Annotated in this window: 51 protein-coding genes and 1 tRNA gene (1 of these 52 running past the window's edge); 17 read left to right on the top strand and 35 right to left on the bottom strand. The window is 59.8% G+C overall.

Annotated features, from left to right (window positions below; genetic code table 11):
• Positions 1-863, top strand: the 3' portion of a protein-coding gene (locus tag MRBLMR1_RS25555) for a methylenetetrahydrofolate reductase (protein WP_500066934.1). The gene continues 61 nt to the left of window position 1, outside the view; only the last 863 of its 924 coding nucleotides appear in the window; its start codon lies beyond the left edge, outside the window; it ends in the stop codon at positions 861-863.
• Between the two features lie 76 nt (positions 864-939).
• Here MRBLMR1_RS25555 and MRBLMR1_RS25550 read toward each other — a convergent pair whose 3' ends face one another.
• From MRBLMR1_RS25550 to mprF, 3 genes are all read right to left on the bottom strand, one after another.
• Positions 940-1,593 (bottom strand): TerC family protein, encoded by a 654-nt coding sequence (locus tag MRBLMR1_RS25550; RefSeq protein WP_148147725.1) that lies wholly within the window; start codon positions 1,591-1,593, stop codon positions 940-942.
• A 314-nt stretch (positions 1,594-1,907) separates the two neighbouring features.
• Complete coding sequence (locus MRBLMR1_RS25545) at positions 1,908-3,293, bottom strand: AcvB/VirJ family lysyl-phosphatidylglycerol hydrolase (RefSeq protein WP_148147850.1); 1,386 nt, start codon at positions 3,291-3,293, stop codon at positions 1,908-1,910.
• A 50-nt stretch (positions 3,294-3,343) separates the two neighbouring features.
• Positions 3,344-5,920, bottom strand: a complete 2,577-nt coding sequence (mprF, locus tag MRBLMR1_RS25540; RefSeq protein ID WP_148147724.1) for a bifunctional lysylphosphatidylglycerol flippase/synthetase MprF — start codon at positions 5,918-5,920, stop codon at positions 3,344-3,346.
• A gap of 199 nt (positions 5,921-6,119) precedes the next feature.
• Between mprF and MRBLMR1_RS25535 the strand changes: the two genes are divergently transcribed.
• The 7 genes from MRBLMR1_RS25535 to MRBLMR1_RS25505 are packed head-to-tail and all read left to right on the top strand — an operon-like array spanning position 6,120 to position 14,058.
• The gene (locus tag MRBLMR1_RS25535; protein WP_148147723.1) at positions 6,120-8,474 is read left to right on the top strand and encodes a bifunctional salicylyl-CoA 5-hydroxylase/oxidoreductase; all 2,355 of its coding nucleotides are present in this window, start codon (positions 6,120-6,122) and stop codon (positions 8,472-8,474) included.
• Positions 8,471-9,262, top strand: a complete 792-nt coding sequence (locus MRBLMR1_RS25530; protein ID WP_148147722.1) for an SDR family oxidoreductase — start codon at positions 8,471-8,473, stop codon at positions 9,260-9,262. Before MRBLMR1_RS25535 ends, MRBLMR1_RS25530 begins: the two co-directional genes overlap by 4 nt.
• Entirely contained in the window at positions 9,259-10,110 is an 852-nt protein-coding gene (locus MRBLMR1_RS25525; RefSeq protein ID WP_148147721.1) for an enoyl-CoA hydratase family protein, read from the top strand. The genes MRBLMR1_RS25530 and MRBLMR1_RS25525 overlap by 4 nt, the downstream gene beginning before the upstream one ends.
• On the top strand, positions 10,110-11,285 hold the full coding sequence (locus MRBLMR1_RS25520; protein WP_148147720.1) for an acyl-CoA dehydrogenase family protein: 1,176 nt from the start codon (positions 10,110-10,112) through the stop codon (positions 11,283-11,285). Before MRBLMR1_RS25525 ends, MRBLMR1_RS25520 begins: the two co-directional genes overlap by 1 nt.
• 2 nt (positions 11,286-11,287) lie before the next feature.
• Positions 11,288-11,719 (top strand): acyl-CoA thioesterase, encoded by a 432-nt coding sequence (locus MRBLMR1_RS25515; protein ID WP_148147719.1) that lies wholly within the window; start codon positions 11,288-11,290, stop codon positions 11,717-11,719.
• Positions 11,697-12,092 (top strand): RidA family protein, encoded by a 396-nt coding sequence (locus tag MRBLMR1_RS25510; RefSeq protein ID WP_148147718.1) that lies wholly within the window; start codon positions 11,697-11,699, stop codon positions 12,090-12,092. Before MRBLMR1_RS25515 ends, MRBLMR1_RS25510 begins: the two co-directional genes overlap by 23 nt.
• 4 nt (positions 12,093-12,096) lie before the next feature.
• Entirely contained in the window at positions 12,097-14,058 is a 1,962-nt protein-coding gene (locus tag MRBLMR1_RS25505; protein ID WP_148147717.1) for a 3-hydroxyacyl-CoA dehydrogenase NAD-binding domain-containing protein, read from the top strand.
• A 181-nt stretch (positions 14,059-14,239) separates the two neighbouring features.
• Here the strand turns inward: MRBLMR1_RS25505 and mmsB are convergent, their stop codons facing one another.
• The 6 genes from mmsB to araD1 all read right to left on the bottom strand — a co-directional run bounded on the left by mmsB (position 14,240) and on the right by araD1 (position 21,975).
• Positions 14,240-15,430 (bottom strand): multiple monosaccharide ABC transporter permease, encoded by a 1,191-nt coding sequence (gene mmsB / locus MRBLMR1_RS25500; protein WP_148147716.1) that lies wholly within the window; start codon positions 15,428-15,430, stop codon positions 14,240-14,242.
• Positions 15,431-15,433: 3 nt separating this feature from the next.
• A complete protein-coding gene (gene mmsA / locus MRBLMR1_RS25495; RefSeq protein ID WP_183686369.1) occupies positions 15,434-16,993 on the bottom strand; it encodes a multiple monosaccharide ABC transporter ATP-binding protein in 1,560 nt (519 codons plus the stop codon).
• A 54-nt stretch (positions 16,994-17,047) separates the two neighbouring features.
• Entirely contained in the window at positions 17,048-18,109 is a 1,062-nt protein-coding gene (gene chvE / locus MRBLMR1_RS25490; protein ID WP_148147714.1) for a multiple monosaccharide ABC transporter substrate-binding protein, read from the bottom strand.
• Positions 18,110-18,212: 103 nt separating this feature from the next.
• The gene (locus MRBLMR1_RS25485; RefSeq protein ID WP_148147713.1) at positions 18,213-20,042 is read right to left on the bottom strand and encodes an IlvD/Edd family dehydratase; all 1,830 of its coding nucleotides are present in this window, start codon (positions 20,040-20,042) and stop codon (positions 18,213-18,215) included.
• Between the two features lie 2 nt (positions 20,043-20,044).
• Positions 20,045-20,971, bottom strand: a complete 927-nt coding sequence (locus MRBLMR1_RS25480) for a Gfo/Idh/MocA family protein (protein ID WP_148147712.1) — start codon at positions 20,969-20,971, stop codon at positions 20,045-20,047.
• A gap of 11 nt (positions 20,972-20,982) precedes the next feature.
• Positions 20,983-21,975 carry an AraD1 family protein gene (gene araD1, locus MRBLMR1_RS25475; protein WP_148147849.1) on the bottom strand — a complete coding sequence of 331 codons (993 nt, stop codon included), beginning with the start codon at positions 21,973-21,975 and terminating at the stop codon, positions 20,983-20,985.
• A gap of 316 nt (positions 21,976-22,291) precedes the next feature.
• Here araD1 and ytfQ point away from each other — a divergent pair, with 316 nt between their 5' ends.
• The 7 genes from ytfQ to MRBLMR1_RS25440 all read left to right on the top strand — a co-directional run bounded on the left by ytfQ (position 22,292) and on the right by MRBLMR1_RS25440 (position 29,248).
• Positions 22,292-23,260 (top strand): galactofuranose ABC transporter, galactofuranose-binding protein YtfQ, encoded by a 969-nt coding sequence (ytfQ, locus tag MRBLMR1_RS25470; RefSeq protein WP_373289457.1) that lies wholly within the window; start codon positions 22,292-22,294, stop codon positions 23,258-23,260.
• Between the two features lie 92 nt (positions 23,261-23,352).
• Positions 23,353-24,879 carry a sugar ABC transporter ATP-binding protein gene (locus MRBLMR1_RS25465; RefSeq protein ID WP_148147710.1) on the top strand — a complete coding sequence of 509 codons (1,527 nt, stop codon included), beginning with the start codon at positions 23,353-23,355 and terminating at the stop codon, positions 24,877-24,879.
• Entirely contained in the window at positions 24,879-25,910 is a 1,032-nt protein-coding gene (locus MRBLMR1_RS25460; RefSeq protein ID WP_183686371.1) for an ABC transporter permease, read from the top strand. Before MRBLMR1_RS25465 ends, MRBLMR1_RS25460 begins: the two co-directional genes overlap by 1 nt.
• On the top strand, positions 25,907-26,893 hold the full coding sequence (yjfF, locus tag MRBLMR1_RS25455) for a galactofuranose ABC transporter, permease protein YjfF (protein WP_148147708.1): 987 nt from the start codon (positions 25,907-25,909) through the stop codon (positions 26,891-26,893). The genes MRBLMR1_RS25460 and yjfF overlap by 4 nt, the downstream gene beginning before the upstream one ends.
• 2 nt (positions 26,894-26,895) lie before the next feature.
• Positions 26,896-27,678, top strand: a complete 783-nt coding sequence (locus tag MRBLMR1_RS25450; RefSeq protein ID WP_148147707.1) for a FadR/GntR family transcriptional regulator — start codon at positions 26,896-26,898, stop codon at positions 27,676-27,678.
• 59 nt (positions 27,679-27,737) lie between these two features.
• A complete protein-coding gene (locus MRBLMR1_RS25445; RefSeq protein WP_148147706.1) occupies positions 27,738-28,700 on the top strand; it encodes a siderophore-interacting protein in 963 nt (320 codons plus the stop codon).
• 311 nt (positions 28,701-29,011) lie between these two features.
• Positions 29,012-29,248 (top strand): hypothetical protein, encoded by a 237-nt coding sequence (locus MRBLMR1_RS25440; RefSeq protein WP_148147705.1) that lies wholly within the window; start codon positions 29,012-29,014, stop codon positions 29,246-29,248.
• 78 nt (positions 29,249-29,326) lie between these two features.
• On the opposite strand, the gene MRBLMR1_RS25435 is transcribed toward MRBLMR1_RS25440, so the two are convergent.
• The 7 genes from MRBLMR1_RS25435 to MRBLMR1_RS25405 all read right to left on the bottom strand — a co-directional run bounded on the left by MRBLMR1_RS25435 (position 29,327) and on the right by MRBLMR1_RS25405 (position 37,127).
• Positions 29,327-30,724, bottom strand: coding sequence for a hypothetical protein (locus MRBLMR1_RS25435; protein WP_148147704.1), 1,398 nt, complete (start codon positions 30,722-30,724; stop codon positions 29,327-29,329).
• 375 nt (positions 30,725-31,099) lie between these two features.
• On the bottom strand, positions 31,100-31,498 hold the full coding sequence (gene mnhG, locus MRBLMR1_RS25430) for a monovalent cation/H(+) antiporter subunit G (RefSeq protein WP_183686373.1): 399 nt from the start codon (positions 31,496-31,498) through the stop codon (positions 31,100-31,102).
• Complete coding sequence (locus tag MRBLMR1_RS25425; RefSeq protein ID WP_112458800.1) at positions 31,495-31,776, bottom strand: K+/H+ antiporter subunit F; 282 nt, start codon at positions 31,774-31,776, stop codon at positions 31,495-31,497. The genes mnhG and MRBLMR1_RS25425 overlap by 4 nt, the downstream gene beginning before the upstream one ends.
• The gene (locus MRBLMR1_RS25420; RefSeq protein ID WP_500066933.1) at positions 31,773-32,249 is read right to left on the bottom strand and encodes a Na+/H+ antiporter subunit E; all 477 of its coding nucleotides are present in this window, start codon (positions 32,247-32,249) and stop codon (positions 31,773-31,775) included. Before MRBLMR1_RS25420 ends, MRBLMR1_RS25425 begins: the two co-directional genes overlap by 4 nt.
• Positions 32,249-33,871 carry a monovalent cation/H+ antiporter subunit D gene (locus MRBLMR1_RS25415; RefSeq protein WP_148147702.1) on the bottom strand — a complete coding sequence of 541 codons (1,623 nt, stop codon included), beginning with the start codon at positions 33,869-33,871 and terminating at the stop codon, positions 32,249-32,251. The genes MRBLMR1_RS25420 and MRBLMR1_RS25415 overlap by 1 nt, the downstream gene beginning before the upstream one ends.
• The gene (locus MRBLMR1_RS25410) at positions 33,868-34,206 is read right to left on the bottom strand and encodes a Na+/H+ antiporter subunit C (RefSeq protein WP_148147701.1); all 339 of its coding nucleotides are present in this window, start codon (positions 34,204-34,206) and stop codon (positions 33,868-33,870) included. The genes MRBLMR1_RS25415 and MRBLMR1_RS25410 overlap by 4 nt, the downstream gene beginning before the upstream one ends.
• Entirely contained in the window at positions 34,206-37,127 is a 2,922-nt protein-coding gene (locus MRBLMR1_RS25405; protein ID WP_183686383.1) for a monovalent cation/H+ antiporter subunit A, read from the bottom strand. The genes MRBLMR1_RS25410 and MRBLMR1_RS25405 overlap by 1 nt, the downstream gene beginning before the upstream one ends.
• Positions 37,128-37,209: 82 nt before the next feature.
• On the opposite strand from MRBLMR1_RS25405, the gene MRBLMR1_RS25400 reads away from it, so the two are divergent.
• Positions 37,210-37,524: a helix-turn-helix transcriptional regulator gene (locus MRBLMR1_RS25400; RefSeq protein ID WP_148147699.1), complete on the top strand. Its 315-nt coding sequence runs from the start codon at positions 37,210-37,212 to the stop codon at positions 37,522-37,524.
• Positions 37,525-37,531: 7 nt separating this feature from the next.
• Here the strand turns inward: MRBLMR1_RS25400 and MRBLMR1_RS25395 are convergent, their stop codons facing one another.
• From MRBLMR1_RS25395 to MRBLMR1_RS25315, 17 genes are all read right to left on the bottom strand, one after another.
• Positions 37,532-38,626 carry a response regulator gene (locus MRBLMR1_RS25395; RefSeq protein ID WP_148147698.1) on the bottom strand — a complete coding sequence of 365 codons (1,095 nt, stop codon included), beginning with the start codon at positions 38,624-38,626 and terminating at the stop codon, positions 37,532-37,534.
• A 34-nt stretch (positions 38,627-38,660) separates the two neighbouring features.
• Positions 38,661-40,034 carry a sensor histidine kinase gene (locus tag MRBLMR1_RS25390; RefSeq protein ID WP_148147697.1) on the bottom strand — a complete coding sequence of 458 codons (1,374 nt, stop codon included), beginning with the start codon at positions 40,032-40,034 and terminating at the stop codon, positions 38,661-38,663.
• Complete coding sequence (metK, locus tag MRBLMR1_RS25385; protein WP_148147696.1) at positions 39,983-41,134, bottom strand: methionine adenosyltransferase; 1,152 nt, start codon at positions 41,132-41,134, stop codon at positions 39,983-39,985. The genes MRBLMR1_RS25390 and metK overlap by 52 nt, the downstream gene beginning before the upstream one ends.
• Before the next feature lie 56 nt (positions 41,135-41,190).
• Positions 41,191-42,108 (bottom strand): glycyl-radical enzyme activating protein, encoded by a 918-nt coding sequence (locus tag MRBLMR1_RS25380; RefSeq protein WP_148147695.1) that lies wholly within the window; start codon positions 42,106-42,108, stop codon positions 41,191-41,193.
• A gap of 51 nt (positions 42,109-42,159) precedes the next feature.
• On the bottom strand, positions 42,160-42,462 hold the full coding sequence (locus MRBLMR1_RS25375) for a BMC domain-containing protein (protein WP_148147694.1): 303 nt from the start codon (positions 42,460-42,462) through the stop codon (positions 42,160-42,162).
• A 49-nt stretch (positions 42,463-42,511) separates the two neighbouring features.
• Complete coding sequence (locus MRBLMR1_RS25370) at positions 42,512-44,170, bottom strand: aldehyde dehydrogenase family protein (RefSeq protein ID WP_148147693.1); 1,659 nt, start codon at positions 44,168-44,170, stop codon at positions 42,512-42,514.
• Positions 44,167-44,730: a heme-binding protein gene (locus tag MRBLMR1_RS25365; RefSeq protein WP_148147692.1), complete on the bottom strand. Its 564-nt coding sequence runs from the start codon at positions 44,728-44,730 to the stop codon at positions 44,167-44,169. The genes MRBLMR1_RS25370 and MRBLMR1_RS25365 overlap by 4 nt, the downstream gene beginning before the upstream one ends.
• Positions 44,714-45,007, bottom strand: a complete 294-nt coding sequence (locus MRBLMR1_RS25360) for a EutN/CcmL family microcompartment protein (RefSeq protein ID WP_148147691.1) — start codon at positions 45,005-45,007, stop codon at positions 44,714-44,716. Before MRBLMR1_RS25360 ends, MRBLMR1_RS25365 begins: the two co-directional genes overlap by 17 nt.
• A gap of 10 nt (positions 45,008-45,017) precedes the next feature.
• A complete protein-coding gene (locus MRBLMR1_RS25355; protein ID WP_148147690.1) occupies positions 45,018-45,779 on the bottom strand; it encodes a hypothetical protein in 762 nt (253 codons plus the stop codon).
• Positions 45,776-46,615 carry an ethanolamine utilization protein EutJ gene (gene eutJ / locus MRBLMR1_RS25350; protein ID WP_183686375.1) on the bottom strand — a complete coding sequence of 280 codons (840 nt, stop codon included), beginning with the start codon at positions 46,613-46,615 and terminating at the stop codon, positions 45,776-45,778. The genes MRBLMR1_RS25355 and eutJ overlap by 4 nt, the downstream gene beginning before the upstream one ends.
• A gap of 13 nt (positions 46,616-46,628) precedes the next feature.
• A complete protein-coding gene (locus MRBLMR1_RS25345) occupies positions 46,629-47,411 on the bottom strand; it encodes a phosphate propanoyltransferase (RefSeq protein ID WP_500066932.1) in 783 nt (260 codons plus the stop codon).
• 27 nt (positions 47,412-47,438) lie between these two features.
• Positions 47,439-48,005, bottom strand: coding sequence for a BMC domain-containing protein (locus MRBLMR1_RS25340; protein WP_148147689.1), 567 nt, complete (start codon positions 48,003-48,005; stop codon positions 47,439-47,441).
• An 18-nt stretch (positions 48,006-48,023) separates the two neighbouring features.
• Positions 48,024-48,845 carry a propanediol utilization microcompartment protein PduB gene (gene pduB, locus MRBLMR1_RS25335; RefSeq protein ID WP_148147688.1) on the bottom strand — a complete coding sequence of 274 codons (822 nt, stop codon included), beginning with the start codon at positions 48,843-48,845 and terminating at the stop codon, positions 48,024-48,026.
• A 29-nt stretch (positions 48,846-48,874) separates the two neighbouring features.
• Positions 48,875-49,159 carry a propanediol utilization microcompartment protein PduA gene (gene pduA / locus MRBLMR1_RS25330; protein ID WP_148147687.1) on the bottom strand — a complete coding sequence of 95 codons (285 nt, stop codon included), beginning with the start codon at positions 49,157-49,159 and terminating at the stop codon, positions 48,875-48,877.
• A 92-nt stretch (positions 49,160-49,251) separates the two neighbouring features.
• Positions 49,252-50,391, bottom strand: coding sequence for a 1-propanol dehydrogenase PduQ (locus MRBLMR1_RS25325; RefSeq protein WP_148147686.1), 1,140 nt, complete (start codon positions 50,389-50,391; stop codon positions 49,252-49,254).
• Between the two features lie 124 nt (positions 50,392-50,515).
• Positions 50,516-53,056, bottom strand: coding sequence for a glycyl radical protein (locus MRBLMR1_RS25320; protein ID WP_183686377.1), 2,541 nt, complete (start codon positions 53,054-53,056; stop codon positions 50,516-50,518).
• Between the two features lie 63 nt (positions 53,057-53,119).
• On the bottom strand, positions 53,120-53,722 hold the full coding sequence (locus MRBLMR1_RS25315; protein ID WP_148147684.1) for a DJ-1/PfpI family protein: 603 nt from the start codon (positions 53,720-53,722) through the stop codon (positions 53,120-53,122).
• Positions 53,723-54,373: 651 nt separating this feature from the next.
• Here MRBLMR1_RS25315 and MRBLMR1_RS25310 point away from each other — a divergent pair.
• Positions 54,374-55,285: a DUF7973 family transport facilitator gene (locus tag MRBLMR1_RS25310; RefSeq protein ID WP_148147683.1), complete on the top strand. Its 912-nt coding sequence runs from the start codon at positions 54,374-54,376 to the stop codon at positions 55,283-55,285.
• A gap of 232 nt (positions 55,286-55,517) precedes the next feature.
• Here the strand turns inward: MRBLMR1_RS25310 and MRBLMR1_RS25305 are convergent, their stop codons facing one another.
• Both MRBLMR1_RS25305 and MRBLMR1_RS25300 read right to left on the bottom strand, forming a co-directional pair.
• On the bottom strand, positions 55,518-56,972 hold the full coding sequence (locus tag MRBLMR1_RS25305; protein WP_148147682.1) for a tagaturonate reductase: 1,455 nt from the start codon (positions 56,970-56,972) through the stop codon (positions 55,518-55,520).
• A 574-nt stretch (positions 56,973-57,546) separates the two neighbouring features.
• A tRNA-Met gene (locus tag MRBLMR1_RS25300) sits at positions 57,547-57,623 on the bottom strand.
• Between the last annotated feature and the right edge of the window lie 48 nt (positions 57,624-57,671).

Genomic DNA, 57,671 nt, shown 5'->3' with positions numbered 1-57,671 from the left:
TCGGCGCTCTTCTCGACGGCTATTCGATCGAGGTCATGCCGCGCACGGCGGCCAAGATCGACAATTTCCGCGAATTCCTGCCGGCCGGAATGCGCGTCTATATCGCCCATATCGACGGCACGCCGATCGAGGACATGGTCGCGACGGCAAAACGGCTCACCGAAGACGGCTACGCGGTGATGCCGCATGTTCCCGCCCGCCTCATCCGCGACAAGGCAACGCTGGAAGACTGGATCAGCCGTTATGTGAACGATGCTGGCGTCACTCAGGCGCTGCTGCTGGCCGGTGGCCTCAACGTCCCCAGGGGTGATCTCGAAAGTTCGCTGCAGCTTCTGGAGACCGGCCTGTTTGGTCGTTACGGCTTCAAGCGACTCCACATCGCCGGCCATCCGGAAGGCAACAAGGACATCGACAAGGATGGCACGACAAGACTTGTCGACCGGGCCTTGAAGTTCAAGCAGGCCTATTCGGAAAACAGCGATGCCGAGATGGCGATAGTCACCCAGTTTGCCTTCGATGCCGGATCGATAACCCGCTGGGTGGAGCGTATCGCCGATGCGGGCGTGACGCTGCCGATCCATCTCGGCGTTGCCGGACCGACGAAACTGCAGACGTTGATCAAGTTCGCCATTTCCTGTGGCATTGGCCCGTCACTGAGCGTCTTGCAGCGACGCGCGATGGATCTGAGCAAGCTGCTTGTTCCTTACGAGCCTGACGAGTTCCTGACCGAGATCGCCAACTACAAGGCAACCCATCCGCAAAGCCTGATCGACGAGATCCATGTCTTCCCGCTCGGCGGCATCAGGGGCAGCGCCGACTGGGTGAACGAGCGCGTGCTCAAGGGCAAGGTAGCGAGCCAATAGCTCGATAACGGACGTTAGAAAGAAAACGGCGCGATCCGAGGACCGCGCCGATTTTTTATCGTGGAAGAGACTGCGATCAGCCCGAAATATAGGGCAGGACCTCATTCGTACCGCGCCAGATCATTTCGAGCGCAACATAGAGAATGACGGCGAGACCGACATAGGCGATCCAGCGATGCCTGTTGAGCAGGCGGGCAATGAAGCTTGCGGCAATACCCATCAATGCGATCGACAGAACCAGACCGAAGATCAGTACTTCCGGGTGCTCGTGCGCCGCACCGGCCACAGCCAGCACGTTGTCGAGCGACATTGAGACGTCGGCAATGACGATCTGCCAAGCGGCCTGGGCAAAGGTCTTGCGGGGTGCACCACCGGCGACCGTACCATCGGCATTAAAATCGCTGTCGGCAAGAGCCTCATTGGCTTCGTCTTCATGCTGATGAGGCGTTCTGAGTTCGCGCCACATTTTCCAGCAGACCCACAAAAGCAGAACGCCGCCAGCGAGCAGCAGGCCGACGATCTGCAGCAACTGCGTGGTTGCCAGTGCAAAACCGATACGCAGCAGCGTAGCGGCAATGATGCCAACCAGAATGGCCTTGGCGCGCTGTTCCTTCGGCAAGCCTGCCGCAGCAAGGCCGATGACGATGGCATTGTCGCCAGCCAGAACCAGATCGATCATGATAACTTGCGCGAGGGCGGACAAGGCCTCAGGCGTGAAAAATTCCATCATAAGACAACCTATTTAGACGGGGTGCCTCATGTCCTGACGACCTTTGGGGCGTGTTCCGGGCGATGAACCCAAGGACACACATTCCATCTGACCAAAAACCATCACGACACCGGGCACCGATATTGGACAATCCAGTCCGACATCACAGTTCATGGAAGAACTGCCAGAGGGGCCCGGTCCTGGTCGACCAAGATTTAGCGCCGGCTTGAGCGAAACTCAAGTGGCCGACTCACGAAACCGTCAGATCCTCGTGATCTCCGCTACCGCAACGGCCGAATTGTCGGCTCGCACCGCAACTCGCCTCCGATGCGTTTTCACTTCGGAAGCCGCTTCTGCAGGCTGTCCAGGATGCGTTTTCCGAGCGCCTGGTAATCCTCGTCGAAGTGATGCCCGCCATCGATCGCCACTGTTTCCACGCCGGATGCCTTCATCGAAGGGCACGGGTCATCGTCTTCTTCGGTGCCGTAGACGCACTGGACGAGGCCGCTCTTGATCTTGGCGATGTCATCGACCGTCGTTCCACCCTCGCCTGCTCCGGCCATGCCGAGCCAGCCGGTAACGGAAATTTCGAAATCCACTTCCTTCGAAAGCGCCAGCAGCGAAAGCTGCTTCACCCGTTTTTTCTCGGCCTTCGGAAGAAGATTGTAGGCCGCGGGAATCACATCCGCACCGAACGAATATCCAATCAACACGACATTCGAGACACCCCATTGATCGGTATAGGTATCGATGATCCGCTTCAGATCGTCTGCTGTTTCCTGTGGCGTGCGTTTCGCCCAGAAATACCGCAGCGAGTCGACGCCGATGACGGGAACACCTTGGCTCTGCAGATATTCGCCAAGCTCGCTGTCGAGATCGCGCCAGCCCCCATCGCCGGAATAGACGATCGCCATCGTGTCCATAGCCGGCTTTGTTTCCAGAACGGAAAGCGGCAGGTCGAGAGCGCCTTCGGATTTCCCCGACGATAGCTGGTTCTGCAGCCACGTTCCGAGATAATCCTCTGCGTCATCGGAAGTTTCCTTTACTACGATATCGCTATGGGCCTGTTTCAGGGTAAGCGCATGCGTCTTGCCAGCCGGATCCGCCTCCGGCGTGAAAGCAACCGTCACTGGAGCCGGCAATGGACCGTCAGTCAGTCCGTAGACGATCCCGGTATCGGTGGGGCGTTTGTCGGCAGGTGTGCAGAGCTGCTTCTTCAAAGGCACGATTTCGCCCGGATCAACGGCGATCGCACCGCCGATCGTTGCAAACGGGCTCTGTGCGATCATCGCGAGCGCAAGCGTGCCGCCTTCTTTCACGCCGGCCAGAATAGGATGCCGGTATTCGCGGTTTGCCACCCGCCGCTGTACCTGCTGCGAGAGATCCTCGATATCGGAAACCATGTAGATGCAGTCACCGTCATCCGTCGCCAGCGATTTCATGTAGGAGGGGAAATCGATGCCGACGACGGCAGCACCACTCTCGACGAGATCCTTCGCCTGCGCTTCCTCGGCAGCACCCCAGCCTTTCGCATCAGAAATCAGGAACACCATGCCGGCCAAATCCTGTCCCTGCGGAAGATAGATATGCGGCGAGGGAATGAGCCCGGTATGATAGTCCTGATCGGCCACAGGATTTTCGGCCTGTGCCTGAGGCGCTGCCAGGGTGGGAGATTGGGCGGGAGCTGGTGTCTGGGCATACGTCAGGGGCGCAAACGCCATGCTCAGCGCCGTTGTCAGGCCAAGCGTAAACAGTGTTGCAAGACGCATTCTCATTTACCCACTACTCCTCTCAACCCACCACCGATCAAAAGCGTCGCATCCATCATGGCGACAGCCGGACCGATGCCGGAAACGGCAAGATAGCGCGGTTCCCAGCGAGGGTGAAACTTTGATTTGAAGGCCTTCAGGCCCTTGAAGTTATAAAACCGCTCGCCGTGTTCGAAAATGACGCTGCCGATCCGGTCCCAGGCGGGTGCCGCTTCGCGCTGCGCCATGCCGGAAAGCGGCGCCATGCCGAGATTGAATTCCTTGAAGCCGGCATCGCGCAGATGCTCCATGATCCGAACGAACAGAAAATCCATCGATCCTTTCGGCGCATCCGGTGCAAACCGCATCAGGTCGACCGTTCCTTCCTGTTTGGTATCGGTGACGGCAAGCGTTGCAAACGCGACGATCCGGCCCTCTTTGCGCAGAATGCCAACCGGTTGCGACAGCACGTAGTCATCGCGGAAAGCGCCGAGCGAAAAGGTCTTTTCGCGCGTATTGTGTTCGTCGAGCCAACTGTCGGACACGCCACGCAGGGCCTCGAGCTGGTTGGCAACCTCATCCGGCTGCAGCATCTCGAATTCGAGCCCTTCGCGCACACCCTTGTTGATCGCTTGCCGGAGGCCGGATAGCCGGCTGCCCTTCAATTCGAAACCCGCAAGATCTACGACGGCAAGTTCGCCCAGCCGGAAGGCGCGCATACCGGCATCTGTGCAATAGGCGAGAAGATCAGGCGAAATCTGATAGAAGACAGCACGCCCGCCACCGGTTCTCGCCTCTTCGACGAAACGCCAGACCAATTCGGCGATCTCGTCACTTGGACCGATCGGATCAAAAAGCGCGATCCAGGAACGGCCCTGGATGCCATACATGATGAATGCATTGCCGCTCGCGGAAAACATCAACCGCTTGTCACCCATGCGAACGAGGTTGGCGTCCGCGAAATCCTGGGCCATAGCGATATTTGTCGCCTGTGTCAGCTCTTCCGCGGTCGACAGGTCCGATCGCTTCACGGCAGGCCGTAACAGGCTGAAGATCGACACGACCGCAGCGACGATGGCTATGCCGAGCATAGCGCGCAGACCTCGCGGTGCCTCGGCAGAGAATTCGAACCGCCACCAGAGATCGCGACTGTAATCGACCTCACGATAGACGAAAAACAGGATCGTGGTGGCAGCAGCGACGAGGATCAACATAGCCACTATCCATGGCGGCGTCAGCGCCTGGCGCAGCATCGAGGCCGGGCGGTTGAATTGTCGGGCGCTGAGCAAAAGCCCTGCCAGGAGCACCGTAAGGAACACAGCTTCGAAAAGTGCTAGCGCCTTGAGTAGCGAGAACAAAAGACCGAGTGCCGTGCAGAGGACTGCTGTCCACCATGCACCATCCAGCCTCTGCGCCAATCCGCGAGCGCTGACGAAGAGCAAGATGCCGATAATACTGGAGAGAAAATGCGCGCTTTCAACCAACGGCAGCGGCATGTAGCTGCCAAGGAAATTGAGGTTGGAATCCGGCGTCGGCGTGACGCTCGAAAGAACCAGCATCGCACCAGCGATCAGCGCGAAGGCGGACAGCAGGAGAGGCGCCAGCCGAAACTCAAGCTTTCGCAATGTGGAAGCAACCGGATGTTTCGACAACTGCCGCGCTTCGAGAAAGATGACGAAAAGCGTCGCGATCAGCAGGGGCAGGACGTGATAGATGACGCGGTAGAGGACGAGGCTGCCAAGAACCTGATCGATATCGACGGTGTTGCCGAGAGCGGCAACGATAATTGTCTCGAAAACGCCCAGCCCCGCAGGAACGTGGCTGAGAACGCCGGCACCTACGGCAGTCGCGTAAATCGCCAGAAAAGACGGCCAGCCGATAGTGGTCTGAGGCAGAAGAACGTAAAGCACGGACGCGGATGCAGCGATATCGAGTGCAGTGACGAGAAATTGCTGCGACGAAGTGCGGCTGTCGGGAAGCCTTAGATGCACCTTTCCGATTGAGATTGTGCGCCCGTCACGACCGATGAAAACCAGTATGCTCAGGCCGACGATGATGACCAGGGCGATGATGCGGATTGCCGTATCGCTGACACCGATGATCTGGCCGACCCGCGGGGCAGTAACAAGACAGGCAAGTGCCGTGACCGACAAAAGGCCAATGCCGAAGGCGAAAGTGACAAACGCGATGACACGGCCGATATCTTCCGGCGAAAGACCTAGCCGCGAATAACCGCGAAACCGGATGGCACCGCCGCTCAGCGCACCGAAACCTGCCGTATTGCCGACAGCATAGGCGCTGAAGGCCGTCATCGCCACTGGCACCGTCGGCAGCTTGCGGCCGATATAGGTCAGGGCATTGAGATCATATCCGACCAGCGCTGCAAAGCTTAGGCCGGTGAAGAACACGGCAAGTGCGATCGACGACCACGAGGTCGAGACCAGCGCCTCGATCACCTCGTCATAACTGACTTCTGTCGTTAGCTCGTAAATAGCCAGAGCGGTGAAACCGAAGACCAGAAGCACGATGAAGGAAACGAACAAGCCGCGATGGGCCTGGAAAAAATCGCGGACGTAACTGCTAGAACTGTTGGACGCCATGGTCTGCTTTGCCCCGAAGACAAGCGATAAGATCTGAAAACGCGGTGCGAAAAGCAACTGGATCACGGCTTAAGTGTGTCATCCGCTGATTTGCGCAACCGCTCCTATCATATGCTTCTTAATATCGCTTGACGGAATCTGCGCGGCCCATATAGTTTAAACTTAAAATAACTACATACGGGAACTTCGGGAGATATTCATGCGCATCGTCTGCATCGGTGGCGGCCCGGCTGGGCTCTATTTCGCCCTGTTGATGAAGAAGTTTCATCCCGAGCACTCGATTGCGGTTGTAGAGCGCAATCGGCCCTATGACACATTCGGTTGGGGCGTGGTCTTTTCAGACGCCACCATGGTGTCGATGCATGCCTGGGATCCGCAGAGTGCTGTAGAAATCGAGGATGCCTTCAACCACTGGGACGATATCGAGCTTCTGTTCAAGGGCACCCGCCAGCGCACATCCGGCCACGGTTTTGTCGGCATCGGCCGTAAGAAGCTCCTGAACATCCTGCAACGTCGCTGCGAGGCGCTTGGCGTCGAACTGGTATTCGAAACCGATTCTGATGGTGACACCGACTACCCCGATGCCGATCTGATCATCGCTTCCGATGGCTTCAACTCGAGGATCCGCAATCGTTATCCGGAAGTCTTTGAGCCGGATCTCGCCGTGCGCCCGAACCGCTATATCTGGCTCGGCACCAACAAGCTCTTCGACGCTTTCACCTTCGATTTTCGTAAGACCGATCACGGCTGGTTCCAGGCGCATATCTACAAGTTCGACGAAAACACCTCAACCTTCATCGTCGAAACGACCGAAGAGGCCTACGAAAAGCACGACCTCGGTCAGATGGACCAGCAGGGCTCGATAGACTTCTGCCAAGGGCTCTTTTCCGAAGTGCTGGAAGGCGCCGAGTTGATGACCAATGCGCGGCACCTGCGCGGTTCGGCATGGCTGAATTTCAACCGGCTGATCTGCGGCAAGTGGAGCCATTTCAACGGCAATTCGCATGTCGTGCTGATGGGAGACGCTGCCCATACCGCTCATTTCGCCATAGGTTCCGGCACCAAGCTTGCGATCGACGATGCGATCGAACTGACCAACCAGTTCAACCGGCTCGGCCATTCGAAGGATGTGATTCCTGAGGTTCTGAAAACCTATGAAGATATTCGCCGCGTTGATGTCGCCCGTATCCAGAACGCCGCGCGCAATGCGATGGAATGGTTCGAAGTGGTGGGTGAGCGTTATGCCGAGACACTGGAGCCGCCGCAATTCATGTATTCCATGCTGACCCGCTCGCAGCGCATCAGCCACGAAAACCTGCGCCTGCGCGATCCGGTGTGGCTCGAAGGTTACGAGCGCTGGTTCGCGGAAAGGAATGGCATCGAAGTGCAGGGCAACGGCCGCACCCTACCACCGATGTTCACCCCCTATTCGCTACGCGGCACCCACCTGCCGAACCGCATCGTCATGTCGCCGATGGCGATGTATTCGGCAAGAGACGGGTTGCTCGACGATTTCCACCTCGTGCATCTCGGCTCCCGTGCGCTTGGCGGCGCCGGCCTCGTCTTTGCCGAGATGACCTGTGTTTCGCCGGATGCCCGCATCACCCCCGGTTGCCTCGGCCTCTGGAACGACGAGCAGGCCAAGGGCTGGAAGCGCTTTGTCGACTTCGTCCACGCCAATTCGGAAGCCAAGGTCGGCATCCAGCTCGGCCATGCCGGACGAAAGGGCGCAACGAGGCTTGCGTGGGATGGCATGGACCAGCCGCTGGAAGACGGCGCATGGCCGTTAATTTCCGCCTCTGCGCTGCCCTATCTGAAAAACAGCCAGGTACCGAAAGAAATGGACCGGGCCGACATGGACCGCGTGAAGGCCGATCATGTGTGCGCCGCAAGATATGCCGCCGAGGCCGGAGCCGACTGGCTGGAGCTGCACTGCGCCCACGGTTATCTTCTCTCAAGTTTCCTTTCGCCCCTGACCAACATCCGCACCGATGACTATGGCGGCAGCCACGAGAACCGTGCGCGCTATCCGCTGGAAGTTTTTGCCGCGATCCGCGAAGTCTGGCCGCAAGATAAGCCGATCTCGGTGCGCCTCTCCTGTCACGACTGGGCCGATGGCGGTAACACGCCGGAAGATGCGGCGATCTTTGCGAAAATGTTCAAGGACGCCGGTGCAGACCTGATCGACTGCTCATCCGGTCAGGTGTCGAAAGAAGAAAAGCCGGTCTATGGCCGCCTGTTCCAGACGCCTTTCTCTGACAAGATCCGCAACGAGATCGGAATTCCGACCATCGCCGTCGGCGCGATTTCCGAAGCCGATCAGGCAAATTCGATCATCGCCGCCGGCCGCGCCGATCTCTGCGCCGTCGCCCGCCCGCATCTCGCCGATCCCGCCTGGGTTCTGCATGAGGCGGCAAAGATCGGCCTGACCAGCATCCCTTGGCCGAAACAATATTTTTCCGGCAAGCTGCAGTATGAAACAGGCTTGGCCCGTGCCGCTTCAGTCCCGCCGCCAGTCCGCCCCTCTGTGGTGGCAAAGCAGGCGCTGACATGATTTCATTGCCGAAATTGGCTGGCCGCCATGCGCTCGTTACCGGGGCAGGTTCCGGCATAGGAGCAGCGATTGCACTTGCGCTTGTCAATGAAGGTGCTCGTGTAACGTTGGCAGGACGCCGCCGCGAACCGCTTGAAAAGCTGGCCGGCGAGATCGGCGAGACGGACACTTTCATTCTGGATGGTTTTGACATCACGGATGCGGACGCCATCAATAGCGGCCTGAAAACGGTCCGGAAGGAATTCGGACCTGTCGATATCCTCGTCAACAATGCCGGCGAAGGACCGAGCGCGCCGTTCGAAAAGACATCGCTCGACCTGTGGAACCGGGTGATGGCCGTGGATCTCACCGGCGTCTTCCAGGTGACCCAGGCCGTGCTGCCGGACCTCAAGGCTCATGGCGAGGGTGCCCGCATCATCAACATCGCCTCGACCGCCGGGCTGACGGGTTACGCCTATGTCTCCGCCTATGTGGCTGCCAAGCACGGCGTTGTCGGACTCACCCGCGCTTTGGCACTGGAGCTGGCGAAAACCGGCGTGACGGTCAATGCCGTCTGCCCGGGCTTTACCGATACGCCGCTGATCGCCCGTTCGATCGCGACGATCGTGGCAAAGACCGGCCGCTCGCCGGAAGACGCATTGAAGGAATTCACCAGACACAATCCGCAGGGGCGGCTGGTCAAGCCGGAGGAAGTCGCAGACACGGTTCTGTGGCTGGCTTCGCCCGCCGCCCAATCGATCAATGGACAGGCAATCGCGGTTGCCGGTGGGGAGGTTTTGTCGGGATGAGCGACGCAACGGTTTCGATGGCGGGGCACCTGAAGCCTTTTCGGGATTATCAGGCAAAACACTTCGTCTGGGAGGTGAGCGAAGACGGCCGCGTCGGCGCGCTCCGGCTGAACCGGCCGGAGCGCAAGAACCCGCTGACTTTTGAAAGCTACGCCGAACTGCGCGATCTGTTTCGCGATCTGGCCTATGCGTCCGATATCCGCGCCATCGTGCTGACCGGTGCCGGCGGCAATTTTTCCTCCGGCGGCGATGTCTTCGAGATCATCGAGCCGCTGACGAAAATGCCTATGCCCGAGCTTCTGGCCTTCACCCGCATGACCGGCGATCTGGTCAAGGCGATGAAGAAATGCCCGCAGCCGATCGTCGCCGCAGTCGAGGGCATCTGTGCCGGTGCCGGCGCGATCCTCGCCATGGCATCGGACCTGCGGCTTGCAACGCCTGAAGCGAAAACTGCCTTCCTCTTCACCCGCGTCGGTCTGGCCGGTGCAGACATGGGCGCCTGCGGGATCCTGCCGCGCATCATCGGCCAGGGCCGCGCCGCCGAGCTTCTCTTCACCGGCCGCTCGATGACAGCCGATGAGGGGCATGCCTGGGGATTCTACAACGCCCTTCACGCATCGGACGCGCTGGAAGCCGAAGCACTGAAACTCGCCCATTCCCTGGCCGATGGCCCGTGGTTTGCCCACACGATGACGAAAACCATGCTGAACCAGGAATGGGCCATGGGCCTCGACGAAATGATCGAGAGCGAAGCCCAGGCGCAGGCGATCTGCATGGCGACCAGGGATTTCCGCCGCGCCTTCGAGGCTTTTGCGGAGAAGCGCAAGCCGGTTTTCGAGGGTAACTGATGGCAGTGCACTCAAAGCTCCCCGGCCCCGCGCGCGATTTTCTCGACTGGCCCTTCTTCGACGACAATCACAAGGCGCTGGCGCAAAAACTCGATGCCTTTGCAGCCTCCGGCGCGCTTGGCAATATAGACCATGCCGACACCGACAAGGCCTGCCGTTCGCTCGTCAGATTACTGGGCGAGGCAGGCCTTCTCGACGCCGCAACCGGCGCCGGTGGCACGACACCGATCGACAGCCGCGCCGCCTGCCTGACCCGCGAAACGCTGGCCTGGCATGACGGGCTCGCCGATTTCGCCTTCGCCATGCAGGGCCTAGGCACCGGCGCGATCGGCCTGTCCGGTTCGGAAGACCTCCGCGCGACAGTCCTGCCGAAAGCCCGGTCCGGCGAATGGATCGCTGCCTTTGCTCTCTCGGAAAAGGATGCCGGGTCGGATGTCGCGGCCATGACCTGCGCCGCCCGCAGAGATAGTGAGCATTATGTGCTCGACGGCGAAAAAACCTGGATCTCAAACGGCGGCATTGCCGATGTCTACACGGTCTTTGCCCGCACCGGCGAAGCGCCGGGCACGCGTGGCATTTCCGCTTTCGTTATCTTTGCCGATGATCCCGGCTTCTCGATAACCGAGCGCATAGACGTGATCGCCCCGCATCCGCTGGCAACGATCCGTTTCGACAATTGCCGCATTCCGGCGTCGCACCTGCTCGGCGCCCCCGGCGAAGGTTTCAAGATCGCCATGCGCACCCTCGACATTTTTCGCGCTTCCGTCGCGGCAGCTGCTTTGGGCTTTGCCAAACGCGCGCTGGATGAGGCACTTGCCCATGCGAAATCGCGAAAAATCTTCGGCAACACGCTGTCCGACCTGCAAATGACGCAGGCCGCCTTGGGCGACATGGCGGCCGAGATCGATGCCGCGGCACTGCTGGCCTACCGCGCCGCCTGGCGTCGTGATGTGCAGGGCCTGCCGACCACGAAGGAGGCGGCCATGGCAAAGATGGTCGCGACCGAAAACGCCCAGAAGGTGATCGACCGCGCCGTACAGATGTTCGGCGGCCGCGGTGTTCGCGTCGGCGAGATCACCGAAAGTCTCTACCGGGAAATCCGGGCGCTGCGCATCTATGAAGGCGCAACCGAGGTGCAGAAACTCATCATCGCCCGCGAATTGCTGAAGGCTTGACCATGGCGTACATGACGACGCGCCGGCTGAATTTCGGAGATTGCGATCCTTCCGGCATCGCCTATTTCCCGTCCTATCTGCACATCATGGTCGGGGTTTATGAGGAATTCTTCGAAAGCCTCGGCTTCGCGTGGCCCGAAATGATCAACGAGCGAAAGCTCGGTTTTCCGACCGTCACGCTGGACCTCACTTTCACCAATCCCGGTTTCCACGGCGACCGGATGGATTTTACCCTCAAACTCGCAAGGCTCGGCAACAGCTCGCTTGATCTCGAGCACGAAGTCCGCGCGGGAGACCGCTTGCTCTGGACGGCCCGGCAAAGGCTCGTCCTAACCTCTCACGAAACAACCAAGGCCTGCCCCTGGCCGGACGATCTGCGCGCCGCGCTGACACAGCATTTGGAGAACGAAGATGCACACGATTCTGCAGCCTGAAGGCTGGGCCAAACCGATCGGTTACGCCAACGGCGTCTCCGCCAACGGCCGCCAGATCTTCGTCGGCGGGCAGATCGGCTGGAATGCTCAGTGCCAGTTCGAAACCGACGATTTCGTCGGCCAGGTGAAACAGACGCTCGAAAATATCGTCGCGGTGCTGGCCGCAGGCGGCGCCAAGCCTGAACACATCACCACCATGACCTGGTATTTCACCGACAAGGCCGAATATCTCGGCAACCTGAAGGGCCTAGGCCAGGCGTATCGCCAGGTAATCGGCAAGCATTTCCCGGCAATGGCGGCGATGCAGGTCGTGGCGCTTGTCGAGGACCGCGCCAAGATCGAGATTCAGGCGACGGCCGTCGTTCCGGAGTAAGGCCATGAGCGATGTGACGACCTTCTCGGCCACGGTTTCCGCAACGACCCGAAACGGCATTCTGCTCGTCACCATCGACAATCCGCCGGTCAACGCCACCTCCGCCGATGTCCGTCTGGGCTTGTCCCGGGCGCTCGCCCATGCCGAGGCAGAGCCTACGATTTCCGGCATGGCTATCACCGGCGCGGGGAAAACTTTTGTCGGTGGCGCGGATATAAGGGAATTCGGCAAGCCTCCAGTGGAGCCGACGCTGCCCGACGTGATCGAGAAGATCGAAGCCCTTTCGAAACCGGTCGTTGCGGCCCTGAATGGCACGGCCCTCGGCGGCGGGCTGGAACTGGCGCTGGCCTGCCATTATCGCATCGCTTCCCCGATGGCGCAGGTTGGCCTGCCGGAGGTCAAGCTCGGCATCGTGCCCGGCGCCGGCGGCACCCAGCGCCTGCCGCGGCTTATCGGCGTTCCGGCAGCGATCGAGCTTATTACGTCGGGACGGATAGCCAAGATCAATGAGGCCCTGTCGCTCGGCATCCTTGATGAACTGGCCGAGACCGATCTTATCGACGTGGCCATCAATGCCTTGCAGAAGCTGGCCGGCACGCCGCTTCGCCGAACAGGTGAACTGGCCGTTGCCCCCGCAGATCCGATCGAGATCGAAAAGGTATCGGGCAAGCTCCTTGCAAAGGCACGTGGACAGAAGGCACTGGCGGAAGCCGTGCGGCTGATCGCATCCTCGCATCGCCCGCTTGGCGAAGGACTGGCGGATGAACGCGCCACCTTCCTCACGCTCCGGGACAGCCGTGAAGCGGCAGCGCTGCGGCACGTTTTCTTTGCCGAGCGGGAAACCTCAAAGGTCACCGGGCTTGAGGACGTCGATGCGCGTCCGGTCAACACGATCGGCATCTGCGGGCTGGGACTGATGGGCAGTGGCATCGCGGTCTCTGCACTCGGCGCTGGCTACACGGTAATCGGCCTCGATCAGACACCCGAGGCAGCTGAAAAAGGTCGCGAGCGGATCATCGGCCTGCTGGAACGTAACCTTGCCTCTGGCCGGCAGGATCAGGCCGGTTTCGACGCGCAGACGGCCCGGCTGTCGGTCACTGCCACGGATGCAGACCTTGCTGCCTGCGACCTCGTTATCGAAGCCGTGTTTGACGATCTCGACGTCAAGATCGACCTATTCCGCCGCCTCGACAAAGTGATCCGCCCGGATACCATTCTGGCCACCAATACGAGCTACTTGAACCCGGACGAGATCGCCTCAGCGACCAGGCATCCGGGGCGGGTGCTCGGCCTGCATTTCTTCTCGCCCGCCCATGTGATGCGTCTGCTCGAAGTCGTGCGTTGCAGTGAGACTGCGACGGATGTTCTGGCGACCGGCCTCGCTGTTGCAAAACGACTGAGAAAACTGCCGGTCGTGACCGGCGTCACCGAAGGCTTTATCGGCAACCGCATCTTTTCCGCCTATCGCCGCGAGGCCGAGTTCCTGCTGGAGGACGGCGCGCTGCCGCATGAGATCGATGCGGCGCTGGAGGACTACGGTTTCCCGATGGGCCTGTTTGCCGTCAATGACATGGCAGGGCTGGAAATCGCCTGGGCGCGTCGCAAGCGCCAGATGGCAACGCGCGATCCTTTCGAACGCTATGTCGAAATCGCCGACAGGCTGTGCGAAACAGGCCGGTTAGGCCAGAAATCCGGCCGCGGCTGGTATGCTTATCCGGATGGTAAGCGAACAGTAGATCCGCAAGTCACGGCAATCATCGAGGCTGAACGGGCAAAGAAGGGCGTTGCGGCCCGCAGTTTCTCGCGAGAGGAAATCCAGCAAAGGCTACTCAATGCCATGGCGGCGGAAGGCGAAGCGCTGCTGGCTGAAGGCATCGCGGCCCGGGCAAGCGACATCGATCTGGTGATGATCAACGGCTACGGTTTTCCGGCCCACAAGGGTGGACCGATGTTTGAAAAGGGCTGATCAGCCCTGCCCCCTCTGCCGTCATCCTCGGGCTTGTCCCGAGGATCTGCAACGCTTCGATAAAGTGCAATGTGGTTAGATCCTCGGGACAAGCCCGAGGATGACAGAGTTTTGTAAGTCGCCTTTCAAACAGAAAGGGGCACCGAGAAGCCCCTTTTCCAATTCGGAAATGCGAACCGGCCTATCGCCGCTGGTTATACACATCGACGCAGACCGCGCCGAGCAGGACCAGGCCCTTGATCACCTGCTGGTAATCGATGCCGATGCCGAGGATGGACATGCCGTTGTTCATCACGCCCATCAGGAACGCGCCGATCACGGCACCCGTCACCTTGCCGACACCGCCATAGGCCGATGCGCCGCCGATGAAGCAGGCCGCGATGACGTCGAGTTCGAAGCCGGTACCGGCCTTCGGTGTGGCGCTGTTGAGGCGTGCTGCAACGACGAGACCGGCAAGTGCTGCCAGCACGCCCATGTTGACGAAGGTCCAGAAAACCAGACGCGTCGTCTTGATGCCCGACAGTTCAGCCGCGCGGGCGTTACCGCCGACGGCATAGATCTGCCGGCCGAGGATCGTGCGGTTGGTGAAGAAGCCATAGGCAACGATTAGCACTGCCATGATGATCATCACATTCGGCAGGCCGCGATGCGACGAGATCAGATAGGCGACGAAAGCGATCGCGGCGAACACCAGAACGTTCTTGGCGACGAAGAAAGCCATCGGTTCGCTTTCGACGCCATGCAGGACGCGGCGCGCGCGGCTACGGAAATTCTGCCAGATCATCAAGATGGCAACGGCCAACCCGATAATGAAGGAGGTTACATAGATGCCGCCATCCGACGAGATCAGCTCGACCATATAGCCGGAGGACAGTTTCTGGAAGATCGGCGGGAATGGACCGATCGCCTGGCTGCCGAGAATGGCAATCATGAAGCCGCGGAAGACGAGCATGCCGGCAAGCGTCACGATGAAGGACGGAATCTTGAAATAGGCAACGAAATAGCCCTGGATACCGCCGATAATGCCGCCGACCACCAGGCAGGTGAGGATGGCGAGCGGCAGGTTGATGCCCCATCGGACCATCAACAAACCCGCCAACCCGCCGATGAAGCCGGCAACCGAACCGACCGAAAGGTCGATATGGCCGGTAACGATGATCATCAGCATGCCGAGCGCCATGATGACGATATAGGCGTTCTGCAGCACGATATTGGTGACGTTGAGCGGCTTCAGGAGAATGCCGCCGGTGGCGAACTGGAAGAATATGACGATGACGACAAGCGAGATCAGCATGCCGTAATCGCGCAGATTGTCCTTCCAGAAACCGGTGCCCGCTTTCGGAGCCACTACTGCTTCCTGTGGTGTGCTCATGGGTTATCTCCCTTTGCGGCGCATGATGGCGCGCATGATATTTTCCTGCGTGGCCTCTTCGCCGGCCACTTCGCCGACGAATTCGCCCTCATGCATGACCATGATCCTGTCGCAGGTGCCGATCAATTCCGGCATTTCCGACGAGATCACGACGACGGCCTTACCGGCATCCGCAAGTTCGTTGATGATCGAATAGATTTCGTATTTCGCGCCGACATCGATGCCGCGCGTCGGTTCGTCGAGGATCAGGATGTCGGGGCCGGTGAACAGCCATTTCGACAGCACCACCTTCTGCTGGTTGCCGCCCGAAAGTTTTCCGGTTTCCTGATAGACGTTGTGGCTGCGGATCCGCATGCGTGTACGGAATTCCTGCGCCACCTTCATTTCCCTTATGTCGTCGATGACACCGCTGGACGCCACGCCGCCGAGATGCGCAAGCGAGACATTCTTGCGGATGTCCTCGGCAAGGATCAGACCGAGCTGCTTACGGTCCTCGGTGACATAGGCCAGGCCTGCCTTGATAGCCCGGTGGACGTTCGACGTATCGGCCTCTTTTCCGTGGATCTTCACGGTTCCGGTGATGTCGCGACCATAGGCGCGGCCGAACACGCTCATCGCGAACTCGGTACGCCCTGCACCCATCAGGCCCGATATGCCGACAACTTCGCCTGCCCGAACCTTCATCGAGACATTCTTGACCATCTGCCGGCTGGAATGCTGCGGGTGGTAGACAGACCAGTTCTCGACTTCGAAAATCACATCGCCGATCTTCGGTGTGCGGGCCGGATAACGGCTTTCGAGATCGCGATCGACCATGCGGCGCACGATCTCGTCTTCGTCGACTGCGCCTTCATGACAATCGAGCGTGCCGACGGTACGGCCGTCGCGCAGAACCGTGATGCGATCGGCGACTTCGGTGATCTCGTTCAGCTTGTGGCTGATCATGATCGAGGTAATGCCGCGCCGGCGGAATTCCTTTAGCAACTCGAGAAGAGCGGCACTGTCTGTTTCGTTGAGGGATGCGGTCGGCTCATCGAGGATCAGCAGGCGCACGTCCTTCGACAGTGCCTTGGCGATCTCGACGAGCTGCTGCTTGCCGACGCCGAGATTGGTGATCAGCGTTTCCGGTGCTTCGGTCAGACCTACCTTGGCGAGCAGTTCCTTTGTGCGAATGTAACGCTCATCGCGATCAATCACGCCGAACTTGGATGGTGCATTGGCCAGAAAGATGTTTTCCGCGATCGACATCAGCGGAATGAGCGCGAGCTCCTGGTGAATGATGATGATGCCGAGCTTTTCGGAATCGTTGATGTCGCGGAACTGGCGTTCTTCGCCGCCAAAGAGGATCGATCCCTCGTAGGACCCATGCGGGTAGACACCCGAGAGAACCTTCATCAGCGTCGACTTGCCGGCACCGTTTTCGCCGACGAGAGCATGAATCTCGCCTTCCCGAACGGTGAAGCTGACATCGGAAAGCGCCTTCACGGCGCCAAAACTCTTCGAAATGCCCCGCATTTCGAGAATAGGCGGCTTTTCCGCCGCGGATAATACGGGATCAAGCATGACGACTCCCAATATGAAAAAGCCGCGCGGCAGGTCGCCGCGCGGCCTGGATGATTACTTGATCTGTGCTTCGGTGTAGTAACCGCTCTTGACCAGAACATCGACATTGGTCTTGTCGATGGCAACCGGCTTCAGAAGGTAGGACGGAACGACCTTGTTACCGTTATTGTAGGTCTTGGTGTCGTTGACCTCAGGCTCCTTGCCGCTCATGACGGCATCGACCATGTCGACGGTGACCTTGGCGAGATCGCGGGTGTCCTTGAAGATGGTCGAATACTGTTCGCCGGCAATGATCGACTTGACCGAAGGAACTTCGGCGTCCTGACCGGAAACGAACGGCATCGGCATATCGCCGGAACCGTATCCAACGCCCTTGACCGACGACAGGATACCGATCGACAGACCGTCATAAGGAGACAGAACGGCATTCAGCTTCTTGTCGGAATAGGTCGAGGACAGGATGGCGTCCATACGGGCCTGGGCGGTAGCCGGATCCCAGCGAAGGGTGGCGACCTTGTCCATGCCGGTCTGGCCGGAACCGACAACGAGGGTGCCCTTGTCGATCAGCGGCTGCAGCACGCTCATGGCGCCGTCATAGAAGAAGTAAGCGTTGTTGTCGTCCGGCGAACCACCGAAAAGCTCGATGTTGAACGGACCCTTTTCGGTGTCGGCCTTGAGCGCCTTGACCAACGTCGTTGCCTGCAGAACGCCGACCTGGAAGTTGTCGAAGGTTGCGTAATAGTCGACATTCGGGGTGTCACGGATCAGGCGGTCATAGGCGATGACCTTGATGCCGGCATTATGAGCCTGGGCAAGCACGTCAGACAGTGTGGTGCCGTCGATCGAAGCGACCACGAGCACCTTGGCGCCCTTGGTGATCATGTTTTCGATCTGGGAAAGCTGGTTCGGAATGTCGTCTTCGGCATACTGGAGATCGGTGGTGTAGCCGCGCTCCTGAAGAACCTTGATCATGTTGTCGCCATCCGCGATCCAGCGGGCCGAGGACTTGGTCGGCATGGCAACGCCGACGAGGCCTTTGTCCTGCGAGAATGCGGGCGCAGCGAAGGCGATCGAAGCCATCATCGCCGCCGAAGCAAGCAATTTAAGTATTTTCATTGTACACTCCTCCGTAACGGTGGCCCCCAACGGGCCACCGAGTTTATTTGGGCCGGCTCCTCGCCGCCCTCACGACCTTAGAAAGGGCGCCTGCCTTTAAAGGTCAGTGATTGTCGCGCGGCAGACCTTCGGTCTGCGCAATGCGCTGGTATTTGACAGCCGGCTCAAGAACCGCACCGGTCTCCATCTGCCCGACAATGCCGCGCTGGATCTCCTGCCAAGGCGTCTGGTGCTTGGGATAATGATAACCGCCATTAGCTTCCAACTCGCGGCGACGTGCGGAAAGCTCTTCGTCGGAAATCAGGATATTCGCTTCGCCGCGGCCAAGGTCGATACGTACCCGGTCACCTGTCTTCAGAAGCGCCAGGCCGCCACCTGCCGCCGCTTCCGGAGAAGCATTGAGGATCGAGGGGCTGCCCGACGTGCCGGACTGGCGACCGTCACCGATGCAGGCGAGCGAGCTGATGCCACGCTTCAGAAGGTAATCCGGCGCACGCATGTTGACCACTTCCGCAGCACCCGGATAACCGATCGGGCCGGCACCGCGCATGAACAGAACCGTGTGTTCGTCGATGCCAAGAGACGGATCGTCGATGCGATGGTGGTAATCCTCCGGACCGTCGAACACCACGGCCTTGCCTTCGAAGGCTTCCGGGTCGCTCGGGTTCGACAAGTAACGCTCGCGGAATTCCGGCGAGATGACGCTGGTCTTCATGATCGCCGACGAGAATAGGTTGCCGCGCAGCACGCGGAAACCGGCGCGCGCCTTCAGCGGCTCGTCATAGCGCTTGATGACCTTGTCATCCTCGATGATCGCCCCGCGACAGTTCTCACCGATCGTCTTGCCGTTGACCGTGATCGCGTCCTCGTTGATCAGGCCCTGGCCCATCAGCTGGTTAACGACGGCCGGAACGCCGCCTGCATGATAATAGTCTTCACCGAGATATTCACCGGCCGGCTGCAGGTTGACGAGAAGCGGAACCTCTTCGCCATAGGTCTGCCAGTCGTCGACCGTCAGTTCCACGCCGATATGGCGGGCAAGCGCGTTGAGGTGGATCGGCGCATTGGTCGAACCGCCGATCGCCGAGTTGACACGGATGGCGTTGACGAAGGCGTCCTTGGTCAGGATGTCGGACGGCTTCAGGTCTTCCTTGACCATCTCGACGATACGCAGGCCGGTCAGATAGGAGACTTCCTGACGATCGCGGTAAGGCGCCGGGATGGCGGCCGAACCCGGAAGCTGCATGCCGAGCGCTTCGGCAAGCGAGTTCATCGTGGTCGCCGTACCCATCGTGTTGCAATAGCCGGTCGACGGAGCCGACGAAGCAACCAGCTTGACGAAGCCGGCATAATCGATTTCGCCCTTGGCCAGCAGTTCGCGTGCCTTCCAGACGATCGTGCCCGAACCGGTACGCTCGCCACGGAACCAGCCGTTCAGCATCGGGCCGACGGAAAGGGCGATCGAGGGAATGTTCACGGTGGCCGCCGCCATAAGACAAGCCGGCGTGGTCTTGTCGCAGCCGATCGTCAGCACGACGCCATCAAGCGGATAGCCGTAGAGAACCTCGACGAGGCCGAGATAGGCAAGGTTACGGTCGAGGCCCGCAGTCGGGCGCTTGCCGGTTTCCTGGATCGGGTGGACTGGGAATTCGATCGCGATACCGCCGGCTTCGCGAATGCCCTCGCGCAGGCGATTGGCCAGTTCGAGGTGATGACGGTTGCAGGGCGACAGGTCGGAACCGGTCTGCGCAATGCCGATGATCGGGCGATCGGACTGAAGTTCGGCCTGGCTGAGGCCAAAATTCATGTATCGCTCCAGATAGAGCGCCGTCATGTCGACATTGTCGGGATTGTCGAACCAGGCGCGCGAACGAAGTTTACGCTTAACCGTGGTTGCAATCTCGTTGGACGGGGTTTTGCCGTGATCTGCCATTGTCAGTCCTCGAATGCTTCAGTTTCGATGCGCCGGCCCAGCATGAAGGCATCGGCCACATGCACCAGCGGCGAAAAGTCGGTATCGCTCTCGCCCTTGGAGACGAGCGCAACGAAATCCCGGTAGAGATTGCGATATTCGCGGTCTTCCTCGACGATCTGCGCCTCGCCATCGACGATCAGACGGCTGCCGCCATGGGTCAGCACGACCGAGCCTTCTTCCGTCTCGACGCGAATGTCCCAGGTCTGCGGGCCGGTCTGGCGCCAGTCGAACTCAGCCGTAATCGGCAGGCCGGACGCGGTTTCAAACGTCAGGTTAGCGGCAATCGGCGCTGCGCGATTGGACGGAATGGTCAGGTCCGAATGGGTGAGATGAAACGTCTCCGGCATGATGCGCGTGACGATCGACAGCGCGTTGATGCCCGGATCGAACACGCCGAGACCACCCGGCTCCCAGATCCAGGCCTGCCCCGGATGCCAGTGACGAACATCTTCCTTCCACGCAACCGAAGCGCTCTTGATCTTGCGCTTGGCAAGCAATGCTCGCGCCGGTTCGACGCCTGCGGCACCGCGGGAGTGCCATGTGGCAAACAGGCTCAGGCCTTTCGACTTGGCCAGCTTTTCCAGCGCAAACACTTCAGACAATGTGGCGCCCGGCGGCTTTTCCAGCATCACATGCTTGCCAGCCTCGATCGCGGCCTTGGCCTGCGCGAAGCGGCCCTGCGGCGGAGTGCAGAGCGAGATAGCATCCAGTTCGACGCCGGATGCCAGCATGGCATCGATGTCGTGAAAGCAGTGAACGCCTTCCAGCTTGGCGTTACGGCTGGCGACAGCCGTCAGTTCGATACCGTCGGTCGATTCGATCGCGCCGAGATGCTGATCCCTGGCGATCTTTCCAAGCCCGACGATGCCGAGACGAATTTTGCTCATGTCAATTTTCCTTAAAGCTTGCGCACGTCAACCGACATCGCCGCGGCGACGGTCAGACGGTTGACGAGCGGCAGCTTGAAGGGCGCAGCATCGATCTCAAACACATCACCTTCTTCGGTCTTGATGCCGTGCGAGACGGACAAGGTAGCCGTGCCGAAGAAATGAACGTGCAGGTCGCCCGGCGCGCGGAAGATGTCGTATTTGAAGTTATGGTATTCGAGATTGGCGATCGAGTGCGACATGTTGGCTTCGCCCGACAGGAAGGGCTTCTCGAAGATGACCTGATCGCCGCGGCGGATGCGCGACGTGCCCTCGACGTGATCCGGCAGATCGCCGATCAGCAGCTCCGGCCCGAGCGACGCCTGACGCAGCTTCGAATGAGCGAGCCACAGATAGTTGCCCTTCTCGGTCACGTGATCGGAAAACTCGTTGGCGAGACAGAAACCGACGCGGAAGGGCGTGCCATCAGGACCGATCAGATAGATGCCGGCAAGTTCCGGCTCTTCGCCACCATCGAGCGCGAAGGAAGGCGAGACGAGATCGGAGCCGGTGGACCTGAGTTGCGAGCCATTGCCCTTGTAGAACCATTCCGGCTGCGCACCAATCTGGCCTGGGGCAGGCTTGCCGCCTTCGACGCCCGACAGGAACATGCGCATGGAATCGGTCGGCTTGTCTTCAGCCTGAGCGGCCTTGTGCATCTTGTCGCGACCATCGGCCGAACCGAGATGCGTCAGACCTGTGCCGGCAACGATGAAATGAGCGGGATCGGGATGCGAGATCGGCAGACCGATACGGCCGTCGCGTGCGGCAAGCTCGACATCGATATCTGCACCAAAGCCGAGCGCTTCGATCTGCGCCGCAAGACTGCGGCCCGCAGCAATCGCCTGCATCGCCAGATCATAGGTCGAAGTCACACCATTGACGACATGGCCGGAGCCCTGCCCCTCCCATGCAACAACCTTGGTTGCACCAGCGTCATCGGCAATCTGCAGAATTCTCAGCATCAAACCCGTCATCCATTTTGTCTGATTTGACATGGCGCCTCCACAGGCCATGCAGTCCTCCTATCAGGTCGCGGACCTGACATCTTTCAAAAATACGACTATTGGATTTGCGTTGCCGATGTCAAGAACGTCTTTTTCCGTAAAGGTAAATCGGCATTGGTCAATTTTCAGGCTATAGGCCCAACCAATACACGCAATTCGCCAACATTTCCGACAGTTTGATCGAATTTTCGGCAAGTCGTGAAATTGGGGGTTGAAAAAGTATTATTATATGCCAATCCTTGCCTCGCCAGTTTGCTTCATCATCTCTGGGAGGATTAAGATGAAAAAAGCTCTCGTCGCGGCAACTGCTGCCGCTATTTTTGCAACTCTTGCATCCGGCGTTTCCGCAAAATCACTGACAGTCGGCTTCTCGCAGATCGGATCTGAATCCGGCTGGCGCGCAGCCGAAACGACTGTGACCAAGCAGGAAGCCGAAAAGCGTGGCGTTACGCTGAAATTTGCTGACGCCCAGCAAAAGCAGGAAAACCAGATCAAGGCGATCCGCGGCTTCATTGCCCAGGGCGTCGACGCCATCCTGATCGCTCCGGTAGTCGCCACCGGCTGGGATGCGGTTCTGAAGGAAGCCAAGGAAGAGAAAATCCCGGTCATTCTTCTCGACCGCGAAATCGAGTCCCCCAAGGATCTCTATCTTACCGCCGTAACCTCCGACCAGGTCTTCGAAGGCAAGGTCGCCGGCGAATGGCTTGCCAAGGACGTCGGCTCCAAGGACTGCAAGGTCGTCGAGCTTCAGGGCACGACCGGCTCTTCACCGGCAATCAACCGCAAGAAGGGCTTTGAGGAAGGCATCAAGGCTGCGTCCAACATCAAGATCGTGCGCTCGCAGACCGGCGACTTCACCCGCACCAAGGGCAAGGAAGTCATGGAAAGCTTCATCAAGGCGGAAGGCGGCGGCAAGGATATCTGTGCCGTTTACGCCCATAATGACGACATGGCTGTCGGCGCCATCCAGGCGATCAAGGAAGCCGGCCTGAAGCCGGGCACCGACATCAAGATCGTCTCGATCGACGCCGTGCCGGATATCTTCCAGGCTATGGCCAAGGGTGAAGCCAACGCGACCGTCGAACTGACGCCGAACATGGCCGGCCCCGCCTTCGATGCTTTGGAAGCCTATCTGAAGGACAAGAAGGAACCGAAGAAGTGGATCCAGACTGAGTCCAAGCTCTACACTCAGAAGGACGATCCGATGAAGGTCTACGAAGCCAAGAAAGGCCTCGGCTACTGATCTCCCGCTGTCCGGCGCTCTAAGCCGGACAGGATCAATGACCGGAGCGGGATTTCCCGCTTCGGTTTCTCATCAGCATGCGGGACGAAGACATGTCAGCACCACACGCTCTTCTCGAAGCCCGAGGCATCGGCAAATCCTTTTTCGGCATATCCGCCCTTGAAGACGTCGATTTCACCCTTCAGCAGGGCGAGATTCATGCGCTTCTTGGCGAAAACGGCGCGGGCAAATCGACACTGATCAAGATCCTGACCGGTGTCTATCGCCGCGATCGGGGCACGATCTATCTTGAAGGCAACGAGGTCTCCCCGGATGATGTCGCCGCCGCACAGGCGCTCGGCATCGGGACCGTCTACCAGGAGGTAAATCTTCTGGAGAACCTCACGGTAGCGGAAAACCTGTTTCTCGGCCGCCAGCCGCGCCGTTTCGGCATGATTGACCGCCGCACCATGCGCGAGCGCTCCAGAACTCTGCTTGAGCGATATGGCCTCAATATCGACGTCGATGCGCTTCTTTCTTCCTATTCCGTCGCGTTCCGCCAGATCATCGCGATTGCCCGCGCCGTCGATCTTTCCGGCAAGGTCCTGGTTCTCGACGAACCGACGGCAAGCCTTGATGCCAACGAGGTGAAAGGCCTTTTCACCGTTCTGCGCCAGCTGCGCGAAGACGGCGTCGGCATCGTCATCATCACCCATTTCCTCGATCAGGTTTACGAGATCGCCGATCGCGTCACCGTGCTGCGCAATGGCCGGCTGGTCGGAAGCCGCGCAATCTCGGAACTGCCGCGCCTCGATCTGATCTCGATGATGCTCGGCCGCGAGCTGCAGCACATCACCCGCGATCATCAGGCAGAGCCGGAAACCATCGACGATCGCGGCGCGCCATCGATCCAGTTCCAGAATTACGGCAAGAAGGGCAGCGTCGCGCCCTTCGATCTCGATATCAGGCCGGGCGAGGTCGTCGGCATTGCAGGCCTGCTTGGTTCCGGCCGCAGCGAGACCGCTTTTCTGCTTTTCGGCATCGACCGCGCCGACAGCGGCACCGCCACGATCGATGGCCAACAGGTCTCAATCGCCTCGCCGGAAGCCGCTATCGCCAACCGCTTCGGTTTCTGTCCGGAAGAACGCAAGACGGATGGCATCGTCGGCGACCTGTCGGTGGCAGACAATATCGTGCTGGCGCTGCAGGCGCAGCGCGGCTGGATGCGGCCGATCTCGTCAGCCCAGAAGCGCGAACTCGCCGACAGCTTCATCAAGTCTCTCGACATTCGCCCCGCGGACCGCGAACGGCCGATCAAGTTTCTCTCCGGCGGCAACCAGCAGAAGGCGATCCTTGCCCGCTGGCTGGTAACCGAACCGCGACTGCTCATCCTCGACGAGCCGACCCGCGGCATCGATATCGGCGCCCATGCGGAAATCCTGAAAATGATCGAAAGACTGTGTGCAGAAGGCATGTCACTGGTTGTCATTTCCTCCGAACTAGAGGAACTCACGGCAGTGGCGCACCGCGTCATCGTGCTGTCCGACCGCCGCCATGTGGCTGAGCTTTCGGGCCGCCAACTGACCACCGACGGCATCATAAGGGCGATTGCCGGCACCGGCGAAACGGAGGCCGCATAATGACCTGGTTTACCCGCCGTCTACGTCGCCTGGCACCACAGCTTGTCGCGCTCGCCATCATTCTCGGCATTATCAGCCTCATCGCACCCGGCTTCCTGACGATTTCCGTCCAGAACGGGCGGCTTTACGGCAGCCTGATCGACATTCTGGTGCGCGCTGCCCCCGTCGCGCTCCTCACGGTCGGCATGACATTGGTGATTGCAACACGCGGCATCGACCTTTCGATCGGCGCCGTGATCGCCATATGCGGCGCTGTCGCCGCAACGCTGATCAGTGACGGTTATTCCCTCCCGGTCGTCATCGCCGTATCTCTCGGTGTCGGCATTGTCTGCGGTCTATGGAACGGCATACTCGTCGCCGTCCTCGACATCCAGCCGATCATCGCCACGCTGATCCTGATGGTCGCCGGTCGCGGCATTGCCCAGCTGATCACCGAGGGCGTCATCCTTACGTTTAACGACGACACGTTCGCAGCACTCGGCTCCGGCTCACTCGCCGGCATTCCGATCCCGATCTATCTCTGGGTCGGAACCGCACTTATCATCGGCCTTCTAATGCGGCGCACCGCCCTCGGCTTCCTGATCGAGGCGACCGGCATCAACCGCCGCGCGGCAAGCCTTGCCGGCGTGCGCGCCCGCTTCCTGCTCTTCTCGGCCTATGCGATTTCCGGCCTCTGCGCCGCCATTGCCGGCATGATCGTCACCGCCGACATTCGAGGCGCCGACGCCAACAATGCCGGTCTTTGGCTGGAACTCGATGCCATCCTTGCAGTCGTCGTCGGCGGCACGTCGCTCAATGGCGGACGTTTCTCGATCACCGCCTCGCTGATCGGCGCATTGATCATCCAGTCGATCAATACCGGTATTCTCGTTTCGGGCTTTCCGCCGGAATTCAACCTGATCATCAAGGCAGGCATCATCATCGTGGTGCTGACACTGCAATCGCCGGCAATCATGACCCTCTTCGGTTTCATCAAGGCCACCCGGCGAAGTGGCAAGCTCAACCACGGCACGAAGGAGGCGACACGATGATCCATGCCCGCAACCTGCCCTTCGTCACCACGCTGGCGATCTTCGTCATCGCCTACGGGCTCTGCATCCTGCAGTTTCCCAACATGCTGTCGACGCGGGTAATCGGCAACCTTCTGACCGACAACGCCTTTTTGGGCATCGCAGCAGTAGGGATGACCTTCGTCATCCTGTCGGGCGGCATCGATCTTTCGGTCGGCTCGGTCATCGCCTTCACCAGCGTCTTTGTCGCCGTTTTGGTCGGCTCCTTCGGCGTGCATCCGCTCACCGCCTTTCTCGCGGCACTGGTCATCTCGACCCTGTTCGGCTGCCTGATGGGGGCGATGATCCGCTACCTGATGATCCCGCCTTTCGTGGTGACGCTTGCCGGCATGTTCCTTGCGCGTGGCGCTGCCTACCTCGTCTCCACCCAATCCGTGCCGATTACCCACGAATTCATCGACACCATGCTCGGCTTCTACATCCGCTTCCCCGGCGGCGGCCGGCTGACGCTGCTTGCGATGGTCATGCTGATCGTCTTTGCCGTCGGCATCATCGTCGCCTCCCGCACCCGTTTCGGCGCCAACGTCTACGCAATCGGCGGCAACATCCAGTCGGCGGAACTGATGGGCGTGCCGGTGGGTGCGACGACGATCCGCATATACGCCCTGTCGGGCTTCCTCTCCGGCCTCGCCGGCATCGTCTATACACTTTACACGTCGTCCGGTTATTCGCTGGCGACGGTCGGCGTGGAACTCGATGCGATTGCCGCAGTCGTCATCGGCGGCACGCTTCTGACCGGCGGCGTCGGTCTGATCGCCGGCACCTTCATCGGCATCCTGCTGCAGGGGCTGATCCAGACCTACATCGTCTTCGACGGAACGCTGTCCTCCTGGTGGACGAAAATCGTCATCGGCATACTGTTATTCGTATTCATTGTGTTGCAGCGCACCATCATCTGGTATTCGGACCGCCGACTTGCGGTACGACAATTGAAGGAAGTTTGATTTTGGGTCTTCTGGAAACGACCATCAGCGGCCGGAAGCGGCGCGGCAACCACGCCCATGTGGTCGCCGAGCTCGGGCGCGGTATCGTCTCCGGCAAGATACCGGAAGGCTCGCTCCTGCCCGGCGATGCGGAGCTTTCGGGCCGTTTCGGCGTCTCCCGCACCGTTCTGCGCGAGGCGATGAAGACGCTTTCCGCCAAACGGTTGATCGAAGCAAAGGCAAAGGTCGGCACGCGCGTGCTGCCGCGGGACAGCTGGAATTTCTTTGATTCGGATGTCCTCGGCTGGCGTTTCGAGAGCGGGCTGGATTACGAATTCATCGAACATCTTGCCGAGATCCGCCTTGCCCTTGAACCGGCAGCAGCCTCCGCAGCTGCGGCCCGTGCCACAAGCGACGACATCGTCGCGCTCTATGCGATCGCGGCGAAATTCGACAACCTCAACCACACGCCGGAATCGATCGCAAAGGTGGATCTCGAATTCCATCTGGCCATCGCCCGCATGTCCGGTAACCCGTTCATGCGTTCGGCGAGCGCACTGATCGAAGCGGCACTCGCGATTTCGTTCGAACTCTCGTCCCCCGCCGCTTCACCGGAAACAATCGACGAGGTGGCGACCAACCATTTGCGGATCGTCCATGCCATCGCCTCGCGTGATCCGGCCAAGGCGATGTCGGCAATGCGGCATGTGATCGAGGTCGGCAAGAGCCGTATTCGCGGATCGCTCCGCGGCTCGGATAAGAACGCGATCGACACCCGCAAGCCTGTCACGGTCGACAATAGTTGACTTCATAACTCATGAATGATCTTAGTCCGGGGAGACGATAGATATTCCGGACAACCGCCATGCTTCACCAGACCCGAGGCCGCATTACCCGTGACAACGGTGCCGCAATCGATGCGCTGAAGAAACGCGCAGCCGAGTGGGAAGTGCCGCTGACGCGGGAAGCAAAAGGTTTCTGCTTCCATGTCTGGAATTCCAAGGCAACGCTTTATCCGGACGAAACCGGCGTCACGATCGAGATCTCGTCGCCCGAACAGCGTCTGCTGCAGACCCTTCAGGGCAGCCTGACCGAGCTTTTCGAAGAATGTCTCCTCTGCCCGAAATGGGATGAAGTGGCCGAAGGCGCGCTCGCACCCGGCATGTCGCTGATGCAGGTCGCATCCATCACCAAACGGTCGCCCGGCTTCACCCGCGTGCGCCTCGAAGGGCACGATACGGAACGTTTTGGGGAAGGCTGCAGCTACCACTTCCGCCTCCTTATCCCCCGCAAGGGCCGCCCACCCTGCTGGCCGCGCATCGCTGCATCCGGCCGCACCGTATGGCCAGAGGGTGACGACGCCCTGCACCGGCCCGTCTACACCACCGTGGCTTATGGCCAGAACTGGCTCGAATTCGACATCTTCGAACACGCTGGCAGCCCGACATCCGCCTGGCTGGCGGAAGATCCGGTCGGACGGACGATCGGCATCATCGGTCCGGGCGGCGGCGGCTGCCCCGAAAGCCGCAACCTTTTCCTTTTCGGCGATGAAACCGCCGTGCCGGCCATCATCCGGATCCTTCAGGAAGCCCCAGGCGACGTCCGCGCATTTATCAGGGCAAGCCGTGAGGATCTCTGCGAACTCGCCGCCGATCACAGGGTCTCGACCGTCGACGATCTGATCCCGGCGCTGGAGGCTATCAACTTGGTCGACGGCGCTTATGTGTGGTTTGCAGGGCATGCAGATCAGGCACGCGTTGCGCGCGCATGCCTGACCGCTCGCGGCATGCAGAAACGTGATTTCACGGCCGCCGCCTACTGGAATTGAGCAGCCGGGCGGAACCTCTGAAAGCAGAGGCAGTAGAGAGATTTGCCACGCTCGGACATGCCGGGATGCACGGGAATTTTTGATGTCCCTGTTTTAAGGTATCCTAATACCCGCAAGCACAGGAATTGCTCGAATTAACCTTACCCCGTAACCTCGCTTGGTATTCTTGCTTGCTCAAAGCTGAAAAATGGGCACTTTTCATTAAATAAGAGCGCTCGCGGAGCTAATAGTGCCGCAAAGTGGAGGCGTCACAGCAATGTCGCGGTCGCCCTTTAGTGCGTGTTTCTGAATCGGATAATTGAGGTGCGGGCATGACTTACGAATCCGCCAGACTTATGTCTGAGGCTATAACGCTTTCTTCAGCGGCGGTTTTCTACTCCTTGATCGACGCCCTGGTCGAAAAGGGAATTCTGACCGGCGAGGAGGAAAAGGAAATCTACCTCTCTGCCATGGACAAGATCAGTGAGGTGGCCGGCGATGACGAAGACGGCACGCACGAACTCGCCCGCGAACTGATCGAACAGCAGATCGCTGATCGCGAGCTCTGAGCCAACTCTGGGCCAACGTGCTGCGAGCAACATCGTCTCCATCATCGAGTTCCCGCATCCGCGGAAGCTCTTCTGAACTCAGAAGAATGAAACGGCCAGCACAAGCAGAAGCGAGCTGGCCATCACGGTCGCTGCGAATGCACCGTTCCATTTGAGGACGATCGTCGTAGCCGAGGTGGATGTCAGGCGCGCCATGGTAATCGTCATCGCGCTGATCGGCGAAAGCGCGATCCCCGCCGCCCAGCCGAGCGAAAGCGCCAGTGCCAGCAGCATCGGATGAGCATTGCCGAAGGCGGCTGCCCCGAACAACTGGGCGAGAAACACCACCACGATCGAATGCGGCACGAAGAGAAGCGCGCTCGCCGCGATCGCCACGATGCACAGACCTGCCAGCACCGAAGGCGGTAACTGGTTCAGCTCCGCCAGAAAATCTCCCCTGCCATCGAGGAAGACGACAGCCGTTGCCCCGATGACGCTGGCCGAGAGATAGATAGCACTCTCCGTCCGCATCACCGACATGTTGCCGACCATGCCTTTGACCTCGCGTCCAAGCCCCGAAATCGGCACACGCTGCTCGTAAACGATCCAGCCGAGAGCAAACAGCGGCAGGAGGATCAGCGAGGCGACAAGCGGACTTACATCGATCGCAGCGTGGATCGCCAGCGTGCCGCCAAACAGCCCGACGCAGGCGCAAAGCGTTATCGCAAGCGGCCCGGCCGATGGCCTGTCACCGTCGTCGAGCACAGCATTGATTGTCTGGCCTGTCACCTCGGTGTGGAAGAATGTCGTCACGAGGATCAAAGCCGCAGCAGTCGCGAAGGCTGCAATGATAAAAGCCGTCGGCGCGAGATTGGGAATGGACTGGGTGATGATGGCAAAACCGACACCGAGCGGCGACCAGATCGTCATCAGAACCGTTCCGCGCATGGCCGCAAGCAGGATGGAACGACGCTCGCCCTGCCGCTCTTGGCCCTCGGTCGCCTTCGCCACCATTTGTCCGAGCAGCGAGATGATACCGATATTGAAGAGCAGGCTGAGCAGATGGCTGCCGACCTTCACCACCTGGTAACGTCTGCGGCCGGGCATGCTCATCAGATATTCCGCCGCATTCCTGATGATGTCCGAACGTCCGACCGCATAACGCAGTATGCCGAGCACGGACAGGAACGAGGAGAAGCCGACGCCTTGGTAGAGCGCGCGCTCAACGATCGCAGCCTTGCCGGCCGGAAGCAGAAATTCCGACGTTGCGCAGAGTATGAAGCCGGCGGTGACGAACACTTTGGCAATCGTCGCAAGCCGTTTCCAATCCGACAGCACCGCCACTGTGGCCAGAGCAGCGGCAGCCCGGAGCAGCCATACGGACCCCGAGGTCACATTTGCAAGAACGAAGAGAAACGCACCTGTGAGGGTAAGTACATCTGCCCAGCTGATAACCTGCTGCTTTTGCAGCGTTGCGGCTGAGGCACCCTTGCTCATGGATGGATAACTCCGGGACAGGCTCCGACCCGACACGCATGTGCGGAACGACGAGAAATCTTGAAAAGGAATTCGGTGATATCAACAATCTGCAGTACGCGGCGATGCCCTGCCTGCAGGACAAACACTGAAATGCTGCATTGCAGCATAACATTGGAAAAGTCCAGCATTCGAAGAGCGAAAGCGCCTGCTGCGACGCAAACAATGCGCGTTTCACGCAGGCTAATGCCCTATACACACAATTACGAATTGCCGCTCAACGCGGCAGATCGTCTCGGTGGTGATTTTTAGGGCAACTGCATTCCTTGGCAGGCATGACTTCGCGATCGGTGAGCCAAGCGCGTCCGAAGCACGATCGACCTAACTCGCCTGAGGTCAGGAAGCCTGCGACTCGTCATCCTCGCGGGGCCGTTCTTCCGGGCCGATCGGATATTTGCGCGGAACACCATGGCTGCGGGCCGTGCGATCCCGGTGCAGGGCTGCACGCGCCAGAAGCATGAAGGTGATCGGCGTTGTGAAGGTCACGAAAATGCCGATCAGGATTTCATGGATGACCAGCCGCGAAGACGCGGCGGTGAAATAGATCATCGATGCAAGCATGATGCCACCGATACCCCAGCTGGTGCCAAGCGCCGGCGCATGCAGCCGTTCGTAGAAGGATGGCAGGCGCAGGAAACCGATCGCACCGATCAGCGCAAGAGCTGCGCCGACGAGAAGGAAGAAAGCCACCGCAAATGCGACGGGTAGGGGAAGGTCTACTGCAGGATAGATCATTCGATCACCTCCCCGCGCATAAGGAATTTTGCCAGCGCCACGGTGGAAACGAACCCGAGCAGGCCGATCACCAGCGCCGCCTCGAAATAGATAACCCGACCCGTGCCGATGCCGAATGTCACGAGCAGCAGCATTGCGTTGATATAGATCGTGTCGAGACCGATGATCCGGTCCTGCGCCCGCGGGCCGCGGAACATCCGGACTGCGGCGATCGCCATGGCGACGACAAGCATGAATTGCGCAATCGCGACTGCGGTATAGATGATGACGGCACTCATGCGAATATCTCCATCAGCAACTTTTCATAGCGGTTCTTGATCGTTGCGATCCACTGCTCTTCCTCATCGAGATTGAGCACATGCATAAGGATCGAACCGTCATAGGAATCATATTCCAGCCAGACTGATCCGGGCGTGCTCGTCAGGATGATCGCCAAAAGCGCCAGCGCGGTGCGGTCCTTGACATCCAGTGGGATCGTCAGGAAACCGGCCTTCCCACCCTTCGTTCGGCCCCGGATGATCAGCCACGCCACCGCGATGTTGGAAAGCGCGATATCGTAAAGCACGATGAAGAACAGCTTGGGCAGAAGGTACCACTTGTTCAGCTTCGGTTTGTCCGGCCTAAGCGACGCCATCGCCCAGGAGGCAAATACCGCAACCAGCGCGCCGAGGATCAGATGTCCGAGCGTGAAGCTGTTGAGCAGCATCCACATCAGCGTCAGCGAGATCGTCAGGATCGGATAGGGAAGCATCAGTGCCCCCCCCCTGTGCCGTCATCGACACCCGGCACGACCGTCGCATTGCGCACCGCGTCGATATAGAGGCTCGGATTGCTGAGCGTACGGATGGTCGTATCCATATACTGCATCGCCGAGTTTGCCTGCACCGTCAGAAACAGAGTCAGCGCCAGAAGGAACATCACCGGCACGATCTCGATCACCAGAACCCTTGGCACTACGCCTTCCAGCGAGGTCCAGAAGGTACGGATACCCACGCGCGTCATCGAAATCAGCGCTGCGACACCGGACAGGATGACGAGGATGATCAGCGTCCAGACGGGGGCAGTTGGCGGAACACCGATCGCACCGGTGCCCATCATTGCCGACAGCATGGCGAACTTGGCGATGAAACCCGAGAGCGGCGGCAGGCCGGAGAGAAGAATGCCGCACATGGCAAAGCAGGTACCGAGGATCGCCATCGTGCCGGGCATGGTAACACCATCGCCCTCTTCCGGCTCGTCCTCGTCGGCATCGCCATAGGCTTCCATCGTCACGGCAAGAACGTTGGCGCCTGCATCCTGGCTTCGTTCGACAAGCTCGATCAGCATGAAGAAGGCGCTGATCGTCAGCGTCGAACTGACCAGATAAAGCAGCGCACCCGAGGACACCGCACCATCATTGATGCCGAGAACCATCAGCAGCGTGCCTGAAGACACAAGCACCGAAAAGCCGGCCAACCTGCCGAGTGCTTGCGATGCCAGGATACCGATCGTACCGAAGATCAGCGTCGCCATGCCGCCATAGAGCAGCACCGTGGAACCGAAGCCGGCCGACGGCCCGTTATCGAAGAGGAGCATGGTCAGCCGCAGGATGACATAGATGCCGAGCTTGCTGAGGATGGCAAAAACGCCGGCAACCGGGGCCGAAGCTGCGCTATAGGCCGTGGGCAGCCAGAAGCAGAGCGGCCACATGCCGGCCTTGATCAGGAAGGCAATGCCGAGCACCCCGGCGCCCGCCTCCATCAGCATTCTGCGATCCGCTTCCATGTCCGGAATACGGGCCGCGAGATCCGCCATATTGAGCGTGCCGGCCGTGCCGTAGATCAGGCTGACGCCGATCAGGAAGAGCAGCGCTGCCGCAAGGTTGACCGCGATATAGTGCATCCCGGCCTTGACGCGCAGCTGACCCGAACCGTGCAACAACAGACCATAGGATGCCGCGAGCATCACCTCGAAGAAAACGAAGAGATTGAACAGGTCGCCGGTCAGGAAAGCGCCGTTCACGCCCATCAGCAGCAACTGGAACATCGAATGAAAATGCGAGCCCATCGCATGCCAGCGCGCCAGCGAATAGACGAGTGCGGCGACAGCGACCGACGCTGTCAGAAGCAGCATCAGGGCAGACAGGCCGTCCAGCACGAGAACGATACCGAACGGCGCCGACCAGTTGCCGAGCAGATAGACACCTTCGTAGCCGTTCGGGCCGCTTTCGATGCGGAAAAGAATGAAGGCGACCGTCAGAAGCAGAAGCATCGAGACGAGGCTTACCATCGCCTTGGTCACGCGCTGTCGTTCATCGATGACAACCAGGATGGCCGCTGCCACAAGCGGGATCAGGATCGGTGCGATGATGAGGTGATGCGACCAGCCGTTCATCGCTTCTCCCCTCTGCCGTCCACATGGTCGGTGCCGGTCATGCCGCGTGAAGCGAGCAGGACAACGAGGAAGAGTGCCGTCGTTGCAAATCCGATGACGATGGCGGTCAGCACCAGCGCCTGCGGCACCGGATCGGCCAGAAGGTCATGCCCGCCCCCTTCACTCAGAATTGGCGGAACATTCGTCTTCACGCCACCGACGCTGAAGATGAACAGGTTCACTGCATAAGACAGGAGCGAGAGCCCGATGATGACTTGATAGGTGCGCGGACGCAGGATGAGCCACACGCCGCAACTGGTCATGACGCCGATGGCGATGGAAAGGATGATCTCCATTAGCTCTCCTTCGCCTTTTCGGCCTCGATCGTGCGAAGGCGGGTTATGCGGATGGACTGGTGCGCAAGCGCGACGAGAATAAGCACCGTCGACCCTACCACCAGAAGGAACACCCCGAGATCGAAGAGCAACGCCGTTGCAGCCGGCACCTTGCCGATGAGCGGCAGCGTCAGATACTGCGAATGGGACGTCAGGAACGGATAGCCGAGGAACCATGCGCCTATGCCCGTGAGCGTGGCGATGATCAGCCCGAGCCCCATCCACCAGAGTGGCAGGATGCGGATGCGGTCTTCCGCCCAGCGCGTACCGCCCGCCAGATATTGCAGCAGGAAGGCGATCGACAGCGTCAACCCGGCCGAGAAGCCGCCGCCCGGCAAATCATGCCCGCGTATGAAGAGATAGACGGCAAAGGTGATGATGACCGGGAACATCCACTGCATGATCACCGATGGCACGAGCAGGTATTCGCGCACCGTATCGCCTGCGTTCCGCTCCGGCCGCTCCTCATCAAAACGGTTCTGGATCCGCTGCTGTTCAGGCATGACCATCGTGTCAGGCGCCGGACGGAAACGGCGGAGAAGCGCGAAGACGGTGAGTGCAACGATGCCGAGAACAACGATTTCGCCGAGCGTATCGAACCCGCGGAAATCGACGAGAATAACGTTGACGACATTGCGACCACCACCTTCGGAATAGGCGTTCTCCAGGAAGTAGGTCGCGATCGCATCCGGCACCGGCATTGTCATGACGGCATAGGCAATGAAGGTCATGCCGATACCGCAGATGATCGCAATCAGTAGGTCGCGGAAACGCCGGAAACGGGCGCGGAAGGTCACTGATTCATCCATCTTCTCCGTCCGCTTGGGCAGCCAGCGCAGGCCGAGAAGAATGAGAACGGTGGTAACGATCTCGACCAGCAGCTGGGTGATCGCGAGATCCGGAGCTGAAAGCCAGACAAACGTGATGCAGACGATAAGCCCGATGCCGCCCAACATGACCAGTGCGGCAAGCCGGTGGTATTTGGCGAGATAGGCCGTGCCGAGCGCAAGGCAGATACCGACCAGCCAGATGCCGGCAAACACCTTGTCGACGCCCGAAAAGACGAAGGTCCGTGGCTCGAAACCGGAATGCCAGAGCGGCAGCAGTCCCGCCAGGAAACCGGTCACGACAACCCAGCGCAATTGCGGCTGCAGATTGCGCGTGCCGATCCGCTGCTCGGCCATGCGCGCCCAGCGCCAGGAAACCTCGACCAGAATGCGCTCGAAGATGCGCTGCCCCTTGAGCCGCCTGATCAGCGGAGGACCGTCCTCGCAGGTCGCAAGATAATGGCTCAGGACGAAATAGAGCGCCGCGCCACCGACAAGCGCGATAAGGCTCATGATCAGCGGCAGGTTGAAGCCGTGCCACATGGAAAGGCTGTATTCCGGCGTCTGCGTACCGAGCACGCTGACCACAGCTGTATGCAGGAACGGCCCGACCGAAAATGCCGGCACGATCCCGACGATCAGGCAGATGACGACCAGCAGCTCGATCGGAAAACGCATCCAGCGCGGCGGTTCGTGCGGCGTATCCTTCGGCAGATTGGTTGGCGACGGACCGAAGAAGACCGTATGGATGAAGCGCAGCGAATAGGCGACGCTGAACGCGCCGGCAAGCGTTGCGACATAGGGGAGGATGATGTCGAGAACCGAATCCGCATGCGTCTCGATTGCCTCGGCGAAGAACATTTCCTTTGACAGGAAGCCGTTGAGCAGCGGCACGCCCGCCATAGCCGCGCTCGCCACCATGGCAAGCGTCGCTGTATAGGGCAGATAGCGGAATAGCCCGCTTAATCGCCGCATGTCGCGCGTTCCGGTCTCATGATCGATGATACCAGCCGCCATGAACAGCGATGCCTTGAAGGTCGCGTGGTTGAGCATGTGGAAGATCGCGGCCACCGTGGCCAGCGGACTTCCGAGACTAAGCAGCGTAGTGATCAGCCCGAGATGGCTGATGGTCGAATAGGCGAGAAGCCCTTTCAGATCCTGCTGGAAGATCGCGAAAAATGCGCCGAGCAGAAGCGTAACAATGCCGGCGGCTCCCAGAATGAAGAACCATTCGTAGGTACCGGAAAGGGCGGGCGAAAAACGTGCCAGCAGGAAGACCCCGGCCTTCACCATGGTTGCCGAATGAAGGAAGGCGGACACTGGCGTGGGCGCCGCCATGGCATTCGGCAGCCAGAAATGAAACGGAAACTGCGCACTTTTCGTCAGCGCACCGAGCAGGATGAAGACCAGCGCCGGAACATAGAGCGAGTGACTGCGGATCAGATCACCTGAGGCGAGGATCTTGTCGAGATCGTAGCTGCCGACAATATTGCCAAGCAGAAGAAGGCCGATCAGCAGGCAGAAACCGCCGATACCCGTAATCGTCAGGGCCATACGGGCGCCATCGCGCGCCGCAGCCGAGTTGTTCCAGTAGCTGATCAGAAGGAAGGACGAGATGCTCGTCAGTTCCCAGAAGATTGAAAGCAGGATCACATTGCCGGAAAGCACGATGCCGAGCATCGCCCCCATGAATGCGAGAAAGAAGGAAAAGAACCGCGGAACCGGATCTTCCTCGGACATGTAGTAGCGGGCGTAAACCGTAACCAGGAAGCCGATGCCGTTGATCAGCACGCAGAACATCCAGGCGAAACCGTCCAGACGCAGCGAAAAATTCAGCCCGAGCTGAGGGATCCATTCTATGGTGTAACGAAGGACATTGCCGTCGGTCACCTGCGGATAGGCAAACACGGTAATGGCGAGGCAGCCGAACGCCACCAGCGAGGCCAGTCGCGACGGCAAAGCCGTCGATGCCGTGTTCAGGAGCAGTACGGAAAGGAGACTTCCGATAAACGGCAGGGCCAGCAGCAAGACAAGAAAGTGCGGCGCAAGCGTTATCCCAATGTCCCATCCCTTCATTCTCGAGGCATTTCAGTCCTTTATCATGTAATGGGGTGCCCCACTAGCCAACCGGATCAAACTGCCATATATGATTTATTCTGACCAATATGGGCAATTTGGAACAATGGGTCAACCGGATCAGGGAAAGATTTTGTCGCCGGCGCTCTGTCGGGCAGGCCGTGGCTTCCTCGACTGGACGCAAGGCGATCTGGCGGATCGCTCAGGCGTGTCCCGTAGCACGATCAGGGACTATGAAGGTGATCGCCACGAGGTCCATCGCTCGACCGAAGCCCAGCTCAGGCGCGCCTTCGAAGAGGGCGGGCTGGCTTTCGTGACGGTGGAAGACGGCTGTGTCGCCATCTGCCCCAAGGACAGGAAAACGGCTTCCGACTGACGTTAGTTCACCCGACGCGCGCTTTCTGGAACTGCTGCCGGTATTCCGAAGGCGAGATGCCGACCTCCTTCTTGAACGCCTTGCAGAAATAGTTCGCATCCGCATAGGAAAGGTCCAGCGAAACATTGCTGATCGGCAGGTCGCTGTTTTGCAGCAAAACCTTGGCGCGCTCGATCCGCTGCCCCTTCAGATAGGAAATGAAGGTCGTATTCATTTTCTTGCGAAACAGCCGGCTGAGATAACAGGGGCTGACATGCGCAAATTCCGCCGCGTCCTCAAGCGTTACCCCCTTGGAGAGATTGCGCTCGATGAAATGCAGAACTGTTTCGATCCGCTCCCCGGCTGCCCCGCCATGCTCCTGTCCGGGGTCGAAAAGAATGTCGGTGATCTGACATAGCAATTCCTGGACCTTGTACTGGCTGCGGGCATCGAGGCGCTGGTTTTCCAGCTCTGCGACCTGCCGCGCCATCGGCAACGGTAATTTGCGGTCCATCTCCTCCAGAAGATCCGTCAGGATTTCGGCAAGATCGAGCACTTCATGGCGCGGCGCCACGTCCTTGTGAGCATAGATGCCTTCCAGCCGCGTCCGCACCAGACGAAGGCAGTCGCGATAGGCGCGCCTTTCGACCAAAGACCGAATACGGTCGGCGATGTCGATTTCGTCCTCTGTCTCCTCCTCGTCGGCATCCATGGTCGGGACCAGATGCAGGTTCGGCACCGTCTTTTCAGGTATCGGCAGGGCCAGGCAATCACGTACGCCATCGAGCAATGCCTCGGTCCGCACCGGCTTCAACAGAAAGCCGTCCGCCTTGTACTGGATCGCGGCCTGCATGATGTCGAAATAGTCATAAGCCGTAACGATCAGCACTTTCGTCGCCAGATGCCGCTCACGCACCATCTGCAGCAGTTCCAGCCCGTTGGGACGCGGGATCTTGATGTCGAGCAGCATCACGTCGATGCGTTCGCTTTCAAGCAGCTTGACCGCTTCAGAACCGTTCTTCGCTTCGCCGACGATCCTGATGTCATCCGTATTGCGCTCGATGATCGAGCGCAGGGCGCGCCGCTCCAGTTCCTCGTCTTCGACGATTGCCATGTTGAACATGCAAATCTCCTCTCAAGCGTCAGCCGCCCGCCCTTCAGAAGTCGAACGGCTCGAATTCCAGAGGGAAACGCATGCGCACCAGCGTCCCGCGCCCCTGGCGAAAAGGACTGAGAATCTCCAGTCCATGATCCGTGCCGAAGTAATAACGAAGCCGGCTATCGATATTGTAGATCCCAATACTCTTGCGTCCGCCGCGATCCGCCTCGCCGCGCAGAACCGCCTGCTTGCGCTCCGACGAGATGCCGTCACCGTTGTCGACGATGTCGATGATCAGCTCGACCCCGTCGCGGTAGGCGGAGATCTCGATCACGCCGCCGCTCTCGCGCGGCTCTATCGCATAACTGATGCAGTTCTCGACGATCGGCTGGAGCACCATGACCGGACAGAGCACGTCGAGAAACTCCTCCGGCACATCGAGCGAGAACTCGAAACGATCACCGACTCGAAGCTTCAGGAGATGAAGGTAATTGCGAACGTGCTCCACTTCCATTTGCAATGGCACGAATTGCGACCCGCTCTTTTTCAGCACGTAACGCATCATCTCTGCAAAGGAATGCACCGTGTTTTCGGTTTCAGGTGCGTTTTCGACCAACGCCAGACGGCCGATTGTGTTCAGGACGTTGAACAGGAAATGCGGGTTAACCTGGTAGGAAAGAGCCTGCAGTTCAGCCTCTCGCAGAAGCCTTTCAAGCTCTGCCCGCCGTTTCGATTCCTCCGCAAGCCTCAGGTTCTTTGCATAAAGCTCCTGTGCCACACCGCGGGAATAACTCTCCTCGACGATATGCGATGCGATATAAAACAACGAATAGGCAGCCGACCGGAGCTTCTCGTAGGTTACCTCGTTGATCCGGTGGTGCTCGTCCAGCAGCGGCTGATGCTCTCGCCACGACCCTTCGAAGGGAAAGATATTCGAAAGATCGACGAGACCGGTCGCACCTTCATCCGAGGTAAGCTTGACCTGGCCGCAAATGACCGCCCCGAGATATTCACCGCGCACGATGATGGGAGCCGCAAAATCGACCAGACTGCAGTGGCATCGATAGATAGATGGCTCCCCGGTGGAGAGCGCGGTGCGACCACCCACGGCATCGCAGTGAAAACACCGTTCCCGCCACTCGGCCCGAGCTCGAACCGCTTGGCAGAATGCCGAAAACCCGGACGGCTTGGTGACCGGTACGCCTTCCGGATCAACGATTACCATCGCCACCCCGACCGCAGCGCTGAAATTGTCCTGGACCTTCTGGAGCATTTCGGTGCTCATCAGCTCCAGCAATCTCTTGCGTCGCGCGGCCTTGGTCGCCAGCGAATTTTCAGCTGGCCGATCTATCGCGGCCGGAAAGATCGTGATCTCCGGATTTATCTGCGGCACCACCTCCTCAGGCTGCCCGCTCGGTCGGTCTGCTCCCATGACCACCCCTCCGCGTCACGGCCGAAATGGCCGTAAGAAGCGGTTTTCTCGAATATCGGACGTCTCAGTCCAAGCACATCGATCATTCCGGATACGCTGAGCGGGAAAAGCTCGCGTATCGCCTCCTCAAGCAAAGCGGAATCGACCGACAATTTCTCCGCGGATGATACCGCCACCATTTCCGGTTCTTTCTGACCTATCGCAAAAGCCAGCGAAATTTCGCAATTTGTCGCAAGTCCGGCGGAAACGATGTTTTTGGCGATATAGCGCGCCATATAGGCCCCGGTTCGGTCGACCTTGGTTGCGTCCTTACCGGAAAAGGCGCCTCCCCCGTGACGACCGATGCCGCCATAGGTGTCGACGATGATCTTGCGCCCGGTAAGCCCCGTATCGGCCGCGGGGCCGCCTTTGACGAAACGCCCTGTCGGATTGATGAGAACCCGCGTATCGCGCTTCAGCCATGGCCCCATCACCGGCGCGATAACCTCTTCCAGCACGCCGCGCAGCAACTCCTCGCGTTCGATCTCGCCCGAATGCTGGGTCGAGACCACGATGCTGATCAGCCTTTCCGGCCGGCCCTCCTTATCATGGGCGAATGTCACCTGTGCCTTGCCATCCGGCCGCAGCCAGGCGAGACGGCCACTCTTGCGCACCTCTGCCAACCTGCGGGTCAGCTTGTGGGCAAAATCGATCGAGGCAGGCATCAGGCTTTCGGTTTCATTGCTGGCGTAACCGTAGAAAATCCCCTGGTCTCCGGCGCCGAAATCCGTCTCGCGGACCACACCCTGTGCGATATCGGGCGACTGCTCATGCAGATCCACGAGGACGAAACACCCATCCGCATCGAAGCCCAGCTTGGGATCGATATAGCCGATACGCCGGATCACATCGCGCGCAACGCGGGTCACATCAACCGAAGCCCGCGACGTCACCTCGCCTGCGATATGAACGGTGTTGCCCGAAACCAAAACTTCGGCCGCCACGCGCGCCATCGGATCCTGCGCAAGATGGGCGTCGAGAATGGCGTCCGAAATCTGGTCGCAAACCTTGTCGGGATGACCTTCCGTCACCGATTCTGCCGTCGTGTAGCGCGCGACCATGATCGCCTCCTTTATCCAGGCCCGGGATGCGCGTCCCGGGTCATCGTCTTTTGGGTTCAGCCGCCGATGACGCAATTGAAGCCAAGCCCTTCAACTGCCGCCTTGAACGGCGTCATGTCTTCGGGCTTGAGATTGGGGGCATCCGCCATCGGGTATGGCCGGCCGAGCAGCTCGTATTTGTTTTCGCCATAGGTGTGGTAGGGCAAGAGATGCACGGTATCGACGCCCGGCATCAGCTTGGCGAAATTGCCGATTGCAGTGATCGCCTCGACATTGTCGTTCACCCCCGGCACGACAGGAATGCGCACCACCGTGTGGGTGAGCGATGCGATGCAGAGCGCGTTTTCGAGAATGATGCGGTTGTCGATACCGGTATTGGCCCGATGCACCGCCGGATCGATGGCCTTCAGGTCCATCAGCACATGATCGACAAACGGAATGACGTCGCGAACGATCTCGCGGGTCGTGCAACCCGTCGTCTCCATCGCCGTGTTCCAGCCCTGCTCATGGCAGGCCATCAGGAGCTGCTTGGCAAACTCGTGCTGGAACAGCGGCTCACCACCCGAAAGCGTGATCCCGCCACCGGACCGGCGATAATGATGCGCATCCTTGCGCAATTCCTGCATCACCTCGGCAATGCTCATCGTCTTGCCGGCACGCTTCAGCGCCTGCGTCGGACAGACCTTGGTGCAGGCTCCGCACTTGATGCATTTATTTCGATCGACGAAATCGGGATTCTCATAGGCAATCGCCTTGGTCGGACAGACCGCCATGCACTGGCCGCATTTGATACAGGCTGAACGGCGATAGAACAGTTCCGGCTCGGGGTTCTGCGATTCCGGGTTGGAGCACCAGCGGCAGCGCAGCGGGCAGCCTTTGAGAAACACGATCGTGCGCACACCCGGCCCGTCATGGATGGAATAGCGCTGGATGTCGAAGACGATGCCTTGCCTGTCGTAGTCGATCGTATTCATTTCAATATCCTGTCTTTTTATGCCGCGTTCCGGCGCCTCCTCCGGCGCCGTTCAGAACTCGGACTGTTGTGCTGCTGCGATGGCATCCATCGCCATGCGGACGGACGAGGTCTCTCCCATGATGGCAAGCGAAGTGACGTGCTGCGGGCAGGTGCCGTAGAGTTCGACGGTGAAAACGCCTGCAGCCTTCAATGCGAGATCGGAGAAGTAGAAAAGGTCCGCCACCGGGATCTGCATCAGCCCGACGGAATCCACCCGGTTGGCCTGCACCCAGGCCCGGCCATGCGGTGGCATCCGTCGCTGCAGCATCTGCAACACGTCAGGATGCGGAGCGTTGATGATGCGGGTTGCCATGGCGGATCTCCTCTCTTCCAGTCTTCTTCGAACGACAGACGTCCCTACCTCAGCGGACGTTCAGCGCCTCCACCATCACGCACTTGCGACGACGGGCGAAGGATTTCGGCGACGTCAGCCCCTCGCCGGTCGGACCTGCTATGGTGAAGGTCGTGTAACCCTCGCCGCCGACGCCGATACCCGCATAGGACGGGCCGTTTTTCACGAAGATCGTCGTCTGGATCAGCTTCGCCATCTTGGTGATCTTGCGCACATCGGTGGAATGGATCATCGCCGTATGGCGGTTGCCATTCTCCAGTTCGACGGCAAGATCGATCGCTTCATCCACGTCTCCTGCCCGCACCAGCGGCAGGATCGGCATCATCAACTCTTCCTGCACGAACGGATGTTCCTTCGGCAGTTCGATCAGGATGACGCGGATCTCCGGACCAACCGAAATCCCGACCTTGTCGAGCAGGTAGACAGCGCTCTTGCCGACGCAATTGGTCTGCGGCCCGCCCTTCGCGGTCAGCACCAGTTCCTCGAGCTTCTTCACAACAGCCATATCCTTGACCAGATAGGCGCCGTTCTTCTGCATCTGCGAGATCAGGAAATCGGCGATCTGGCTGACCGCGATCACTTCTTTTTCCGCAATGCAGGGCAGGTTGTTGTCGAAGCTGCAGCCGCTGACGATGTCCTTGGCAGCCTTTTCGATATCTGCCGTTTCATCGACGACGACCGGCGGGTTGCCGGCACCGGCGCCGATCGCCTTCTTGCCGGTCGACATCACCGTCTTGACGATGGCCGGGCCGCCGGTTGCCACCAGCATGCGCACCTTGGGATGCGCCATCATCGCATTGGTATTGTCGATCGACGGTGCCTGAACGGTAACAACCAGGTTTGCCGGCGCACCCAGCGAAGCGAGCTTCCGATTGATAAGCTTGATTGCAAGGAGCGATACGATCTTGGCGCGCGGATGGGGGCTGAACACGACGGCATTGCCAGCTGCCAGCATGCCGATCGTATTGCAGATGATCGTTTCCGTAGGATTGGTGGTCGGCGTGATCGAACCGATGACACCATAGGCGGAATATTCAACCAGCGTCAGGCCGCCATCACCGCTTTCGGCTTCGGTCTTCAGATCTTCGATGCCGGGGGTCTTGGAAGCGGCGAGCCGGTTCTTGATCACCTTGTCGCTGGCATTGCCCATGCCGGTCTGTTCGACGGTCATCCTGGAAATCCGTTCCAGCATGGCCGGATCGAGGAAAATATCGCGGATACCGTCGACAAAGCTCTTTCGTGCAGCCATGGAGCAGAACAGATATTGCCTCTGCGCTTCGGCTGCGGCTTCCACCGCCTCGTCCATGCTGGCAAACACGCCGTCGCCCAGAATAACGGCTTCTTCATCGGAGATATTCAGGGAAGCCGGTGCGGAAGAGAGCGCGCAGTCGCTGCGTTCGCAGCAGGAGCAGTTCACTTCGCCGGCGGACTTCGTCACCATACCATCGGCAACGATGCAGCCCTGGCTGAATGGCGCTGTGGGGTCGGCAGCCGGTGCAGGCCTGGAACCGCCCATTTCCGCGATGATGCGGGCCACCGTATCTTCGACCGAGGATGCTGCACTCTTTACCGGAGGAGGGGCAGGAACAGGGGTCGGAGCCGGAGCGATTGCGCCGTTGAACCCGGCAAGCACGCGATTGACGGCGGCATTGATGTCTTGGTCGTTCATAATCCTCTTCCTTCCTCGGGGACCGTTCCCCTTCTTTCGGGAAATCCATCGATCGCGTAGCGGGCGATCTCCATGTCTTCAGCGACCGTTCCGCCACTGATGCCGATGGCACCGATCACGGCACCATGAGCGCGGCAGGGAATGCCCCCGCCGAAAAGCACAACCTGGCCTTCGCCCGAGCCGTTGCCGGCGCCGCTTCCCGAATGGCCGACACCGAAAAGCATGCCGCCCGGCTGGGCGAGGCACCCGAGTTCATCGGTTCCCATGCGATAGGCAGCAGAAGTCCAGGCCTTGGCGGCAGCGAGCTTGGTGCTTGCCGGCAGACTGCCTTCCATGCGGTGAAACAGGATCGAGCGTCCCTCGGCATCGGCGATTGCGATGCAGACCGGCACCGACATCTGCCGCGCACGGTTCTCCGCACGCTCGGCAATGGCGCAGGCATCGGCAAGCGAAATGCCGGCTGCAAACCCTCTACCGGCAATGTGCCCGGCAAGCTCGGCGGCGAGTGCCACTTCGATCAATTGCAGGTCGCGGGGGGCGAAATTACGGGTGGCGAACATCGCTCACTCCCCCGTCTGTTTCGACCGTATCGACAATGCCGACAATCGTGGCATCAACGACTGAACTCTGCAGCGTGCCGGCAAAGCGGCTGGCGCTGCCGGATGTGACGATGACCGTTTCGCCCTTGCCGGCCCCGACCGTATCGACGGCAATCAGCGTCTGGCCCTGCGGCTCCAACATTTCATTGAGCCGGGTAATGATCAGAAGTTTCGAACCCGAGAGGCTCGCATCCTTGGTCGTGGCGACCACCCGTCCGATAACTTTGGCGAGATACATGGCTTGATCCTCACTCCCTCACAAGCGCGATGTCGCGCGCGCGCAGTTCTTCCGCGGCGGCCGGCGTGACGATCACGGCATGACCCAGACGCAGTTCCGTGGCGTTGAGGCTGCGAGCCTCGCGCAGGCCGAACACGCCCTCGGTTCGTGCAGCAATAAGCTTCGGTGCAGCTATAGGCGTTGCAGACGCAGGCGTGTCGCCCTCGACGGTGACGGCAAGCCGTGCAGCCCAGCTCAGCTCGATGCCGTAACTCATCAGTGTCTGCAGATGGCCGCTCATCGTCGCCTGATAGGCCACATTCGGCAGCAATCCACGCGCGCGCCGATCCCGTCCGTTGGGGCAGACGCCATCTCGGGCGGCGATGATGCGGACACCTCTCTCAAGCCCACCCTGCAGAATCTTCGACAGCGGATCGTCGGCAATGCCGAGCGCCACCTTGGCGGCGAGCGAAACGCTGAGCGCTGGAACCAGTATGGTCATGTGCCGATCCAGAAGATAATCGGCCTTGCCTTCGACTTCCGCTGCTCCGAAGCCAGCAAGCCGATCCTTCAGCGATTGCCGTGCCTCCGGCGCAATGACCGTCTCAAATGCCCATCCCGCATCGCGAAGCTGCTGCAATTGTTCGAGCGCAGCCTCAAGCCCGAAATCCGTTTCCGCAAACAGCACCAGCGCCGAGCGCGGCTTGGCTGGCACTCCGCCCCTCATCCGCTCGATGATACGGTCGGACAGAAGATCGAGAAGGATATGATCGAGAACGGCATCGATGCTCATGCCTGGCCTCCATCGTGATACATCGCGATCCCGAGCGGCGTAACCAGCAGTGGTTCGACGGGCTTGATGACCCGGCGTCCGGTATGACTGACGAGAACCGCCGCAAAATCCTTGAACGAGCAGGCGCCGCCGACGACATGGATCGTGTCAACATAAGGGTAGTCGGCAAGAAACTCGGCGACGATACGCCCCATCTTGTCGGCCACCGGCCGGATGATCGAAAATACATCCCGCTCCAATGCGTGATTGAGCTTTTCAGCCTCGGCATCCTCGAAGGAGATCTTTCTGGCACCGGCCAGAACCAGCGTCATATGCGTGCCGCCGGTCGGCTCGTCGAATGTGGCAACCACCTCGCCGTCCTTGAGAACGGAAATGCCCGTCGTGCCGCCGCCGACATCGACCACCGCACCGTTCTCAACGCCAAGCAGGCGCGCCGCGGCGGTCGGTTCATCGACAATCTCCGCCAGTTCGAAATCGGCCGATTCGACCACATGGCCGATCGCCTTCGCATTGGACGGATGAACGCCGGGCGGAATGGCGGTTGCAGCGCGCGAGAGCGGCTGACCGAGCCGCTCCTCAAGCTCCTCTTTCATGCGGCGAACAGCGTGAACCGCGCCGATATAATCGACGACGATGCCGTCACGCACGACGGTCGAGCGCCAGGACGTACCCGCCACCGGATTATTCTCCGCATCGACCACCGAAAGCACGAGGTTTGCCGTGCCGAGATCGACGCCAACCTTCAGCCGGCCGGGCGCCCATTCCGGCTGCGGCACGATCGTGCCCTGCCGGACGAGTTCCCCGAAAGCCTTGAGTTTGCTGTCGATGCTCGACATGACTTCTCTCCGATCAGACCTTGCGGATCCACACCATCGCGTCGTTCTTCAGGCCGAATGCATTGGCCTCCTCGACGTCGATATGCATTTCCATGAATGAAGCTTCGGCAGCACGGATCGTCACACTGTGCATGATGCCGCCGCGCACGCCGCCAACCTCGACATCGACCTCTTCGCCGTTCTTCAGGCCAAGTTTTGCGGCTTCAGCCGGCAGCATGTGGATATGGCGGAGCGCCACGATCACGCCGCTCTCCTTCTTGATCGCTCCATAGGGGCCGATCACTTCGATGCCTGGCGACTGTTCCAGTTTTCCCGACATGCGCAGCGGCGGCTTGATACCGAGGGTGAAACCATCGGCGACCGAAACCTCGATCTGCGTTTCCTTGCGCAGCGGCCCGAGCACCCGCACCTTGCCGATCTGGCCCTTGGGTCCACGGATCGTCACCGTTTCTTCCGCCGCATATTGGCCGGGCTGTTTCATCGCTTTCATGCGCGTCAGTTCCGAACCGGGACCGAAAAGCGCGTCCATGTCCGGTCGCGAAAGATGGATGTGGCGGTTCGACACGCCAATCGGCACGAGCCACGGATCGCGGTCCTCCGAGTCTTTTGCGGCAGGTTTCGCCTGCTCCGCCGAGACGGTGAGGCTCTGTGCCAGAAGCTCGGCGATCACGCGGTCGATCATGGGGCTGTTGATTTGCATTATGGTGTCCTGTTCGTCCTGGCCCGACATGACGACCGGGCCTTTCATGGGCGCAGCAATCCACCCGGCGGTGTTGCCGCCGGTGTTCGCTGTCACCTGAAGTTCTCGTCTTTCTGGTGCCGGCTATCGCCTGCGATGGCGACGATCGGCGCGGGATTGCGCATGGCTTGCAGCCTGGGGTGCCGGCTCGGCCGCCACCTCGATCTCAGGCTTTTCAGAAGCCTCGGCAACGGCCGGGGTTTCCGGCTCTGCCGATGCGACTTCCTCCACCGGAGCTTCAGCAGCTTCCGTCACCGGAGCTTCCGGCCCAAGTGACGGATCGTCTGCAACAACATCCTCTACCGCCAGAGAAACCTCCGGGGAAACCTCCGCCGCAGCAACCGCTGCGGCAGGTGGTTTCAGACCGACAGTGGACCCGCTTTCCACGATCTTGCCCAGTCCGTTTGCGGGACGGGCAATCACGCTGGTGGAGACAACCGTTCCCACACGTGAAGCTTCTGCAGCGGCTGCGGAAACCGCAGCCTTGACGGCCCCGACATCCCCCCGAACCTTGACGACTGTCATGCCGTCGCCATTGGCAAGCTCGTAGCCCACCAGCGTGACATTGGCGGATTTCACCGCCGCATCGGCGGCAGCCACTGCAGCCGTCAATCCGATGGTCTCGATCAATCCAAGGCTTTCCTGCAACATGACAGTCTCCTTTCAGGGTCAGATGTAAGGCTTGGTCGAGGAGACCACCGCCGCCGGATCAAGCGTCCCGAGCACCTGCTTGCCGACATCGCGTGCGGCGCGGATGGCCTGACGGACAGCACCGGAATCGCCACTGAACAGGAAGATCGCTTCGTTCGAGTAGCTCGTTCCGCCATTGCCTGGGGAAGCAAAACCGGTCGGTACCACGGTTGCGGCCTTTGCGGCGGTATCGGCCAGAAGCACGCCTATTGCGGCAGGAGAGCCGACCGTGATGCCGAATGCCTGTCCGAGTGGTGCCCCGAAGGCCTTGTTCAGCGCATAGCTGGCGCGGGCGGTATACTGGAATTCCAGGTGGCCGGCCGGCGTTCCGTAGACGTCGCCGAAGGTACGATCGAGTTCAGACAGCGTCACTTCGACGGCACGGCGGGCGTCGGAAACGTCCTCGGCGCCGAAGATGATCAAGCTGCCATGGCCGCCGCCGCCTTCCGTGTCGCGCGGCAGTTCGATCAGCAGCACTTCACTGTTGGTGGCCTTCACCGCTTCGTCTGCAGCAAAGATATGCGGACCTGCGCCGGTACGTGCGCCGACAATGCCGATCGACCGGTATTTCTTGTCGATCTTCATCTGCTCGTGCAGTAGCGGGTCTACATTGGCAATCACCAGACCGACCGTATGCCCGATTGCCGTGCCGACGAATTCGGTAAGATTACAGGCCTTCGGCGCCGTCTTCTGGGCAGCCGGCTTCTCAGCGGGAGAGGCGGCCGGGGCCGGGGAGCTTTCGCTCCCACCCATCTTCCGGATTACCTCGTCCATGAGTTTTTCGACAAGAGCATCCTGCATTGTCGATCCTCCTTTGTGTGTTCAGGGGTTCAGGCGACCTTGCTTTCCGGCAGGATCTTCTCGACCTCCATGTGAGGACGCGGGATCACGTGGACGGAAACGACCGTGCCGACCTTTTCGGCGGCGACGGCACCGGCATCGGTTGCGGCCTTGACTGCGCCGACATCGCCGCGGACCATAACCGTGACGAGGCCGGAACCGATCTTTTCATAACCGACCATGGCGACGTTAGCCGACTTGACCATGGCATCGGCGGCTTCGATGGCAGCAACCAGACCTTTGGTTTCGACCATTCCGAGAGCTTCCTGTTGCATGACTTAACTCCTTAGCGTTTCGGTGTTCAGACGTTGATGTGATGACCGTTTCTCGCGGGTTGGACTTAATCGTCGGCCCCCTCCCTCCCGGCCTAGCCCCCGGCCCGGCCGAGAAGCATGGAAAGCTCCTCGAGCGTGGGCCTGCGTGGGTTTCCTGCGGTGCAGGCGTCCGCCATGGCGGCCGCTGCCATATCGGGCATTGCCCGACGATATTCCTCGGCATCCATGCCGAAGCCACGAAGCGTGGACGGGATGGAGAACCGTTGATTGAGTGCCTGGATCGCACGGATCAGCGCGATGACGCCTGCCCTGACACTCGGCACGTCCAGCCCTATGCGGGAGGCGATGCGTGCATAACGGGCGGCGGTTTCGCGGCAACCCGGTGCATCGTCCTCAAGCCCCGCATTCCAGGCGATCACATGCGGCAGAAGCACTGCATTGATGCGCCCATGAACGAGGTGCATCCGCCCGCCGATCGCATGCGCAAGACCATGGCTGACCCCGAGCCCGGCCTCGCTGAAGGCAAGGCCGGCAAGGCAGGAGGACTGATGCATCGCATCGCGTGCCTCCATGTCATTGCCGTCGTCATAGGCGCGCGGCAGGTGGGCAAAGGCGAGTTCCAGCGACTTTTCGGCAAAGGCGTCGGTAAAATGCGATGCGCCATTGGCAACCACGGCCTCAAGCGCATGGGTGATGACATCCATCCCAGTATCCGCCGTCACTTTCGGCGGCGCCGTGCGGACGAATTCGGGATCGAGGATCGCCACATCCGGCACCATTTCTTTCGCGATCAGCGGGAACTTCTTGCCGTTTGCCGGATCGGAGATGATGGCGAATGAGGTCACTTCCGACCCCGTGCCGCTGGTCGTCGGAATGGCGACGAATTCAATTTTTTGCGCCGTATCGGTAGCGCGAACGACTGACAGGATGGCCTTGGCGGCATCGATCGGCGAACCGCCCCCGAGCGCCAGAAGCACCTGCGGACGGAATTCGGCAAAGACACCGGCACCCTTGGTCACGGTCGCAATCGGCGGCTCGGGAATGGCTTCATCGAAAACCTTGATCTCGCAGCCATCGAGATGGCGCAGCACCCGGTCAAGCGGACCGGACTTCGCCATGAAGGCATCGGTGACGATCCCGACCCGCTGCCCGCGATAGGCATGCAGCCGGTCAAGCAACCCTTCGCCGAACACGATCTCGGTCCGGGGGGAGAAGCTTTTGTAGGAAGGCATATGTCACCTGTTGCAGTTCGGGATTAGCGGTATCGTTCGGTTTTGTGTGACCTGGGCGGGCTGGGACCCGCCCGGGCTGTTTCCTGATCCCGACCCCGTTTCAGGCAGGGTCCGGATTACCGTCTCAGAAATGCTGTTCCGTACGGCTGATGATGTCGTCCTGCACTTCCTTGGCGAGCACGACGAACTGGGCGGAGTAACCGGCCACGCGAACCACGAGATCGCGATAGGCTTCCGGGTCCTTCTGGGCTGCGAGTAGCGTATCGCGGTCGACGACGTTGAACTGTACGTGCATGCCCTTCTGGTCGAAGTAGGAGCGGACCAGCGAGGCGAAGTTGCGCAACCCGTTGTCGCCGGCGAGAGCCGAGGGCAGGAACTTCTGGTTATACAGCGTGCCGTTCGAGGCGATGAAGTGGTCGAGCTTGGCAACGGAGTTTGCCGCAGCCGTCGGTCCCAGATGGTCCTTACCCTGGCGGGGCGAGACACCGTCTGCAAGCGGGGCCTTGGCCGGACGGCCGTCAGGCAATGCACCGACATCCTTGCCGAACAACACGTTGGCCGAGACCGGATAGATACCGGCCTGGAACTGGCCACCGCGCGGGTTCTTGTACTTTTCGACTTCGAGGCAATAGATCTGGGCGCATTTGCGGGCGATCAGATCGACATCGTCGATGTCGTTGCCAAAACTTTCGGCCGAGTCGAGCAGGCGGCGGATGCCTTCATATTTCGACGAACCGGCAGGCGCCGTGATCGTATCGGTCGATAGCGTGCGATAGACCTCTTCCTTCAGCGCCGTCACATCCATCGATTTGTTGGACGACAACACCTTGCGGACGGCCTCGTAGATCTGGCCTTCCGTCAGTTCGCCACCGCCGGCCGTATTGGCCTTCTGGCCGATGGCAAGCCCGAAATTGGCGTCGAGCGCTTCCTTCAGTTCGGCCATGGAGATCTTCTTTTCGTCGAAGACGAACTTCTTCATGGCGTAGACGGAGTCACCCGTATCGGCGACACCGAAGGCCTGCGGACCGGTGAAGTTGTAGAGCGCTCCACCTTCCTGCAGCGACTTGCCCCGTCCCATGCAGTCTTCGACCATCGGAGACAGGAACGGCAGCGGCGCACGTTCGCCATGGGCGATGTCGACGCAGTTGTCGGCTTCGGCCAGATATTTGACGAAGAAGGCCATCTGCTTGTTGAAGGCGTCATAGAAATCTTCGATCGAGGTCCAGCGCTTCGGATCGCCGGTGACCGGGCCGAGTTGGGTCGAGCCCACCTTGCCGTCGTTCAGCGTGATTTCGAGAACCTTGGCGACGTTGAAGAAGGCAGCATCGTGCCAGCCTTCGGTCTTGTGGATTGCCTGCGGCTCGACGCAGCCGACAATGCCGTAGTCGCGGGCATCGGCCAGCGAGACACCGCGGTTCTGCAGCGCCGGAATGATGACTTCGTCGTTATAGACAGCCGGAACACCGAGACCGAGGCGGATGACTTCAGCAGCCCGATAGAGGAATTCGTCCGGCGTGCCCTGCCAGACACGGATGGAGAAGGACGGTGCCGGCAGGCGGCAATGAACCGTTGCTTCCATGCACATGTAGGAAACGTCGTTGGTCGCATCGCGACCCTCCGGCGTCTGGCCACCGACGCAGAGGTTCTGGAACACGGCATAACCGGCAAAGGCCTGGGCCGAGACTTCGTCGCGGGTCTTGTTGACGTCGTTGAGCTTGATCCAGATGCAGTCGATCAGTTCCTGGGCGAATTCACGGCTGATCGACGTGTCGGCCTTCAGGAAGGGATACATGTACTGGTCGAAGCGGCCGGGCGAAATCGAGTGACCGGAGGATTCGATCTGCAGCATGCACTGGATGAACCACATCGTCTGGCAGGCTTCCCAGAAGTTGGAAGCCGGATATTCGGGCACAAGGCGGCAGTTCTTGGCGATCTGTTCCAGTTCGGCCCGACGTGTCGGGTTGCTTTCGCGACCGGCCAGTTCCTGGGCCTTTGCAGCGTAGCGATGCGCAAAGTCTATTGCAGCCTTATAGGAGATGATAACGGCGTTATAGAATTGCTGCTTCTTGATATAGGACGGATCCATCTGGTCGAGCGCTTCGAGGTGCCGGACCGCTTCCGCAATCACGCCGCTGAAGCCGATGTTGAGGATCTTGCCGTAATCGACGCAGACATGGCCGACACCGCCATAGAAATAGTTGCCGACCGTGAACACACCATTGGCGATGCAATCCTTGGCCTTCTGCGACATGTAGGATGAAGCGAGGTCGCTCGTGGTGCGGCCCGGCCAGTATTTGAAGGCCTCACGCAGCTCGTCTGCCGTCTGCTTCGGGATCTCGAAAGGATCGGCAACACGCGTTGCCATGGTCTCGAATTCCTTCTCCACCCAGTCAAACGAGAATTCCGGGCAGATTTCGGTCGAGCGCGGATTCTTGGTAATGGCGCCGACGACCAGTTCGTCGTCGCGGATCGTCACCGGCAGCTCGTTGAAAATCTTCTCGACCACCTTGGCGCGACGAAGGATCGGCGGCAGGCCCTCTGTTTCCTTGTAGGCCTGGGTCGCAAGCACGGCGCGCTCGGACTCGACATGCGGCCGCGCGTCGATGATCTGTTTCTTCAACCGCAATATGCGGTCGGTCGGTTTGGAAAAGCCCTTCTCAATCATTACGTCCTCCAGGAGTGAATGTCGTTCCCACGGCCTCAAGCCAGCGGGAGCGCGTCTTGCAGTTCAGGGTATTGGGCAGTTCAGAATGGTGGGAGAAACCAGCTGCACGAAGCCGCGCATCAGTTTCGGATGTGCCAGCCAGGCCGGCGCGGTTACGAGGTTTCCATCGGTCACGGCATCATCGGCCGCGATCGAAACGAAATTACCGCCAGCCAACCGAACCTCCGGTTCGACCGCGGGATAGGCTGTCAGCTTGCGCCCGCGCACCACATCGGCGGCGGTCAGCAATTGCGGGCCATGACAGATAGCGGCCACCGGCCTACTCCCTTCCATGAAAGCCCTTATGATGTTCAGCACCTGTTTATCGAGGCGCAGATATTCGCAGGCCCGGCCACCGGCGAGATAAAGACCGGAGTAATTCTCCGGCTCGACCAGAGCGAAATCGGCATTGATCCGGAACAGGTGTCCGGGCTTTTCCGAATAGGTCTGGTCGCCCTCGAAATCGTGGATCGCGGTCTTGACCATCTCGCCCCGACGCTTGCCGGGACAGACTGCGTCAACCTGAAGGCCGAGCATCTGCAAGGCCTGAAACGGCACCATCGCTTCATAATCCTCGGTATAGTCACCGACGATCATCAGGATCTTGTTGTCGCTGGGCTTTGCCATGAATTTCACTATCTGCCGGGATCGCCCAATGGCCATTCACTGGTCGTTTGGTCCGGCACCTCCTGTCGAAAAAGGTAGGCCCGCCGCACCTCAAGGGTCAACGAGACCGTCTTGACCAGCGCGGGTAAATAATTGACCTGACAGGGAAAATCGGAAAACACCTTAGAAATGAGGTGGTTCGGACCATCATCGGCGCAATTCGGCGAAAAGCGCATGACAAGGGATCACCACATGCGGTGTTTTCTTGTCATCGCAGCAAGCACTGGGGACGCTTCCGAGGCCGTCCTGCACCGCTCAAAAGCCTGCGACCAAAAGCGCAAGTCACTGATTTTGATAAAAATTTTTCCGAACTACTGACATCGGAGTGTCGGCTGTCAAGAAACTACCCTTCGAGGCCAAACCTGTTGCGTTGACCCGTTCGAGCGCGTCTCGATAATCTTCGCCTTGATCGACATTCCTTAAAAACATGGGACTCGCAAGACGCGTTAGCGATTGCGGCGGCTGGGCAGTTGCGCTCAGCCGGTGGGAACATGCGCGCGGAGAGGCTGGGATGTCCGATCGGGACAGAAGAGAGAGGTGTCCACGAGATTTGGACAGGTGACGGCCGGGGCGGCACGTATCGTGCCACCGGCATCCCAAGGAGGAAATGGAATGACAATGCTCGGTCTGCTCGTCGCCTTTGGCGGCGGGATTTTCGGCGCCGCAATCGGCGCCTTGCCTGCTTTCGCCTTCGTCGGCATCCTGACGATGCTTGGCGTCGGCATCCAGCTTGCGGTTGCCCCCGCGGCGACGGATTTCTTCGGCATCCCTTTCGGTGTGTTCGGCCCCCATGTCGGTGGCTTCGCCTCGGGTGTTGCCGCAGCAGCCTATGCCGCCAGCAAGGGTAAGCTTGATACCGGCCGCAATATCGTGACTGCCGGCATGGGCCTCAACAGCCCGGATGTACTTCTTGTCGGCGGCGCCTTCGGCATTGTCGGTTATGTAATTTTCTGGCTGCTCACCATGGTGCCGAATTTTTCGCCGACGCTCGCCTGGACTGACCTTCCCGGCATAACCGTCGTCATCTCGGCCTTCATTGCCCGCTTCATCTGGGGCACCTGCGGCCTGTGCGGCAAGGCCGAACCCGGCCGCAAGTTCTTCGAGCCGACCGACGCCACCAAGTGGCTGGTCTTCCAGAGCGGCGTCGGCCAGCTGGTGATGATCGGTATCGGAGGCGGTCTGCTCGGCGGATGGCTTGGGCTAACCTATGGCACGCCGGGCGCACTTTTGGCCTTCGGCATCGCCGCATCCAGCCTGCTGTTTCTGACTGTCGGGGTGCTGACGCCGGTGACCCACCATATCATGCTGCCGGCTGCCATCGTCGGCGCATCCTCCGGCAGCATCATCTGGGCCGCAATCGCCGGTCTTGTCTGTGCCTTCGTCGGTGAGTTTTTCGCCCGGCTGTTTCTCTGCCACGGTGACACCCATATCGACCCGCCGGCCTGCACCATCGCGCTGATGACGCTGGTCTTCAACGGGCTGACTTTCCTCGGCTTCTGGACTCTGATTCCGTTGCCGGTCTGAAAAGGGGCATCCGGCCTCAAGCCGACCTCGAGGCGGTGCGATAATCCCTCCCGATCGCGCCGCCGCCAAGTTACCGCCAGTCGACAGCATGTCTCCCGAAAGGGGTTACCGGTTTCTGGATAAAGACATGATTAAAAACAAAGAGCTAAGGCACGGAGAGCGAATCTGAAAGATCGCGCCGTGCCTTAGATGAACGTGCCCCGAGAGAAATCGGGGCACGTTTTTGTTGGTCTCAGGCCTTGTCGAGGAAAGCCTGCAGACGGTCGAAGGAGAAGGCTTCTTCATTGAGATACCGGAAATCCTCGACAACCTTGGCACGCAGCTCAGCTGTGTCGATAGAGCGGCCCCAGAAGGACGTTTCCTGCAGATAGGCGGCAACCACGGCTTCGACATCACCGAGCGCACCGATCGCCTTAATCTTTTCGACCACCTCGGCTGCATCGCGCGGCGGAAGCGTGTCCGCCCCCTTGAACCGACCCAGATAGAAGGCCAGCCATGATGCGAGCGACAGCGTCATCAGCGGTGCCGGCTTGCCGAACTTTTCTTGATAGGCAAGCAACCGCTCCAGATTGCGCGTCTGGTATTTGACGATGCCATTGAGGCTGATGTCATACCAGAGGTGCCGGATATAGGGGTTCTGGAACCGGCGCAGCACGGCTGCGGCAAACTCTTCCAGCTCTGCCTTGGGCAGCGTCAGGAACGGAATGACCTCCTCGTTGAGAAGCCGGTCGAGGAATTTTGCACCTGCAGGCTGCGTCACGGCCTCACCGACCGATTCGACACCGGCCAGCAGCGAGAGTGCGCAAAGTCCAGTATGCGCGCCGTTGAGGATGGCCACCTTGCGCGCCTTATAGGGCGTTGCATCCTCGACGACGAGCGTACCCTCATCATGATCGGCAAGCGGGATCCGCAGGTCCGGCATGCCCGGCTTCTTTTCGATTACGAAGAAATGAAAAAGCTCGGCGGCGGACATGAACTTGTCTTCGTAACCGAGTTCTTCTGCCAGAGCATCAGCCTCGGCACGAGGATAACCGGGCACGATCCGGTCGACCAGCGTGTTGTAGAAGGCGTTATTCTTCTCCAGCCATGTGATGAAGGCAGGATCGAGTTTCCATTCGTTTGCATGCTGCAGAACGATGCGCCGCAGCTCGTCGCCGTTATGGTCGATGAGTTCGCAGGCGATCATCTGCAGGCCGGCTTCAGGCTTTCCGCTGAATGCCGTCCAGCGCTCGAAGAGAAAGCGGGTCATCTTGCCGGGGAAGGAAACCTGCGGCGCATCTTCGAACTTGACCGTTGGAACATAGGCAATGCCGGCATCGGTCGTGTTCGAGACGACGACGGTGATGTTCGGATCATGTGCCAGAGCCAGCACATCCTGCCAGCTCTCATGCGAGGGGATCTCCTGGCGCACGCAGGCGACCAGCCGCGGCTCGGAGACCTTTTCGCCGGCATCGTTCATGCCGCGGGAGAGGACCGTGTAGACGCCGTTCTGTTCGTTAAGCGTGAAGGGCAAACCGCCGGCGATCGGGCGAAGAACGATGACCCCCCAGTCGGAGCCTGCCTTCTCGTTCAGAAGGTCGATCTTCCAGTCGACGAAAGAGCGCAGGAAATTGCCTTCTCCCCATTGCAAAACACGCGGGGTCGGGCGGGCGCGGCCCTTCAGAAAGCTCTCATCGAGACGTTTCATATATCTTTTTCCTTGATGCAAAGGCATTGATGAAAGAGTGACCCGCGATTTGAAGATGACGCGATTGCGGATGTCTTTGATCTCGCAACGTGTCACCGCACATTTCGCAACTTTCGGGACATATTCGATGTCTTGCATGGAGCGACATTCACACAAGTTTACGAAACGCCGCAATATGGCGTGCCGCTCAGGCACTTTGGCGAGCTGCGATCACTGCGCCACAAGGAACGGCCGTTCCGCTGCCCGCGATAAACAAGCCGGAAATGTCCTCAAAAACAAAAAAGCCCCAGATGGGGCTTGTTCAATATTTGGGGGAGAAGCGGGTCTCTGGCCAGGTTTTGCCTAAACTCGATTGAGCCGTATTCCCCTCGCTTTCATGGCTTGGGTACTACGGCACGGACTGCGTTACAACGGCGAGCTTTCGCTCAGCGAAAGCCACAGGCAAGGCCACCATCGGCAAGCTCGGGACTGCGGGGCATTGCTTTATGTATGTTCCGCGTTCAGCCGCGGAGAGCGGAGTTTTTGGGCCTCGATTTCCTGAGGATGGCGGTTATTCTTGGCTTTTGGATAATTTTGGTTGCGGGGGCAGGATTTGAACCTGCGGCCTTCAGGTTATGAGCCTGACGAGCTACCGGGCTGCTCCACCCCGCGCCAAGCGTAAATCCCTTTGGGATTTATCGCGACTACGCCAACGATTAA

Source organism: Neorhizobium sp. LMR1-1-1.1 (assembly GCF_040675795.1).
Taxonomy (GTDB): domain Bacteria; phylum Pseudomonadota; class Alphaproteobacteria; order Rhizobiales; family Rhizobiaceae; genus Neorhizobium; species Neorhizobium cellulosilyticum.
This window is presented reverse-complemented; position numbering and strand designations above follow the sequence as displayed.

Bases quoted from the DNA above. Each gene is read 5' to 3' on its own strand.
- MRBLMR1_RS25320 (WP_183686377.1), bottom strand. From the start codon at position 53,056: ATGATTGAGAAGGGCTTTTCCAAACCGACCGACCGCATATTGCGGTTG.
- MRBLMR1_RS25360 (WP_148147691.1), bottom strand. From the start codon at position 45,007: ATGTATCTCGCCAAAGTTATCGGACGGGTGGTCGCCACGACCAAGGAT.
- MRBLMR1_RS25325 (WP_148147686.1), bottom strand. From the start codon at position 50,391: ATGCCTTCCTACAAAAGCTTCTCCCCCCGGACCGAGATCGTGTTCGGC.
- chvE (WP_148147714.1), bottom strand. From the start codon at position 18,109: ATGAAAATACTTAAATTGCTTGCTTCGGCGGCGATGATGGCTTCGATC.
- metK (WP_148147696.1), bottom strand. From the start codon at position 41,134: ATGGTCGCGCGCTACACGACGGCAGAATCGGTGACGGAAGGTCATCCC.
- MRBLMR1_RS25435 (WP_148147704.1), bottom strand. From the start codon at position 30,724: ATGAGCAAGGGTGCCTCAGCCGCAACGCTGCAAAAGCAGCAGGTTATC.
- MRBLMR1_RS25445 (WP_148147706.1), top strand. From the start codon at position 27,738: ATGCTTCACCAGACCCGAGGCCGCATTACCCGTGACAACGGTGCCGCA.
- MRBLMR1_RS25530 (WP_148147722.1), top strand. From the start codon at position 8,471: ATGATTTCATTGCCGAAATTGGCTGGCCGCCATGCGCTCGTTACCGGG.
- MRBLMR1_RS25395 (WP_148147698.1), bottom strand. From the start codon at position 38,626: ATGTTCAACATGGCAATCGTCGAAGACGAGGAACTGGAGCGGCGCGCC.
- MRBLMR1_RS25355 (WP_148147690.1), bottom strand. From the start codon at position 45,779: ATGAGCATCGATGCCGTTCTCGATCATATCCTTCTCGATCTTCTGTCC.
- araD1 (WP_148147849.1), bottom strand. From the start codon at position 21,975: ATGCTGAGAATTCTGCAGATTGCCGATGACGCTGGTGCAACCAAGGTT.
- MRBLMR1_RS25315 (WP_148147684.1), bottom strand. From the start codon at position 53,722: ATGGCAAAGCCCAGCGACAACAAGATCCTGATGATCGTCGGTGACTAT.
- MRBLMR1_RS25310 (WP_148147683.1), top strand. From the start codon at position 54,374: ATGACAATGCTCGGTCTGCTCGTCGCCTTTGGCGGCGGGATTTTCGGC.
- MRBLMR1_RS25375 (WP_148147694.1), bottom strand. From the start codon at position 42,462: ATGGCAACCCGCATCATCAACGCTCCGCATCCTGACGTGTTGCAGATG.
- MRBLMR1_RS25410 (WP_148147701.1), bottom strand. From the start codon at position 34,206: ATGGAGATCATCCTTTCCATCGCCATCGGCGTCATGACCAGTTGCGGC.
- MRBLMR1_RS25485 (WP_148147713.1), bottom strand. From the start codon at position 20,042: ATGGCAGATCACGGCAAAACCCCGTCCAACGAGATTGCAACCACGGTT.
- MRBLMR1_RS25420 (WP_500066933.1), bottom strand. From the start codon at position 32,249: ATGCTTCCCTATCCGATCCTGACGATCTCGCTGACGCTGATGTGGATG.
- eutJ (WP_183686375.1), bottom strand. From the start codon at position 46,615: ATGTCGAGCATCGACAGCAAACTCAAGGCTTTCGGGGAACTCGTCCGG.
- MRBLMR1_RS25440 (WP_148147705.1), top strand. From the start codon at position 29,012: ATGACTTACGAATCCGCCAGACTTATGTCTGAGGCTATAACGCTTTCT.
- MRBLMR1_RS25550 (WP_148147725.1), bottom strand. From the start codon at position 1,593: ATGATGGAATTTTTCACGCCTGAGGCCTTGTCCGCCCTCGCGCAAGTT.
- MRBLMR1_RS25520 (WP_148147720.1), top strand. From the start codon at position 10,110: ATGGCAGTGCACTCAAAGCTCCCCGGCCCCGCGCGCGATTTTCTCGAC.
- mmsB (WP_148147716.1), bottom strand. From the start codon at position 15,430: ATGAGCACACCACAGGAAGCAGTAGTGGCTCCGAAAGCGGGCACCGGT.
- MRBLMR1_RS25505 (WP_148147717.1), top strand. From the start codon at position 12,097: ATGAGCGATGTGACGACCTTCTCGGCCACGGTTTCCGCAACGACCCGA.
- yjfF (WP_148147708.1), top strand. From the start codon at position 25,907: ATGATCCATGCCCGCAACCTGCCCTTCGTCACCACGCTGGCGATCTTC.
- MRBLMR1_RS25370 (WP_148147693.1), bottom strand. From the start codon at position 44,170: ATGAACGACCAAGACATCAATGCCGCCGTCAATCGCGTGCTTGCCGGG.
- MRBLMR1_RS25340 (WP_148147689.1), bottom strand. From the start codon at position 48,005: ATGTTGCAGGAAAGCCTTGGATTGATCGAGACCATCGGATTGACGGCT.
- MRBLMR1_RS25545 (WP_148147850.1), bottom strand. From the start codon at position 3,293: ATGGCGTTTGCGCCCCTGACGTATGCCCAGACACCAGCTCCCGCCCAA.
- MRBLMR1_RS25510 (WP_148147718.1), top strand. From the start codon at position 11,697: ATGCACACGATTCTGCAGCCTGAAGGCTGGGCCAAACCGATCGGTTAC.
- mprF (WP_148147724.1), bottom strand. From the start codon at position 5,920: ATGGCGTCCAACAGTTCTAGCAGTTACGTCCGCGATTTTTTCCAGGCC.
- mmsA (WP_183686369.1), bottom strand. From the start codon at position 16,993: ATGCTTGATCCCGTATTATCCGCGGCGGAAAAGCCGCCTATTCTCGAA.
- pduA (WP_148147687.1), bottom strand. From the start codon at position 49,159: ATGCAACAGGAAGCTCTCGGAATGGTCGAAACCAAAGGTCTGGTTGCT.
- MRBLMR1_RS25460 (WP_183686371.1), top strand. From the start codon at position 24,879: ATGACCTGGTTTACCCGCCGTCTACGTCGCCTGGCACCACAGCTTGTC.
- MRBLMR1_RS25305 (WP_148147682.1), bottom strand. From the start codon at position 56,972: ATGAAACGTCTCGATGAGAGCTTTCTGAAGGGCCGCGCCCGCCCGACC.
- MRBLMR1_RS25415 (WP_148147702.1), bottom strand. From the start codon at position 33,871: ATGAACGGCTGGTCGCATCACCTCATCATCGCACCGATCCTGATCCCG.
- MRBLMR1_RS25380 (WP_148147695.1), bottom strand. From the start codon at position 42,108: ATGAATACGATCGACTACGACAGGCAAGGCATCGTCTTCGACATCCAG.
- MRBLMR1_RS25425 (WP_112458800.1), bottom strand. From the start codon at position 31,776: ATGAGTGCCGTCATCATCTATACCGCAGTCGCGATTGCGCAATTCATG.
- mnhG (WP_183686373.1), bottom strand. From the start codon at position 31,498: ATGATCTATCCTGCAGTAGACCTTCCCCTACCCGTCGCATTTGCGGTG.
- MRBLMR1_RS25535 (WP_148147723.1), top strand. From the start codon at position 6,120: ATGCGCATCGTCTGCATCGGTGGCGGCCCGGCTGGGCTCTATTTCGCC.
- pduB (WP_148147688.1), bottom strand. From the start codon at position 48,845: ATGCAGGATGCTCTTGTCGAAAAACTCATGGACGAGGTAATCCGGAAG.
- MRBLMR1_RS25515 (WP_148147719.1), top strand. From the start codon at position 11,288: ATGGCGTACATGACGACGCGCCGGCTGAATTTCGGAGATTGCGATCCT.
- MRBLMR1_RS25480 (WP_148147712.1), bottom strand. From the start codon at position 20,971: ATGAGCAAAATTCGTCTCGGCATCGTCGGGCTTGGAAAGATCGCCAGG.
- MRBLMR1_RS25390 (WP_148147697.1), bottom strand. From the start codon at position 40,034: ATGGGAGCAGACCGACCGAGCGGGCAGCCTGAGGAGGTGGTGCCGCAG.
- MRBLMR1_RS25465 (WP_148147710.1), top strand. From the start codon at position 23,353: ATGTCAGCACCACACGCTCTTCTCGAAGCCCGAGGCATCGGCAAATCC.
- MRBLMR1_RS25525 (WP_148147721.1), top strand. From the start codon at position 9,259: ATGAGCGACGCAACGGTTTCGATGGCGGGGCACCTGAAGCCTTTTCGG.
- MRBLMR1_RS25365 (WP_148147692.1), bottom strand. From the start codon at position 44,730: ATGTTCGCCACCCGTAATTTCGCCCCCCGCGACCTGCAATTGATCGAA.